Source organism: Nostoc sp. FACHB-133 (assembly GCF_014698055.1).
GTDB lineage: Bacteria > Cyanobacteriota > Cyanobacteriia > Cyanobacteriales > Nostocaceae > Nostoc.
Genome location: NZ_JACJSH010000013.1, coordinates 57,672 through 115,342, shown reverse-complemented (window position 1 = coordinate 115,342; position 57,671 = coordinate 57,672). Strand labels below are relative to the sequence as shown.

At 42.4% G+C, this 57,671-nt stretch carries 51 protein-coding genes and 1 pseudogene (2 of these 52 cut by a window edge); 29 read left to right on the top strand and 23 right to left on the bottom strand.

The features are described from left to right. Together carB and dpsA are read right to left on the bottom strand one after the other, a co-directional pair. Nucleotides 1-763, bottom strand: partial view of a carbamoyl-phosphate synthase large subunit gene (gene carB, locus H6G86_RS13335; RefSeq protein ID WP_190934733.1) — the 5' end (the start) only. It extends 2,501 nt beyond the left edge of the window; the window shows 763 of its 3,264 coding nt (coding positions 1-763); its start codon is at nt 761-763; its stop codon lies beyond the left edge, outside the window. 835 nt (nt 764-1,598) lie between these two features. Next, complete coding sequence (dpsA, locus tag H6G86_RS13330) at nt 1,599-2,153, bottom strand: DNA starvation/stress protection protein DpsA (protein WP_185585476.1); 555 nt, start codon at nt 2,151-2,153, stop codon at nt 1,599-1,601. A 465-nt stretch (nt 2,154-2,618) separates the two neighbouring features. On the opposite strand from dpsA, the gene H6G86_RS13325 reads away from it, so the two are divergent. The 3 genes from H6G86_RS13325 (at nt 2,619) to H6G86_RS13315 (ending at nt 4,475) form a co-directional block, all read left to right on the top strand. Next, the gene (locus H6G86_RS13325) at nt 2,619-2,882 is read left to right on the top strand and encodes an Asr1405/Asl0597 family protein (RefSeq protein ID WP_190934732.1); all 264 of its coding nucleotides are present in this window, start codon (nt 2,619-2,621) and stop codon (nt 2,880-2,882) included. Between the two features lie 58 nt (nt 2,883-2,940). Continuing rightward, nucleotides 2,941-3,606 carry a (2Fe-2S) ferredoxin domain-containing protein gene (locus H6G86_RS13320; protein ID WP_190934731.1) on the top strand — a complete coding sequence of 222 codons (666 nt, stop codon included), beginning with the start codon at nt 2,941-2,943 and terminating at the stop codon, nt 3,604-3,606. 503 nt (nt 3,607-4,109) lie between these two features. Then, nucleotides 4,110-4,475 carry a hypothetical protein gene (locus tag H6G86_RS13315; protein ID WP_242064807.1) on the top strand — a complete coding sequence of 122 codons (366 nt, stop codon included), beginning with the start codon at nt 4,110-4,112 and terminating at the stop codon, nt 4,473-4,475. A 248-nt stretch (nt 4,476-4,723) separates the two neighbouring features. On the opposite strand, the gene H6G86_RS13310 is transcribed toward H6G86_RS13315, so the two are convergent. The 7 genes from H6G86_RS13310 to H6G86_RS13280 form a co-directional block, all read right to left on the bottom strand. Beyond that, entirely contained in the window at nt 4,724-7,582 is a 2,859-nt protein-coding gene (locus H6G86_RS13310; protein ID WP_190934729.1) for a pentapeptide repeat-containing protein, read from the bottom strand. Between the two features lie 42 nt (nt 7,583-7,624). After that, nucleotides 7,625-8,008 carry a hypothetical protein gene (locus tag H6G86_RS40165; protein ID WP_190934728.1) on the bottom strand — a complete coding sequence of 128 codons (384 nt, stop codon included), beginning with the start codon at nt 8,006-8,008 and terminating at the stop codon, nt 7,625-7,627. 232 nt (nt 8,009-8,240) lie between these two features. Continuing rightward, nucleotides 8,241-8,714, bottom strand: coding sequence for a hypothetical protein (locus tag H6G86_RS13300; RefSeq protein ID WP_190934727.1), 474 nt, complete (start codon nt 8,712-8,714; stop codon nt 8,241-8,243). A gap of 84 nt (nt 8,715-8,798) precedes the next feature. Further along, a complete protein-coding gene (phnE, locus tag H6G86_RS13295; RefSeq protein WP_114084465.1) occupies nt 8,799-9,593 on the bottom strand; it encodes a phosphonate ABC transporter, permease protein PhnE in 795 nt (264 codons plus the stop codon). A gap of 141 nt (nt 9,594-9,734) precedes the next feature. Further along, nucleotides 9,735-10,469 carry a phosphonate ABC transporter ATP-binding protein gene (locus tag H6G86_RS13290; protein WP_190934726.1) on the bottom strand — a complete coding sequence of 245 codons (735 nt, stop codon included), beginning with the start codon at nt 10,467-10,469 and terminating at the stop codon, nt 9,735-9,737. Nucleotides 10,470-10,643: 174 nt separating this feature from the next. Beyond that, nucleotides 10,644-11,618 (bottom strand): phosphate/phosphite/phosphonate ABC transporter substrate-binding protein, encoded by a 975-nt coding sequence (locus H6G86_RS13285; RefSeq protein WP_190934725.1) that lies wholly within the window; start codon nt 11,616-11,618, stop codon nt 10,644-10,646. A 151-nt stretch (nt 11,619-11,769) separates the two neighbouring features. Further along, nucleotides 11,770-13,077 (bottom strand): Rid family detoxifying hydrolase, encoded by a 1,308-nt coding sequence (locus tag H6G86_RS13280; RefSeq protein ID WP_190934724.1) that lies wholly within the window; start codon nt 13,075-13,077, stop codon nt 11,770-11,772. A gap of 218 nt (nt 13,078-13,295) precedes the next feature. On the opposite strand from H6G86_RS13280, the gene H6G86_RS13275 reads away from it, so the two are divergent. After that, nucleotides 13,296-13,604 carry a hypothetical protein gene (locus H6G86_RS13275; RefSeq protein ID WP_190934723.1) on the top strand — a complete coding sequence of 103 codons (309 nt, stop codon included), beginning with the start codon at nt 13,296-13,298 and terminating at the stop codon, nt 13,602-13,604. Between the two features lie 2 nt (nt 13,605-13,606). Further along, nucleotides 13,607-14,050, top strand: a complete 444-nt coding sequence (locus tag H6G86_RS13270; protein ID WP_190934722.1) for a type II toxin-antitoxin system VapC family toxin — start codon at nt 13,607-13,609, stop codon at nt 14,048-14,050. Nucleotides 14,051-14,161: 111 nt separating this feature from the next. Here the strand turns inward: H6G86_RS13270 and H6G86_RS13265 are convergent, their stop codons facing one another. Next, nucleotides 14,162-14,593, bottom strand: a complete 432-nt coding sequence (locus tag H6G86_RS13265) for an NUDIX domain-containing protein (RefSeq protein ID WP_190934721.1) — start codon at nt 14,591-14,593, stop codon at nt 14,162-14,164. A 52-nt stretch (nt 14,594-14,645) separates the two neighbouring features. Beyond that, nucleotides 14,646-14,792 carry a hypothetical protein gene (locus tag H6G86_RS13260; RefSeq protein WP_190934720.1) on the bottom strand — a complete coding sequence of 49 codons (147 nt, stop codon included), beginning with the start codon at nt 14,790-14,792 and terminating at the stop codon, nt 14,646-14,648. Nucleotides 14,793-14,820: 28 nt separating this feature from the next. Between H6G86_RS13260 and malQ the strand changes: the two genes are divergently transcribed. Further along, nucleotides 14,821-16,329 (top strand): 4-alpha-glucanotransferase, encoded by a 1,509-nt coding sequence (malQ, locus tag H6G86_RS13255; RefSeq protein WP_190934719.1) that lies wholly within the window; start codon nt 14,821-14,823, stop codon nt 16,327-16,329. A gap of 172 nt (nt 16,330-16,501) precedes the next feature. Here malQ and H6G86_RS13250 read toward each other — a convergent pair whose 3' ends face one another. Continuing rightward, nucleotides 16,502-17,320: a helix-turn-helix domain-containing protein gene (locus tag H6G86_RS13250; RefSeq protein WP_190934718.1), complete on the bottom strand. Its 819-nt coding sequence runs from the start codon at nt 17,318-17,320 to the stop codon at nt 16,502-16,504. Continuing rightward, a complete protein-coding gene (locus H6G86_RS13245; RefSeq protein ID WP_190934717.1) occupies nt 17,295-18,107 on the bottom strand; it encodes a pseudouridine synthase in 813 nt (270 codons plus the stop codon). Before H6G86_RS13245 ends, H6G86_RS13250 begins: the two co-directional genes overlap by 26 nt. A gap of 133 nt (nt 18,108-18,240) precedes the next feature. Between H6G86_RS13245 and H6G86_RS13240 the strand changes: the two genes are divergently transcribed. After that, nucleotides 18,241-18,957: an LmeA family phospholipid-binding protein gene (locus H6G86_RS13240; RefSeq protein WP_190934716.1), complete on the top strand. Its 717-nt coding sequence runs from the start codon at nt 18,241-18,243 to the stop codon at nt 18,955-18,957. 374 nt (nt 18,958-19,331) lie between these two features. Here the strand turns inward: H6G86_RS13240 and H6G86_RS13235 are convergent, their stop codons facing one another. Together H6G86_RS13235 and cbiT are read right to left on the bottom strand one after the other, a co-directional pair. Next, nucleotides 19,332-20,213: a phosphatidate cytidylyltransferase gene (locus H6G86_RS13235; RefSeq protein ID WP_163939679.1), complete on the bottom strand. Its 882-nt coding sequence runs from the start codon at nt 20,211-20,213 to the stop codon at nt 19,332-19,334. 209 nt (nt 20,214-20,422) lie between these two features. Then, entirely contained in the window at nt 20,423-21,025 is a 603-nt protein-coding gene (cbiT, locus tag H6G86_RS13230) for a precorrin-6Y C5,15-methyltransferase subunit CbiT (RefSeq protein ID WP_190934715.1), read from the bottom strand. Nucleotides 21,026-21,120: 95 nt separating this feature from the next. Here cbiT and H6G86_RS13225 point away from each other — a divergent pair, with 95 nt between their 5' ends. From H6G86_RS13225 to H6G86_RS13215, 3 genes are all read left to right on the top strand, one after another. Then, nucleotides 21,121-22,545 carry a serine/threonine protein kinase gene (locus tag H6G86_RS13225; protein WP_190934714.1) on the top strand — a complete coding sequence of 475 codons (1,425 nt, stop codon included), beginning with the start codon at nt 21,121-21,123 and terminating at the stop codon, nt 22,543-22,545. Between the two features lie 189 nt (nt 22,546-22,734). Then, nucleotides 22,735-23,805 carry a putative hexosyltransferase gene (locus tag H6G86_RS13220; protein ID WP_190934713.1) on the top strand — a complete coding sequence of 357 codons (1,071 nt, stop codon included), beginning with the start codon at nt 22,735-22,737 and terminating at the stop codon, nt 23,803-23,805. 143 nt (nt 23,806-23,948) lie between these two features. Beyond that, nucleotides 23,949-24,122: a twin-arginine translocase TatA/TatE family subunit gene (locus tag H6G86_RS13215; RefSeq protein WP_012412063.1), complete on the top strand. Its 174-nt coding sequence runs from the start codon at nt 23,949-23,951 to the stop codon at nt 24,120-24,122. A 64-nt stretch (nt 24,123-24,186) separates the two neighbouring features. On the opposite strand, the gene cphA is transcribed toward H6G86_RS13215, so the two are convergent. Next, nucleotides 24,187-26,892: a cyanophycin synthetase gene (gene cphA / locus H6G86_RS13210; protein ID WP_190934755.1), complete on the bottom strand. Its 2,706-nt coding sequence runs from the start codon at nt 26,890-26,892 to the stop codon at nt 24,187-24,189. 423 nt (nt 26,893-27,315) lie between these two features. After that, the gene (locus H6G86_RS13205; RefSeq protein WP_012412065.1) at nt 27,316-28,179 is read right to left on the bottom strand and encodes a cyanophycinase; all 864 of its coding nucleotides are present in this window, start codon (nt 28,177-28,179) and stop codon (nt 27,316-27,318) included. 538 nt (nt 28,180-28,717) lie between these two features. Between H6G86_RS13205 and trmD the strand changes: the two genes are divergently transcribed. The 7 genes from trmD (at nt 28,718) to argH (ending at nt 36,335) form a co-directional block, all read left to right on the top strand. Further along, nucleotides 28,718-29,479, top strand: a complete 762-nt coding sequence (trmD, locus tag H6G86_RS13200; protein WP_190934712.1) for a tRNA (guanosine(37)-N1)-methyltransferase TrmD — start codon at nt 28,718-28,720, stop codon at nt 29,477-29,479. A 38-nt stretch (nt 29,480-29,517) separates the two neighbouring features. Further along, nucleotides 29,518-30,000 carry a 2-C-methyl-D-erythritol 2,4-cyclodiphosphate synthase gene (ispF, locus tag H6G86_RS13195; protein WP_190934711.1) on the top strand — a complete coding sequence of 161 codons (483 nt, stop codon included), beginning with the start codon at nt 29,518-29,520 and terminating at the stop codon, nt 29,998-30,000. 5 nt (nt 30,001-30,005) lie between these two features. Beyond that, nucleotides 30,006-31,805 (top strand): ABC transporter substrate-binding protein, encoded by a 1,800-nt coding sequence (locus tag H6G86_RS13190; protein ID WP_190934710.1) that lies wholly within the window; start codon nt 30,006-30,008, stop codon nt 31,803-31,805. A 100-nt stretch (nt 31,806-31,905) separates the two neighbouring features. Beyond that, a complete protein-coding gene (locus H6G86_RS13185; RefSeq protein ID WP_190934709.1) occupies nt 31,906-33,690 on the top strand; it encodes an ABC transporter substrate-binding protein in 1,785 nt (594 codons plus the stop codon). Nucleotides 33,691-33,741: 51 nt separating this feature from the next. Next, nucleotides 33,742-34,530 carry a nickel pincer cofactor biosynthesis protein LarB gene (gene larB, locus H6G86_RS13180; RefSeq protein ID WP_190934708.1) on the top strand — a complete coding sequence of 263 codons (789 nt, stop codon included), beginning with the start codon at nt 33,742-33,744 and terminating at the stop codon, nt 34,528-34,530. A gap of 106 nt (nt 34,531-34,636) precedes the next feature. Next, nucleotides 34,637-34,846 carry a hypothetical protein gene (locus tag H6G86_RS13175; RefSeq protein ID WP_190934707.1) on the top strand — a complete coding sequence of 70 codons (210 nt, stop codon included), beginning with the start codon at nt 34,637-34,639 and terminating at the stop codon, nt 34,844-34,846. Nucleotides 34,847-34,949: 103 nt separating this feature from the next. After that, entirely contained in the window at nt 34,950-36,335 is a 1,386-nt protein-coding gene (gene argH, locus H6G86_RS13170) for an argininosuccinate lyase (protein WP_190934706.1), read from the top strand. Between the two features lie 268 nt (nt 36,336-36,603). Here argH and H6G86_RS13165 read toward each other — a convergent pair whose 3' ends face one another. After that, nucleotides 36,604-36,771, bottom strand: coding sequence for an Asl3888 family RNA-binding protein (locus tag H6G86_RS13165; RefSeq protein WP_012412073.1), 168 nt, complete (start codon nt 36,769-36,771; stop codon nt 36,604-36,606). Nucleotides 36,772-37,048: 277 nt separating this feature from the next. After that, the gene (locus H6G86_RS13160) at nt 37,049-37,654 is read right to left on the bottom strand and encodes a PEP-CTERM sorting domain-containing protein (RefSeq protein ID WP_190934705.1); all 606 of its coding nucleotides are present in this window, start codon (nt 37,652-37,654) and stop codon (nt 37,049-37,051) included. 446 nt (nt 37,655-38,100) lie between these two features. On the opposite strand from H6G86_RS13160, the gene H6G86_RS13155 reads away from it, so the two are divergent. Beyond that, nucleotides 38,101-38,595, top strand: a complete 495-nt coding sequence (locus tag H6G86_RS13155) for an NUDIX hydrolase (RefSeq protein ID WP_114084487.1) — start codon at nt 38,101-38,103, stop codon at nt 38,593-38,595. A gap of 214 nt (nt 38,596-38,809) precedes the next feature. Continuing rightward, nucleotides 38,810-39,622 (top strand): alpha/beta fold hydrolase, encoded by an 813-nt coding sequence (locus H6G86_RS13150; RefSeq protein WP_190934704.1) that lies wholly within the window; start codon nt 38,810-38,812, stop codon nt 39,620-39,622. 133 nt (nt 39,623-39,755) lie between these two features. On the opposite strand, the gene H6G86_RS13145 is transcribed toward H6G86_RS13150, so the two are convergent. Continuing rightward, nucleotides 39,756-40,565 carry a pantothenate kinase gene (locus H6G86_RS13145; RefSeq protein WP_190934703.1) on the bottom strand — a complete coding sequence of 270 codons (810 nt, stop codon included), beginning with the start codon at nt 40,563-40,565 and terminating at the stop codon, nt 39,756-39,758. Nucleotides 40,566-40,674: 109 nt separating this feature from the next. Between H6G86_RS13145 and H6G86_RS13140 the strand changes: the two genes are divergently transcribed. The 6 genes and pseudogenes from H6G86_RS13140 (at nt 40,675) to H6G86_RS13115 (ending at nt 45,503) form a co-directional block, all read left to right on the top strand. Next, nucleotides 40,675-42,399 carry a diflavin flavoprotein gene (locus H6G86_RS13140; protein ID WP_190934702.1) on the top strand — a complete coding sequence of 575 codons (1,725 nt, stop codon included), beginning with the start codon at nt 40,675-40,677 and terminating at the stop codon, nt 42,397-42,399. A 147-nt stretch (nt 42,400-42,546) separates the two neighbouring features. Next, a complete protein-coding gene (locus tag H6G86_RS13135) occupies nt 42,547-44,259 on the top strand; it encodes a diflavin flavoprotein (RefSeq protein WP_190934701.1) in 1,713 nt (570 codons plus the stop codon). 59 nt (nt 44,260-44,318) lie between these two features. Further along, nucleotides 44,319-44,573 (top strand): annotated as a pseudogene (locus H6G86_RS13130) (BrnT family toxin); the annotation flags it as partial. Beyond that, a complete protein-coding gene (locus H6G86_RS13125) occupies nt 44,554-44,796 on the top strand; it encodes a hypothetical protein (RefSeq protein WP_190934700.1) in 243 nt (80 codons plus the stop codon). The pseudogene H6G86_RS13130 and the gene H6G86_RS13125, both read left to right, overlap by 20 nt. A 66-nt stretch (nt 44,797-44,862) precedes the next feature. Then, nucleotides 44,863-45,090, top strand: coding sequence for a hypothetical protein (locus H6G86_RS13120; protein ID WP_190934699.1), 228 nt, complete (start codon nt 44,863-44,865; stop codon nt 45,088-45,090). Next, a complete protein-coding gene (locus H6G86_RS13115; RefSeq protein WP_190934698.1) occupies nt 45,090-45,503 on the top strand; it encodes a PIN domain-containing protein in 414 nt (137 codons plus the stop codon). Before H6G86_RS13120 ends, H6G86_RS13115 begins: the two co-directional genes overlap by 1 nt. Nucleotides 45,504-45,763: 260 nt before the next feature. Here the strand turns inward: H6G86_RS13115 and rbp are convergent, their stop codons facing one another. Beyond that, nucleotides 45,764-46,093 carry an RNA-binding regulator gene (gene rbp, locus H6G86_RS13110; protein ID WP_012412081.1) on the bottom strand — a complete coding sequence of 110 codons (330 nt, stop codon included), beginning with the start codon at nt 46,091-46,093 and terminating at the stop codon, nt 45,764-45,766. 570 nt (nt 46,094-46,663) lie between these two features. Then, a complete protein-coding gene (locus H6G86_RS13105; protein ID WP_190934697.1) occupies nt 46,664-47,206 on the bottom strand; it encodes a phycobiliprotein lyase in 543 nt (180 codons plus the stop codon). A gap of 584 nt (nt 47,207-47,790) precedes the next feature. Between H6G86_RS13105 and H6G86_RS13100 the strand changes: the two genes are divergently transcribed. From H6G86_RS13100 to H6G86_RS13090, 3 genes are all read left to right on the top strand, one after another. Next, nucleotides 47,791-49,347 (top strand): efflux RND transporter periplasmic adaptor subunit, encoded by a 1,557-nt coding sequence (locus H6G86_RS13100; RefSeq protein ID WP_190934696.1) that lies wholly within the window; start codon nt 47,791-47,793, stop codon nt 49,345-49,347. 68 nt (nt 49,348-49,415) lie between these two features. Beyond that, nucleotides 49,416-52,745: an efflux RND transporter permease subunit gene (locus H6G86_RS13095; protein ID WP_190934695.1), complete on the top strand. Its 3,330-nt coding sequence runs from the start codon at nt 49,416-49,418 to the stop codon at nt 52,743-52,745. A gap of 476 nt (nt 52,746-53,221) precedes the next feature. Next, nucleotides 53,222-53,881: a hypothetical protein gene (locus tag H6G86_RS13090; RefSeq protein WP_190934694.1), complete on the top strand. Its 660-nt coding sequence runs from the start codon at nt 53,222-53,224 to the stop codon at nt 53,879-53,881. Between the two features lie 101 nt (nt 53,882-53,982). Here H6G86_RS13090 and H6G86_RS13085 read toward each other — a convergent pair whose 3' ends face one another. Next, complete coding sequence (locus H6G86_RS13085; RefSeq protein WP_190934693.1) at nt 53,983-55,041, bottom strand: glycosyltransferase family 4 protein; 1,059 nt, start codon at nt 55,039-55,041, stop codon at nt 53,983-53,985. Between the two features lie 608 nt (nt 55,042-55,649). Between H6G86_RS13085 and H6G86_RS13080 the strand changes: the two genes are divergently transcribed. Continuing rightward, a protein-coding gene (locus tag H6G86_RS13080) for a DUF4347 domain-containing protein (protein ID WP_190934692.1) crosses the window boundary here: on the top strand, nt 55,650-57,671 show its 5' end (the start). The gene runs 2,589 nt beyond the window's last position; the window shows 2,022 of its 4,611 coding nt (coding positions 1-2,022); its start codon is at nt 55,650-55,652; its stop codon lies off the right edge, out of view.

Sequence of the window (57,671 nt, the reverse complement as noted above, 5' to 3'; positions counted from 1 at the left end):
GCGCGGGAGCGACAGTAATTGAGTCCCCGGTGTGAATGCCCATAGGGTCAAGGTTTTCGATGGAACAGATAATCACCACGTTATCTGCCAAGTCACGCATCACTTCGAGTTCATATTCTTTCCAGCCCAGTAAAGACTGGTCAATGAGAATTTGCGAAACGGGACTGGCATCTATACCTACCTGTGCCATTTCTTCAAATTCTTCTTGGTTGTAGGCAATACCGCCACCGCTTCCACCCATAGTGAAAGCTGGACGAATAATTAGGGGATAACTACCAATTTGACGGGCAACAGCTTTGGCTTCTTCCAAAGATTCGGCTGTGTCGCTAGGACACACAGCTACCCCAATCCTTGCCATTGCTTCACCGAACAGTTTTCGATCTTCGGCTTTTTCGATGGCTGGCAGTTTAGCGCCGATTAACTCAACGCCATACTTTTCCAACACGCCATTTTTGGCTAAAGCAACGGCGAGGTTGAGGGCGGTTTGTCCTCCCATCGTTGGTAATAAAGCATCGGGGCGTTCTTTCTCAATGACTTTTTCGACCAATTCTGGAGTTAACGGCTCAATGTAAGTGCGATCGGCCGTTTCCGGGTCGGTCATAATTGTTGCAGGGTTTGAGTTGACTAGAACTACTTCATAGCCTTCTTCTCGCAGCGCTTTACAGGCTTGAGTGCCAGAGTAGTCAAACTCACAGGCTTGTCCAATCACAATTGGGCCAGAGCCTAACAGTAGAATCTTCCGGAGGTCGTCACGGCGGGGCATAGTCGTTGCCTTGGAGTATGAGAATACAAATCCTGATTATTTTAAGGGTCTTTACACCCTGTCGTGCTTTTTATTATTAAGTTTTCTAGGTTTGATGACATGAAAGGAGTGGGAATTAGGGAATAGCGTACAGGTTAGAGGGTACAGATTATTTCGTGTTACCCAATACTTTTCGGATAAATCCAATAATCTCTCTTTTGGTCTGGGGAAAGTTTAAAGGGCAAAGGGGGAAAAGTAAATTCAAACCCTTTCCGTTTCCCCTTTCCACCTTAGAGGTTGTTTAAAAAGTGTTTCGCTGTAACTTTAAGCACTTTAAGATCCCCTATCCCACGCCAGTCGCTCCACTTGGGGAGACCCCTTGAGCAACTGGCGTGGATTTAGGAGGATCTAGAACTTTTAATTCTGACAAGAGGACTTTTCAAGCATCCTCTTAACCGAAAAATATTGACCTGTTAACTCTCCCCTAACCCAAATATCTAATGCCCTATGATTATTTTGTATTTCTAAATACTATTTAATTGTGACGAGTAATTTTTTAAAGCTTTTGCAAATTTCTGTTATTTAGTTTGATAAAACTTTGCGATAAATAGTAATTTATTATGGCATATATCTGTTCGCTTATTCAGCTCAAATAAATTTATTAGATAAAAATATTTATTAACTATCTAATTGCCAAATATTTTCAACATTAAATCTTATGATGATATGTTTACTTAAATTAAAAATGGCAGAGGAATAAAGGTATCATTCTCTGCCATTCTTTATAATATTTTAAGAGTTTGTGCTGCCAACTTTTTCTTTCAGTCTAGGTAAACAAATCTAGATTATGAGAATTTTAGCTTTGAGCCGCTTGGACAAACCCTAAAGTTAAGCTATCTTTAGCGAGGAAGTGAGCCAAATGATAAGCACGTTCCTCGGTTTTCAACAAAATCTTTTCGTATAGATAGCGTGTACCCCGATCGCCTAAACTCTCTGCCTGAGCAGCTTGGCGGCGAATCACGCCAAGAATAGCTTGTTCTGCGGCTAAGTCATTTTCCACCATTTGGCGAGAGGAATATACACCTTCAGACTCTTGCTCAAAACAGGTTAATTCTGCTAATTTGCTAAAGGTAGCTACTGGAACACCACCTAGTCCATCCAAGCGTTCTCCAATTTCATGGATGTGGTCTTGTACTTGGTTGTAGCTTTCGTTAAAAAACTCATGCAGAGAGTAAAATTCTGAGCCTTCAACTACAAAATGATGCTTTTGGTACTGCAAATACAGTGCCTGGAAACTAGCTAATACAACGTTGAATCCTTCTGTAACTGGAGCAGTGACGCTGTGATCCAGCAACACGGGATTGTCATATACATTACCAAAATTTCGTAACAAAGTTTGCGTTTCAGACATTGCGTTCCTCTCTTTTTAACAGTTATAGATTTTAACTGCTTATTCTCAACATATTAACATTTTAATAATAAGTGCAAGGCAATCTGCCATCACCAGATTTTGTATTTTTACTTACTAAAAATCTCAAGATTATTGTTTGCCGGATGATGCTACACCTATCAAGATGCATAAATTTCTCATTAATATTGACATCACGCCTTAAATGTGCATCTTTGTCTGCAAGAGGGAGAATAAAGAATTAAATCACCTTTTCCCCCTCTGCTCCCTATCCCCCTGCCCTTCTGCTTCATCCCCTCTCAATATGGGATGGCTGTAAAAGTTTGACTTTTTTTTCCAAAATTAATGAGAATTCTTTGCACTTAAGGTATGCTGGTTTTAAGAGGTTACACTCCTAAAACTTTCACTAAGCAGAGAGTTAAATCGCGGTAATTACTGCAAGTTTGTTGCACTTTGAGGGCAATTCTCTTGAAATCGTTTAGTTCAGAAATAGAAAGCAACCACCTTGTAGAGGTGAATTGGGTAGATCGCTGGCAAGTCTATCAACGCCTAAAGGAGTTAGACATTCCCTGTACTTGTACAGCTAACCAGCCATTGAAAGTTGAAATTAGCTCTCCTGTGATAGCTGTTCAACTTTGGAGTGTGATACAGCGATTAACAGCCTCTCGTCAAGACCAAATTTTGACTCTTGAGTGCTGTTGGAAAATTGCTAACAACAGTTCTAATTTTTAGCTACTGCTGAGAATATCTTGCTTGATAGCTTGTACTTAGTTAAAAGGAGATCAAAAAAATGGGTGCATCTCACACTATGGAAGTATCAGAATTTTGTCTTGAGGGTAGATTTATAAATTTTGTTATTAAAGATGGCTATAAGCTTAAAGGCTTAATGCTGGGGACTCATGAAGGTGAGTCTTACATTAAACTAGCTAAACATTTACGGGCTGCTTTTGACTTGCGCTTACCCCCAGGGACTTGGCTGCAAGTTGTTGGTTACAAAAAGCATGATTTGAAGGATGGTACTGTCACTCTGAAGGCTGAACGGGTAATGGCGGCGCGTTCTGATATGGGGAGAGTTGAAACGATCGCACCAATACAAGAACCCCCATCTATTGATAATGTCAAGGTAAAGCCAGCTAAGGCTAAAGCCACAATTTTGGTGTGTCAAAAGTCTGATTGTATGAAACGCGGTGGTAAAGCAGTTTGTCAGGCATTGGAGGCAGCTTTAAGCGATCGCGGTTTAGAAGACCAAGTTACAATCAAGGGCACTGGTTGTATGAAAAATTGTAAAGCTGGGCCAAACCTAGTTATGCCAGATAAAACACGCCATAGCCGAATTCAAGCTACACAGGTTCCGGCTTTGATGGATAAGCATTTTGGTGACAAGAGTTTAGAAGCACAGCCTGAGAATTTAAGGGAAGTGGCCATATCTAATGGCAAGTTTTACTCACATAAGTAAGTATGAATATACCTAACTATGCAACAAAATGTAATATAGCTGAAAGTTTTGTAATTGTTTCTCATGAAATGCTCGGCATAGCTTGCTTTTTTGCAGAAGTAGGTTTCACTCGCAATTACGTACTTGTGGATTTTCCCACCCTCCTATTTAGTGAAATCTTGACATTTCAATGAGAAAGCTTAATAATATCTTCTCAAGTGTGTTCCGTTAATACTCGGCATTAAAGTCCGCTAGAAGTTTTCAATAAAATCAAAAAACTGGCTTTAAATTAAAGCCAGTTTTTTGAATGAATAGGATTTTTATTAAGCAATTTTTAACTGGTATGCTAATATAATTTGGAAAAATTCAAGGTAATGTGGTTGATTGATGAATGCGTAGGCGCAAAGAGACTTGTCGTTAGACATCGCTTACATTTAAAGCGTCAATCATCAATAATTTAAAAACAAATGCCACATACCCCTCAGTGGACATACATTGTTTTTTTTACATTTTCCACGATAGTCATGATTTTTCTATTCCGTCATGACTGGAATCGCCTCGCTAAACTCTACCGCACCAAAGAAGCGCCGCCACAAAACTTCTCCCGAATGCAAAGCGGTTCTGTGGGTTTGGTTCACTACAAAGGAACTTTAAATGTTGGGATAACTCCTCAAGGGATTTATTTGAGTATTTTCCCCTTATTGAGATTGGGACTTCCGCCGTTGTTGATTCCCTGGAGTGCGATTAGGAAAATTGAACCTGCTAACCAACTTTTTATTGAGCGTTTTCGTTTGTATCTTAGTTCTCCAAAAGTCAAACTGATTTTAAGCAAAGATATTTTGGAACCAGCTAAAGAATTTTTAGCCACACAGGGATTTGAGTGGATTTAGACAAATCCCGTTTTTACCTGGCTGATACCGTAGAAATTTGACTAACTGATCACCTGCATATTGTAATGACAAGAGAAAATTGATCGCCTACACATTGTCATGAAAAGGCAAAATCGCTTAATATTTGTACGTAATTGGGTTTAGCGCTGATGTGGTAGGGTGCGTTAGCAGCAGCGTAACGCATCAAAAGTATCTAGAATGATGCATTAAGAATGTAATGCACTCTACAAATTTTTAATGTTTGTAAGTCACTCATCGGAGTCTGAACCTGAATCTTCATTCAAGTTTGCTAACAAGTATGCTAAATTTTCTACCTCAAAATTTGTCCGTTTAAGTCTTAGCCATTCAAGATTCGCCCCTACAAGATTCGCACCTTCAAGATACGCCTTTTCAAGATTTGCTCCTACAAGATTTGCTCCTTCAAGATTCGCCCCTTCAAGATTTGCCTTTTCAAGATTTGCCTTTTCAAGATTTGCCCCTTTAAGATTCGCCCCTTTAAGAATAGCCCTTACAAGATTTGCCTCTACAAGATATGCCCCTTCAAAATTTGCCCCTTCAAGATTCGCATCTACAAAATTTGCCCCTACAAGATATGCCTGTTCAAGATTTGCTTCTACAAGATGCGCCTGTTCAAGATCCGCCCATTCAAGATGCGCCCCCACAAGATTTGCCCGTATAAGATCCGCCCCTGTAAGATTTGTCCATCCAAGATATGCCTCTACAAGATATGCCTCTACAAGATTTGCCCCAAAAAAGTCCTTCAAAGCTAAAACGCAACCTTCCAAATCTAAAAAACTCAGGCAATTTAAGCAAAACACATCAGTATAAGGATCGATTCTTTGCCCTTGCAAGCGGGAAATCCAGATACCGAAAGCTTCAGGTGTATGCCATTGAATTTTTGAAACTGTCTTTGTCGCTCTAGCGCAAGCATTTAAGACAGCCAATAACGCTTCTTCTGCATTTCGTGCTTGTCTATTTTCTTCTTGAAAATCAGGTCTGGGAGTCAAGCGTTCCATCGGCATTCCATGACGCAACATAAAACCAATCAGATGGCATAATGTCTGCTGCCAATTGCTAACATCCGATGCATTCTGTAAAGGCATTTCATCCGCAACAAATTTAAAAAGGTATTCATCCATAGCAGATGCACCGCAGAGAATTGCCCACCTTTTTAAAGCCTCGCGCTCATCCCATCCTTCATCTGGATCGTTCTGGCGATCTTTTAGCTTTTTATGAATGAGTCTAACTTCTCGCACAATGCGTTTTGCTGTCAAATATTCACCAAAACTTTTGTGAGTAAATTCAAAAGTTTTTTCTTGTTCTTTAACTCCACTCTCCCGAAAATAAAAGGCAGTCAAAAGACGAGTTACGCCTAATTTGGCACTTTCCTGAAACTTGTCTAAAAGACTCTTTAAACTACTGTGTTCGCAATGGGCTTCAATCTCTCTGACTGTTGTTGTTCGTCCATCTCCATGCCAGGAAGCTAAAGCAATTTCTTCTAAGATGCGAACAAAGTCTTTTTCCTCAATTCCCCGAATAGCCGGATGTTGATAACCAGCCCAACCGCGCTGATAAACTGCTGTGAGCAAATTTGCATAAATTGCATTCAAGTTGCCGTCTGTAGGAAATTTCTTTTGCTGGTCAAAACTCAATGCTACTAGGTAATTCAGCAAAGGTTGTGCAGTAATTTCTGTAAGGTTATCTTGGTTTAACTCTTCTGGTAAGCAATCATATCCCCGTCCACTAGCATTGCCGTATTTCTGCCACCAAATCTGACGCTGATCTTGCTGCAACAAGTTTTGGTCATCAATGTAATTCGTTCTCTCATATTCATGAACAAAATAAGGCAAGATATGCAAGATTTGCTGTGGTTGGCGAAAGTCGCTACTATTTGCTTGCACTACCAATTCTCGACCACTGATTAATACTTGTAAGCAAGTTTTACGCCCATTAAACCGCTCTACTTTTCTTTGAACTTCACGCACAAATTGTTGAGCGATCTCAGTGGCAATTTTGCCCTGCATGGCAAGCTCATCTAAACCATCGAAGATAATGAGTAAGCGTGAATCAGCCTTATCTTTATCTAGGGGATTATGTCTAAGAAAACCATCATCTCGCACAAACTTACCAACTGCCTCAACTAAGTCATCCGAGGGTTCAAAATGGTGCAAAGGAATAAATAAAACCGGAATTTTCCCTTTTTCTGCTTGGTTAGCTGCAAAGATTTTGGCAAAGGAAGATTTACCACTTCCTGGGCCACCACTAATCACTCTAATGGCATCATTGCGATCGCCTTTTTCTAACCAAGCTTCTAGTTCAGCTTCTAAGTCAAGAACAATTCGCTGATATTTCTCATCTTCTCTCAACCGGCGTTCAAATTCTTCTGATTTTTCACCCCCAACTTTCTGCTTATAGTAGGCGTGTAAAGGAACATAAACCTGTTTTAAACCAAAGGCTTCTAAAAGCATCGGTTCTTCAACCTGTTTTTGCAGCCAAGCTAAATAACGCTGCCATGACTGTTCCCGTTCATTGGCTTGAGTAAAGGGGGTATCCAGTTCTTCTTTTAAACAAGCATATTTTTCGGGATGTTTTGCCCACTCTTCATGTAGGGCATATACAAAATAGGTAGGAAGACGATGACTAATTGTTAGTGCCTGGGCTTGATTGACGCTAAAATATTTTAACCAGTCGGCAAAAGCAGTTTTAATCGCTTCCAGAATCGGTAAATCTTTGGGACGGCTAAAAAAATCTTGGTCAATACGCAATTCTATACTTACTAGGGAATCGTTGAGGCGATCGCACAATAGCTCAAGATCGCCCTCGTTTGGTTTTTCAAACAGTAATTCTTGATTTCCTTTTACCAAACTCACTATTGCTTCTACCAAAGAACGGTAAATTAGTAACCAAGCAACTTCCTCTGGCGCTGCTGATAAACCTAGTGCTGTTGTAGCTTCCAAAGCATCTTTAGCTACCTCTCCCCACTGACCCAAAACCCCATTTATCGCACCTTTTCCTAGTGATTTAAATAGTTCTTTAAAGTCAGCTTTAATGGGTTTATTCCATAATGCAACAGGTTTGCTGACTGAAAATCCAGAGGTATTGCTCATAGTTGCTGTATGACGCTGGTAGATGTACTGAGTTAATATATTTCAACAAGGTTTTATTAGATTTTTTCTGAAAACCAGTAGTAAATTTAACAATTTATCTAGATAAACTTCTAATCTCAGGCTAAAAGGCGCAACTTCGAGGATAAAAGGTGCAACTTTGAGGATAAAAGGTGCAACTTTGAGGCTCAGAGGCTCAATTGTCAGGCTCAAAGGCTCAACTATCAGGTTCAAAGGCTCAATCGTCAGGCTCAAAGGCTCAACTATCAGGTTCAAAGGCTCAATTGTCAGGCTCAGAGGCTCAATCATCAGGCTCAAAGGCTCAACTATCAGGTTCAAAGGCTCAACTATCAGGTTCAAAGGCTCAACAATGCCTTGGCGACTAGAAGTCGCGGCTACACAAATAAAACCCGCCTGCGTGGGTTGCAAAAATTTTTATACCATTTTAATTGATGATTGCAATACATCCTTGGGTAAAGACGCGATGAATCGCGTCTCTACAAATGGTCTATTTGTCGGATTCTTTTTTCAAATTGGTAATTTAGATAGAAAACACGGTAGGGAAGCACAGGTGTACTTCCCTACGAGTAACGTGTATTTTGCCCAAATTTATAACTGCGACGTAGGCGCAACCCGCCGCAGGCATCGCCTATTTTATGCTTTAGCTGGTCGCGGCTTCGGGTTTCTTTTTCTTGGAACGGCGGCTGAACCTGCGTCCCATTTCATCGATGACTGCATCCAAACCTGTAACATCACCGCTAGCTTTGGCATAGTTGTAAATTGCCAAGGCTGCTGCATAAGCTTCACTACCAGCCGCAATACAGGTATCATCTACCAGTTCTTGCAGTTGGGTTAGAGACAACAGCACCGGATACAAGTCCTCATATATTTCTAAATCTCGCCGCATCTCTTCTAAATCAAAAGAACGGGGCAAAAAGTTAGGGTTCTGTGTCGCCACTTCTAAGGCTTTGCTGACAAAAGCCCGACTTTTATCTCCCATCTTGACTATGGTGCGTCGGTCTTCAGTGGTCAAATCAATCAAAAACGGTAACTTTTCTCTAATTGTAGCGATCGCCTGCATGACTGCTTCTCTGTCTGCTGGGGCTAGGCTGGCACTGATACGATTTTCTGCCATTTTTAATACTCCTTTAGGGTACTTAATTTCAGTATTCCCAAAGTCGCGTCGCTTTGCTCCGAATTCAAAATTCAAAATTAAATACTACATAGAATCGAGCCGATGACGTAATTGGCTACTAAAAGCATCAATTACTGTAACAACTACCAAAAGCACTAACATCATGGTTGTAGCTTTGGTGTACTCGAACCCGTCGATGTAACTTTTTAACTGAAAGCCAATACCACCTGCACCAACTACACCCAAGACAGAAGCAGCACGAATGTTGTACTCAAACATCCAAAAGGTGTAACCCAATCCCAAAGGTAGCACTTGCGGGAGAATGCCGTATTGAGCAATCTGTAGCTTGGAGGCTCCGATAACTTCCAATGATTCAAGAGAACGCGGATCAACCGCTTCAATTGCCTGTTGATAAAATTTGGCAAGGTAGCCGATGGTATAGATTCCCAAAGCTAAAGTTCCTGCTGGTGCGCCTAAGCCAGTGGCGGCAACAAAAATTAGCCCCAGAATAATTGAAGGGACAGAACGTACAGTATTTTGCAGCAAATTAGCTAGCGATCGCAACCACCCAGGTGCAACATTGCTGGCACTAGCTATAGCAATCGGTACAGAAAGAATTGCCCCAATGGTAGTTCCCCATAAAGACATCTGTACAGTTTCAATTAATGCCTTAACTGCAATATCTAAAACTTTCCAATCGGGAGGAAATAATCGGGTAATAAAATCGGTGATGTATGGCCAGCTAGAACTTAGCAGTTCAAAATCGAGTTTGAGTCCTCGCAAAGCCCAACCATAAACTACCACAACAATTAATGAGATGAGTAGAGAACTTAGCCAAGGGTAGAAGCGTAAGCGTTTTGACTTAAAAAAGTAACTCATATTGTATTGAAGAAGAATTCAGGAGTCAGAATGCAATACTGTTTGGTTAAGACAAGACGCGATAAATCGCCGTCTCTACAAAAGATTGATTATTGTAGAGACGGCGATTCATCGCGTCTTTTTTGTGAAATCAAATCCCACTCAAGCCGAAACTCTAGCAAATTGAGCTTGCAAATTGTCACAAAGTCCTTGGTAAACGACGCGTCCAGCATCTAAGACGATCGCTCGTTGGGCGTATTTTTCTGCGATTCCCAAATCGTGCAAAACTGCAACAATAGTCATACCTTGCTGAGTGTGTAATTCAGATAGAGTTTCCATGACTTGTTGCGATGCGACAACATCTAAGCCAGTGATGGGTTCATCGACTAAAAGAATTTGCGGTGATTGAATTAAAGTCCGAGCGATCGCTACTCGTTGTTGCTGTCCGCCACTTAATTGACTGGTTTTTTGAAAAGCTAACTCTCCGAGTCCTAACTGTTCTAATAAATTTAGTGCCAACAAGCGATCGCGTTTGGAAAATCCCAACAGTGTTTGCCAAGTTGTTCTTTTACCAAGACATCCGCATAAGACATTTTCCAGTGCTGATAACTGCCGAATCAATCCGCCACCTTGAAATAACATACCAACATCGCGCCGAATTTTTGGCAGTGTTCGGGGATTCATCTCAACATTATTGACGAGCAATTCTCCTCTCACTGATGGCACTAGTCCAACTAGCGATCGCAGTAATGTAGACTTACCAGCACCATTTAGCCCTAGCAAAACGACAAATTCACCGCGTTTAATCTGGCAATTAATCCCGTTGAGAATAGGACGATTGAGAGATGGAGCATAAGCTGTCTCTAGGTTATGACACTCAATAACATAATCATTCATAGAAATTTATTGAACAGAATTCAGGAGTCAGGAGTCAGGAATCAGAATAGGCTAAACCTTAGCTATCCGCTAACAGAATGAATTTTGACCGAAAAAGCGGATAGCGCCGCGTCTCGTAGAGAGTGTCAAGATTGGTAAGTTCTGAATTCTGAATTCTGAATTCTGAATTCTAAATTATGGTTCAATGCCAGCGATTTGCAGAGCTTCACGGATAGTTGCTAGGTGACGATCATGGTTAATTCGCACTAATTCTGTGGAATTATACAAGTCGCTTAACAACTTATTATTTTGCGACTGATTTAATTTCAGTAAAACGTTGATGATTTTTTCCCGTGTTGGGGCTGGAACATCATCATCAATAGCAATACCGTGGGCAGGTACACCATTAATTCTGTGCAGAATCCGTAACTGACTCTTCTCTTGGGCAGTGATATAAGGTGGATTCAGAGCATATTCTGACACAACAGCCACATCCGCTTGGCCGCGCACAACTGCTTGCAAGGCTTTGCTGTAATTGCCGCCGTAAGAAACTTGACCAAAGAAATCATCTAAGCGATCGCGGTTGGGTACAAATTTTTGTTTGACCAACTCAGCCACAGGGATAATAAACCCAGAGCCAGAAGTAGGGGAAGTAAAAGCAATTCTCTTGCCCCGTAGTTGTTCTAAAGTGGCTTTAGCAGAATTTTGAGTTTTTAGGGGACTATTCTTAGGGACAATAAATGTTGAGCTATAGGTGTATCTTCCAGAATAAGTGGAACGAACTTCGGCTAGATACAAACTGGCGTTTGCTAATTGTTTCGCTTTCAAAGCCGGACGGCTACTTAAAAAAGCGACATCAGCCCGATTTGCTCTCAAAGCTTCCACAGCAGCCGTATCATCACCAACTTGAGCGACGACTGGAATTCCTAACTCTTTGGATAAAAAAGCTCCTACCGCATTTGCCTTATTTTGCAAGTCTGTAGAATCAGCACGACTGGGAAAAACTATTGTTAAAGTCTTCTGCCCTTGGGCAAGTAAGCGTGGTGTTTGTTGATTAGCGGTGGGGTTGGCGATCGTTGCCTGCATAGCCCCTACTGTGCTGACTACTAAACCTGTAAGCACTGCAAATGCCGCGCCAGCGCCCAATAAGCTCTTTTTCCTCACACTCATTTGCAACTCTCCATTAGGAAGTTTTCTCAGTTTTTTTGCTAATTAATTTTAATTAACCCCTAAAAAAGATTTATAGCTTTTAAGAAAAAAAGTCAATAAGAAAGCCTAGTTTGTTTGGAGAGTTGTAGGCTTTTTTATGAGTGTATTGGCACTAACCGCTAATTACAGCGATCGCATCAATCTCTACCAACACATCTTTAGGTAAGCGTGATACCTGCACACAAGCCCGCGCTGGGGCTGTATTTTCCGGGAAATATTTAGCATAAACGGCATTCACCGCCGCGAAATCATTCATATCAGCTAAAAATACAGTGGTCTTCACCACATCTTCAAAAGTTGCTCCGGCTGCCGTGAGGATGGCTTCAAGGTTAGCTAATACCTGCTCAGTTTGCTTTTTGACATCATCAGTATAGACGACATCACCAAGGCGGGGATCGATGGCAATTTGTCCAGCGATGAATACAAATTGACCTGAAGCTGCGATCGCTTGATTATAAGGGCCGACTGGTGCGGGTGCGTTATCAGTATTAATTACTTTACGGGTCATAGATATTACTTTCTCTAACGATGTTTCCTGTTTACCGATTTCTGCTTCAGCTGCGATCGGTTTGTAAATCTCTCCATCAGGCATTATCGCACCAGTTAGGTCAGCATCTTTAAAGGTTGCCCCATAGATATCTGCCCCAGTTAAATCAGCCCTTCTCAAATTTGCTCCATCCAAATTTGCCTTGGTTAAATTTGCCCATCGCAAATTGGCTTTTTCTAAATTTGCTCCTTGGAGAAATGCTTTTGTAAGGTTTGTACTTTGAAGAGATGCTGCTGTAAAGTCTATATCGGTCAAATTCATGCCTGAAAGATCGACTTGGTGGAGATTCGCTCTATGAAATATACTTCCTTGGAGTTTGGCACTTTGCAATATTGCCTCAGTTAAGTTTGCCAGAGTTAAGTTTGATCCAATTAAGTACGCCTGACTCAAATCTGCCTTAGTTAAATTAGCTTTACTGAGATTAGCTTTAGCTAAAGAAGCCGCAGTCAGGTCTGCACTACTAAAATTTACTCCACTTAAATTTGCTGTATCTAAGTTGGCATAAATTAATTTTGCATTATTTAGGTCTACACCTGTCAGGTTTGCCTGTTCTAGGTTTGCATGATTAAAATTTGCGCTGTTCAAAGTTGATCGACTTAAGTCCGCACCACTCAAGTCTGCCCAACTAAGATTGATTGAAGAACCTTCTATTCCACTCAAATTTGCATTTGTTAAAGATGCTCTACTAAGTCCTGCATTATTAAGGTTCGCCTTGGTCAGGGTTGCCTCACTTAAGTCTGCTCCATTCAAATTTGCTTTGTATAACTTTATCCCACTTAAGTTTGCACGTTTGAGGTCTACTCCTCCAAGCTCGGCAGAATCAAAGTTCCGGCATTGTCCGGCGTAGTTCTCTAACAGTGTCTCAGCGTCCATAATGCACCTTTAAATACCACTGACACAGTATAAACACAAAAACTTTGTGTCATAGGTATTCCTCTCTTTTCTTCCTTCGCGACCTTTGCGTCTTGGCGGTTCGTCCCTCTTACCCCAACCTCGGACGTATCCCATAATGCCATCAGGTCTACATCTTGAGCGCACTCGTATAATACTGTTACGACAGACTGCAAAATATTATTTATGAATAAACCAGGATGAATATTAAAGAAATACTGCTCCAAGAAATTGAATCATCCTCAGATGTTCTACTAGCTGAAACACTGGATTTTTTACGTTTTCTCAAGACAAAACCAACAACCAAGGAAATATCTCTTGACCTGTCAACGGAAAAAAATGATGATACTTCCAGTCATCAAACAAAACCGGAAATACAGGAAGCAACACCAATTATCAGAGGCTCTAAAGCAGAAGACTTGCTAAAATTTGCCGGAACCTGGCAAGGAGATGACTTTGAAGAGTGCTTGCAACTTGTTTACGAAACCCGTTCCTCGGCTGAATTTTAGTCATGTACCTCCTAGATACCAACCATTGTAGCCGGATCATTTTTGGAGAAACAAACGTCATTCGTCGGTTACAAGAACACATCGGTTTAGGGGTTGCAACTAGCGTTATTGTGCAAGGTGAACTCCTTTACATGGTGCAAAAGTCTTCTCAACAAGAAGCAAATCTTCGCTTTGTCAGAACTTTTCTGCAAACTATTGACCTTTACCCGATTAGTGGAGGGGTTGCCGATGTTTACGGTGGCCTCAAAGGAAAAATTGTCGAACATTTTGGCCCCAAAGACAAAGCAAAGCGTAGAAAGTTTACGGTTCAAGATTTGGGTTTTAGCGATAACGACTTGTGGATAGCATCAACCGCTCTGCACTATAACCTCACCGTCGTCTCAGGAGACAGCGATTTTCAAAGGATACAACAGGTGCAAGCCTTGGCTTTAGAATCTTGGCTTTGACATCCTCCCAACACCAACCGATTCCTACAGAACGTTAACACAAACTGTATGTTGGGGAATTCCAGATATTCCTCTCCCCTCTTCTCTCTGCGCCTCTGTGGTTCGTCCCTCTTACCCCAACCTTGGACGTATCCCATAATGCCGATACCGCCAATAATCGCGCAGAATGCGATCGTGGTCAAAACATAAATTACCAGGCACACACCAATACTCAAAAACTCCTACACCCTTAGCATCATCCCCAGCCTTGGGTTCACCCGTAGCTGTCGCTAAAAATACAATGCTAATCGTATGCTGACGCGGATCGCGATTGGGGTCAGAATACACCAGTAATTGTTCAACTAATTCCACCCGCAAACCCGTTTCTTCTTCAGCTTCTCGCCGGGCCGCCACTTCCACCGCTTCTCCATAATCTACAAACCCACCAGGAATAGCCCAACCTAAAGGTAGATTATGTCTTTCAATTAACACTATTGGCCGATGAGGTCGATCTACTAGTTCAATGATGATATCAACTGTCGGTGCAGGATTTCGGTAAGTCATATTTATTTAGTCATTAGTCATTGGTCATTGGTCATTGGTCATTAGTCATTGGTTATTCCCAAAGGACAAAGGACAAATGACAAAGGACAAACAAGATGAGTTTACTTGATTTACCGTGCAAATACTGTTCCGTGATAAATTCGATGCGTTGGCTTTGCCACTGCCCCTTGGGCGATCGCGTAGCGTGTGCATCAAACAATTGCTCTTTCTCATAATTCAGGTTACTTATGCCTTTTCCTAGATCCAGTGGTATTTTGCTGCATCCTACATCCTTTCCTAGTCGATTTGGCGTTGGAGATTTAGGCTTAGAAGCCTATCGCTTTATTGATTTTCTCAAAGATACCCATCAACAATATTGGCAAGTTTTACCCCTAGGCCCCACTGGATACGGTAATTCCCCATATATGTGCTACTCGGCAATGGCAGGAAATCCCCTGTTGATTAGCCCAGAAAAACTACGAGATGAGGGTCTGCTATCTGAAGAAGACTTTGCTCATTTACCAGGATTTCCGGTAGAAAAGGTAGACTTCGACCAGGTTGTGCCAATTAAGATTGGGCTACTTAAAAAAGCCTGTGAAAACTTTAGAGCCAATGCTACGCCTATCCAGCAGAAAGAGTTTGAAGGTTTTTGCGACAGCAAAGCCTACTGGCTAGAGAATTACGCCTTATTTATGGCGCTGAAAGATGACCATAATGGTGCAAGCTGGCATACATGGGAAGCAGAATTTGTCAAGCGTAAACCCGAAGCATTAGCTGAAGCAAAGGATCGGCTTAACGAAGATATTTTTTATTACAAGTTCGTCCAATTTGAGTTTTTCCGGCAGTGGTCAGACCTGAAAAGCTACGCCAATATGCGCGGTATTGACATTATCGGCGATATCCCTATTTACGTATCTCATGATAGTGCCGATGTGTGGGCACATCCTGATATCTTTTCCTTAGACGAAGAGACAGGAGAAGCTGCTCAAATGGCGGGAGTCCCACCAGATTACTTTAGCGCCACCGGTCAATTGTGGGGCAACCCAGTTTATAACTGGGAGGAATTGCAAAAACAAGACTTTAAATGGTGGGTGCAACGCTTTGAGGCAATGCTAGATTATGTCGATATAATTCGCATTGACCACTTCCGGGGCTTTGAGGCATATTGGTCAGTACCCAAAGGCGAAGAAACTGCCATGAATGGTAAATGGGTGAAAGCACCTGGAGACGCTTTTTTTGCAGCGATTAGGGAGAAGTTGGGCAAGCTACCCGTCTTGGCAGAAGATTTGGGAGTAATTACACCAGAGGTAGAAGCGCTGCGAGACAAGTATGAATTTCCTGGAATGAAGGTTTTGCAGTTTGCCTTTGGTTCTGATCCCGGTAATCCATTCTTACCATTCAATTACCCGCGAAATGCTGTAGTTTATACCGGCACTCACGATAATGACACAACTGTAGGCTGGTTCAATTCAGCTAATGACAACGAAAAGCATAACTTATGGCTTTATTTAGGTTCTATTAGTCCTGAGGGCATCCAGTGGGATTTAATTCGCCTAGCTTTGAGTTCTATAGCTAATCAAGCGATTATTCCCTTGCAAGATGTTTTGGGATTAGGAAACGAAGCGCGGATGAATTTTCCTAGTACTGCTGAGGGTAACTGGGGGTGGCGCTATCAAGCAGAAGCGTTGAGAGATGAATTACGCGATCGCTTAAAAGTTCTTACCAGACTTAATGGACGTGCGCCGCAAGAAAATTAAGGAGTAGGGAGACAAGGGAGACAAGGGAGACAAGGAAGAGGGAGGTGTAAATGCCTCCTTGTCTTCCTTGTCCTCCTCATGCCTCTCATCTCCCCTAGTGTTTTTATTGTCTTGGAGACACTGCGCCTAGTTTGCTTGCCTGTAAGGGTAAAATTTTGAATTTATTTCTCCCTTATCTCAAAACATTAGGCTTGGCAGCAATCCTAACTTCTTCCTCTTTCCCTGGCTCTCCCATTTCCTTAGCTTTCTCCTGATTGACGCTCATCAATACACCACCAGCATTATCAGTTTTCACTGTCAGTTGCTCTTGAGCTTTCCAAATCCGGTGAGTTCCTTCTGGAAGAATACCCTCAAACTCGGTTTTACCATCGGCTATGACGCGAATCCAAGATGACGCTTTCAAAGTGACACCAATTTGTACAACCTGTCCCTCTTGTCCGCTGTCAAGGGGATTACTGACAGGTTGAACTTTTAGGGAATCTTTTGGTTGGGTTGGCTCTGGGTTAACAAGGGATTTTTGTTTTGGGTATATTTGGTTTTGGCTATTACTTGCTTGTAGTACCGCGTTATTTAATAACTGAGACAACCCATTTACAGAGCATACGATTAGCAATATGTAAAGAAAGTAAAGGTGAATCGGACGTAGTTGATTAATAGGTGAAGTATTCCCCATGCCTTGAGGATTTAATTGTGCAGAACTGATCGGAAAAGTGCCAGAAAATTCTACTCCATTCAAGCCTAGAGCATCGGCAAATTGCCTGATCAAACCCTGAATATAGACTGGTTCTGGGAGATCATTTATATTACCTTCTTCGATCGCCTGCAATAATCGTTGAGGAATTCTGGTTAATACAACCACTTGCTCTAGAGATAGGCCCTGTTCTTGACGCAAAGCCCAAAGTTGAGCGCCCAATTCTGCCAACTTTTCGGTTCGTTGTTGCTCTAATGAAAGCGATGGCTGGTGATTATTCTTCTTTCTTAGCCATTTCATGCCTACTGACACTCCTTAACTCCACTGAATCTTTAATAGGTTGCGTTATCTGATCTTGCAAAAAGCGAATTTCATCATCGTTGAGGGAGCGATATTTACCCTCTGACAATAAGGGTTCTTTTGGAGTTTGTAATTGAATTGGGCCGATAGCAGTTCGATGCAGCTTGATTACTGGGTATCCTAACTGTTGAGCTATCCGGCGGATTTGGCGATTTCTTCCCTCCTGCAACACTATTTCTAAAAAGCTTTGTTCGGCACGATGTTCTATTAGGTGTACCTTAGCAGCCCTGGTTTTTCTACCCTCTAACATCACACCCTCACGCCACATTTGGAGTACTGCTTCTGGGGGATGTCCTCTGACCAAAACATGATATGTCTTGGAAATGCTATGGCGGGGATGGGTTAGTCCAAATGTCAGATTTCCGTCATTTGTGAGGATTAATGCTCCCGTTGAGTCTGCATCTAAACGCCCAACTGGGTGAATACCTGAACCCTCCCGTAATTTTTTCGGTAGTAGATCCAGGACTGTTGTTCTTTGGTGAGGGTCGTAGCAAGTCGAAACTACTCCCGCAGGTTTATGTAGCAATAGATATATTAAAGCCGGACGCTGCTTTTCGGATACAGTTTTACCATCAATTGCGATCGCATCTTTTTGGGGATCAACCTTTTGACCCAAATGTGCCAATTCCCCATTGATTTGCACCCGTGAGTGCCTAATCATTTCTTCAGCTTCACGACGTGAGGCGATGCCCCATTGAGCAAGAATTTTTTGTAACCGTTCCTCCATCTGGAATTACTTATTTACTGTTAACAATTAAATGATATTTGCATTTTGTAGCGAGTAGGCATAAATGTTACATTTAAGACTTGTTTAATTTCTGTCCAGATGTTGAGCAAATACTCATAAACAGATTGCTTAGATGCCAGAGCAAAATTCTCAAACGACAAATGCAAATAAAATCCGCATAATTACGCAGGTACTCACAAAAGCCCTAAAGCTCTGGTTAAGAGCGCAAGTGAGCCAAATATCAGAATTAGAAGTGGAGATTAAAGCAAGCGATCGCCAACTTCTCTCTGGGCGTATCCCCTTGGTATCTATTTTTGCTACTCATGCAGTTTATCAAGGTCTCCTAATTACACAAATTCAATTAACGGCAGAAAATATTCAGATAAACATTGGTTCCGTACTTAGGGGAAAGCCATTACGACTGTTAGAAACAGTATCAGTGGTTGGCGATTTGATCGTAGACGAGAATGATTTGAATACTTCTCTCTCATCTGACTTATTATCAACTGCTTTGAGCGATTTGCTGGTTAAAGTTTTACCAACAAATTTCCCTCAGTCACAACCAATAAACTGGCAAGAAATTATCCTTGATAACAATCAAATTATACTGCGAGGCTTGAGAGTAACCAATACTGAAACAATGCCTCTAGAGATTTGTCTAGGCGGCTTACAGTTACTTAGTGGACATGAGTTGCAACTGACACAAATAACAGTCAAGCCCCACGAGGGAGATATATTAGACGACAATCATGAGTACAATCTGGATCTTGGCTCAGATGTCGATATCCAAGAACTAACATTGATCCCAGGCAAACTGGTGTGTCGAGGTCAGATTAACGTTAATCCTTGATGTGAAAAATTAAAAAATACTAATATGCGCCGTGTGCAACTTTCTTTCAAACCTAACCCCCAGCCCCTTCCCTACAAGGGAAGGGGAGCAAAAATCAAAGCCTCTTGACCTTTCGGGGAGAGGTTTAAAGTGGGGTTCTAAGAATAAGTTGCACACGGCGTTAATACCCTATTTTAAATGACCTAGTGCCTCTCAGGGGATGATGAGAACAAGAGGAAAAGGGTCAGGGAACTCAAACCTAGGTGAAATCCCATATATAAATGATACATCAATGCAGAGGCTTGAAACCCTTGTGGAAGTGGTAATTGCACCATCTCTCCCCCTGCTCCCCCTACTCCCTTCCCCCTGCCTCTTTTGAACTCAACCCAAAAGCTCTATAGTAGCGGTAACAGTAGTGTCACAAAATAATAAACCAAAGGTGCTGTGAAAATATAACTATCAGTACGGTCTAAAATACCACCGTGACCGGGAATTAATTGTCCAGAATCTTTGACTCCAGCATCACGCTTGAGCATAGACTCGGTAAGATCCCCTAAAAGACTAGCAATGCCAATCAACAAACCCAATGCTAAACCAGTCAACAAGGATCTGGGCAGGTGGAGATAATAGGCTCCTGCTATGGCTACAGCAACACTTGAAGTAATGCCAAATACAGCACCTTCTACAGTTTTCTTCGGGCTAATCTCAGACAGACGGGTTTTCCCAAAGAATTTGCCAATGGTGTAAGCACCAATATCGGCTGCCCAAATACACAAAAAAGTCAGCATTGTTGCTGTAAAACCTTGTGGTAAAGAGGCAGAACTTGCCTTTTCCCAGAAGTCTGTCCACGTTGTAGGCCAGTAACCCCCGAAAGGTAGATTGCTAAAAACGGCACTATCAATTGCTCGTAATCGCACCCAGTAACTCGGTAAATAACCTACGTAAAATAGCCCCATTATAGAAGCAGAAACATCAGCGATCGTGGCAAATTTGGGCTGAAATAACAGGTAAAAACAGATAAGTGTGCCAGCTAAGGGCATCACAGCGTCAGCTAAACTGCCATCAATGGTACAAATTACTAGCAAAACTAGGCTGACAAGCATAGTGGTTTTAGCGGCGGGAGCGATTCCTCTGGCTCGCACCAAATTAAAATATTCCTGTTGACCCAAAAAGATGACAACCGCAAACATGATGGTAAAGTACCAGCCACCCAAAAGGGTAACAGAAAGAGCAAGAGCGATCGCAACAATTCCACTAATAATCCGAGACCAAGGCATAGAAGTATTAAATATTGGGCATTGGGAATTGGGAATTGGGAATTGGGAATTGGGAATTGGGCATTGGGAATTGGGAATTGGGAATTGGCATTGGACATTAATTAATAAGTTATTCTTTCTTCCCTTGCTTCCCCTGCTTCCTCATATTTCTTTTCGCCCTTCTATCTATTGCCGCCTCTTCCAATTCCCTATTCCCCATTCCCCATTATCTAATCCAGTTTCTCACCACTGAGGATAAAAATGGGATCAACGGCAGTAAAGGTTTGAGAAAAGCCGCGCGTTTCTAAGCGGTTAACCGCAGACTGAACAACTTCGATATTTCTAGCCCTTAACAGAGAAAAGGTTTGAGAAATAGCATACAGACTTTCTAGATTAGCAGCTGTAGCTACAACCCGACCGGATGGTGGCAAATAATGCCATGCTGCTTGCAGAATATCCTGGATAGGTCTTCCTCCCTCAATACAAACGCGGTGAGGAGCAACCTTGAGGTCATGTAAACACTCTGGGGCGCTACCTTCAATGACTTCGACGTTTTTCACATCAAAGCGATCGCAGTTCCGCTTGATCAGATTAGCTACTTCTTCATCCCTTTCTATAGCGATAATTTGACCCTTTGGACACAATAGCCCAACTTCTACGGGAATTGTACCTGTCCCTGCGCCAATATCCCACAATACAGAATCTGATGTTAGTCGCAGTTGGGCAATTAACAGTAGCCGGACTTCTCGCTGACTCAGGGGAATTCCTGGCAAATGCTCGAACAGTTCATCAGGAATACCAGGGGTAATATAAGGCCAAAGTTGGGAGGGCATAGAATTACGCAATTATACTAAAGATATGGATTTGCCGAAATTGAAAAGTCATAAGCTATAAAAACTTTTCAAACGTAGCATTATAAGAAACCATAATGATTGGTGAAATATTAGGCGAACGCTATCAAGTTCAGCAGCTATTAGGCAAAAAAGCAGGGCGACGGACGCTTGTAGCTCGTGATTGGAACACTCAGGAATTGGTTGTTATTAAGTTACTCTCTTTTAGTAGTGACTTTGAATGGGATTCACTCAAGCTGTTTGAGCGAGAAGCTGAAACTCTAAAATCTTTGTCATATCCCTCAATACCTCGCTATTTAGACTATTTTGAGGTAAATTCACCCACTATCAAAGGATTTGCCCTAGTACAAAGTTATATCCCAGCAAAAACTTTAGAGCAATACGTCCAATCTGGCCGGACTTTTACCGAAGTAGAAGTCAAAGAGATAGCCAAAGCACTTTTAGAAATTCTCATTTATCTACATGGGTTATATCCGCCTGTTATCCATCGTGATATTAAGCCTAGCAATATTTTATTGGGAGAGCGTTCTGGTAACAGTGTTGGTCAAGTTTACCTAGTAGATTTTGGCTCGGTGCAAACTGTGCTTGCTACAGAAGGTGGAACTAGGACTGTGGTGGGAAGCTATGGGTATATGCCACAGGAGCAATTTGGCGGACGCACGGTTCCGGCTTCCGATCTTTATAGCTTAGGTGCAACTTTAATTTATTTAGTGACGGGTACTCATCCAGCCGATTTACCCCAAAAGGATTTTCGGATTCAGTTTGAACAGGTGGCTAATGTAAGTCCTGAATTGACTCGCTGGTTGCAGCAAATGACTGAACCCAGTTTAGAAAGGCGTTTTAGTTCTGCTGCTGGTGCGATGTCTACGACGGGCTCCGCCTACACAGCTTTAGACAAACCACAAACGACAAACTTGCCTACTTTGGTTGTAGGTAAACCAGATGGGAGTAAGATTCAATTAACTAAAAATGGGGATTCTCTAGAAATTATCATTCCACCATCTGGTTTTGATCCATCAATAGTATTTACAGGTTTATTTGCGATCGTCTGGAATTCATTTATCCTCTTTTGGACAATTGGCGCACTCTCTATTCCTTTTCCTGTCAACATCCCCTTTGCTTTGTTCTCACTTCCTTTTTGGGGTGCTGGCTTTCTCATGGTGTATAAACTTCTCTTTCATTTATTTGGACGCATCTGCTTACGCCTGAATGCAGAAAAAATTACCCTAAGTTGGGAGTTGTTTAGCTGGAAATTTTATCGCCCCCGTGCATCGTCAAGACAAAGTATTAATAAGTTAGTTTACATTCCCAAACATTTTACTAAAAATTCTGATGACACTAGAATTGCCGTTCCAGCACAATTATATATTTGCTCAGGAGTACAAAAATATCAGCTTGGTGGAAACGATATCGGTATTAAATCCGAAGTAGAACTTGAATGGTTAGCTCATGAATTAAGTGATTGGTTGGGTTTGCCAATTACCAAGCCAATGGGAAGTTAGTTGAGTTAGCGATCGCTTTGTTCAATGTGTCCAATTTTGCTTCAACCATACTTGACCTAAATTCATTAATTTCTACTCCTGCCCAGTAGCCAAAACTACAAGGTAAATCTCCCGATTGAAAGACTGGTGAATAATGCAAACGTAGAATTCGGTATCCTATTGACTAACTTAATTTTCAAATAATTCACCATGTCAACATATAGATGGGATAAAAAATATTGGCTTCTACTTCTGCCCCTGGTTTTTGCGGGTTTGTTAATACATATTAAATTCTGGCTAACGCCTCCCGATTCTTTAAAGGGGGATGATATTTACTTTATTTGGTTGGAAGGTAAAAGGATTGTTACTGGAGAAAATCCTTATGCTAGGGTTTTGTTAGGTGACATGAGGGTCAATGATAAATATGCAACTTATTTTCCACTTGCCTACCTTTTCTCTGCGCTGGTTCAAAAGCTTGGTTTCCGAGATTTTCGTGATTGGTTATATTTGTGGCGACCTATTTCTTTTGCCTTCCATATTGGTATTGTTGCCTTAACATTGAGATATTTCCAGATAAGAGGTTTATGGATACTTGGCTTTGTAGCCTCTACAATTCTCTTATTAGGTCGCTGGAGTATCTATATAGTACGTGTTCACCATCTGGAATTTGCGGCGATATTTTTTTTACTATTGTCTTTAGTCATTTTGAAAGAGAAAACTAAACTTTCTTTACTTATGTTTAGTATCTCTTTGGGAATTAAGCAGATTGCAATATTCCTGCTGCCTTTGTATCTCATCTACCTCTGGAAAAATGGAGCAGAAAATAAGCGGGCTAAAAATTTAGTTTGGGGATTTTTTATTATTTTAAGCATTCCTCTTTTGACATCATTACCTTTTCTGATTTGGAATGCTGAAGGCTTCTCCAAATCTATCTTGTTTTCTGCAACACGCTTAGAAAGTTTGCATATAGGGGATGCACCCTCTGTAGATGTTATTTTTTCTAAGAAATTCACCTGGATTGTAGGATTAAGAGCCAAGTTTCTCATGCTATTTCTGATGGGAATGCTTTACCTAAGTTTCCTGAAAGAAAAGGTGAGCATGTTTGTATCTTCCACAATAATTATGATGATATTTTTGTATTTTAATTCAGTACTATTCTTACAATATTTCTTATGGCCTCTATGTATCACTCCCTTTGCATTAGTTGAATTGATACCTTTAGATTCTAAGCAAAAGAAAGTCCTTTGTAGAGACGGCGACTTATCGCGTCTCTTGCCTTAACCGAACCGTATTGAGACCACTAGAGCAACAAGCGGGGTCAATCCTCGCCGGAACTTCCCCTTACCCCTTGTTGGCCCGTAAAATCATACGATTTGAGCCATCAATGTCTATATTTAATTAGAGATGCCTTAGAGGAAATTTATATGTTTGGACTAGGATGGCCAGAAATCGCTGTAATTACCATAGTCGCTATTCTAATTTTTGGCCCTAAAAAAATTCCCGAATTGGGTACTGCACTAGGCAAAACCCTACGAGGTTTTAAGGAGGAGATGAAAACCCCCAGTGATGAAACTAATTCAGAAGAAGAAAAACAATAGTCAATAGTCAAGAGTCAAGGCTGAAAAACTTTGAAATGCTGAACTTGAGACTCTTGACTGTTGACTACAGTAGTGTATTGACTACAGAAGAAGGTGCGATCCCATTTTGGGAATCAGCGATCGCTGTGCCAGTATTTTGTTGATGTGTCTCTTCTTTGGCTAAACCACGCAGCTTAATTAACTTAATAGCCCTAGTCACGCTTTCTGGTAGAATCACCACCAGGCTGTTATCAGGAGCCATGTCTAAGCCTTTATTAATCGCTTGGGTTTCATCCAAAATTGATTCATAGCGGCTATCAGGCTTCACTTGGGTAATGCCTTGAATAATCAATTGGGCGGCTGAACCCCGTAAACGTCCCCGTGTGTCATCGTCTTCTTTGACAATGATGTAGTCAAAAATTTGTGCTGCTAATTTGCCCAAAGTAACAAAATCTTCGTCGCGGCGATCGCCCGGGCCACCAATTACGCCAATCCGTTGTCCTGTAGTCCAGTTCCTTACAAAGGAACCTACAGCTTCATAACTAGCTGCGTTGTGAGCATAGTCTACTAAAGCGTGGTAGTTGCCTAAATTAAATAAATTCATTCGTCCCGGCGTTTGACTAACTGAAGCTCGGAAAGTCTTCAAACCAGAGCGAATCTGCTCAATTGTGACGTTTTGCACGAATGCTGCCAAACTTGCAGCTAAAGCGTTGGCAATCATAAACGGCGCACGTCCGCCCATTGTTAAAGGTATATTTTCTGCTCTTTCTATCCGATGTGTCCAATCACCTTTAACAATTGACAAATAGCCACTTTCATAAACTGCGGCTACTCCACCTTTTTGGATATGCTTTCGCACCAATTCTGAGTCTGGGTTCATGGTGAAGTAAGCAATATTAGCCTTGGTCTTTTCTGACATGGCGGCGACGCGATGATCATCAGCGTTAAGCACCGCATAACCATCAGGGAATACGGCTTCTGCTACTACACTCTTGAGGTTAGCTAATTGCTCAATAGTCTCTATATCGCCTATTCCTAAGTGGTCGGCGGCTACATTCAAGACTACTCCCACATTTGCTGCTTCAAAGCCCAATCCAGAGCGGAGAATGCCACCGCGAGCGGTTTCCAGTACAGCTACTTCCACTGTGGGATCTTGGAGAATGACGTGGGCACTTTGGGGGCCTGTGTTGTCGCCAGCTTCCACTAAGTAATCGCCGATATATGTTCCATCGGTTGTAGTATATCCGACTACTTTACCAGTCTGTTTATAAATATGTGCTAGTAGCCGGGTAGTAGTGGTTTTACCATTAGTACCAGTAACGCTGAGGATAGGAATTTGGCTAGATTGTTCGTTGGGGAACAGCATATCCATCACTGCACCAGCGACGTTGCGGGGAATACCCACGCTTGGGGCAACGTGCATCCGAAAGCCGGGAGCGGCGTTAACTTCAACAATTACGCCATCGACTTCCCGCAGGGGACGGCTAATATCTGTGGTGACGATATCGAGTCCGGCGATATCCAAACCGATAATCTTGACTACCCGTTGTGCCAACCACAGATTTTCTGGGTGAATTTCATCGGTACGATCTACGGCGCTACCACCTGTACTTAAGTTGGCTGTTGCCCTGAGATAACAAATAGTACCCTTGGGTGGAACGCTATTTAGGGTATAGCCTTGCCTTTCTAAGAGTTGGTAGCTGGTGCGATCTAGTTCAATTTTGGTCAGGACGTTATCATGTCCTTCACCGCGATTTGGATCGAGGTTTGTTTCCTCAATTAGTTCGGAGATGGTGGATCTGCCATTGCCAATAACGTGAGCTGGTACACGTTCGGCTACTGCGACTACTTTGCCATTTACCACCAATACTCTATGGTCACGCCCAACGTAATATCTTTCGACAATAATTGATCGAGAAACCTGTCTAGCAGCTTCGTAGCCGGCTTCCGCTTCTTCCCAAGTTCTGATGTCAATGGTGATCCCACGTCCATGATTGCCATCCAGGGGCTTGAGAACGATGGGATAGCCGCCAACGTATTCAATGGCTTGTTCTAAATCGTCTAAGAAGTTGATCACTGTACCTCTGGGTACTGGCGCACCGGCTGCCGCGAGGATGCGTTTAGTGGCTTCTTTGTCGCAAGCTAGTTCTACACCCAGAATGCTGGTGTTGTCTGTCATTGTGGCTTGCATCCGCTTCTGATTCACGCCATAGCCTAGCTGAATCAAAAAGCGGGCTTCTAGAGACATCCAGGGAATACCCCTTTTTTCTGCTTCTTTGATGATTGCTTCAGTGGAAGGGCCCAAGGAAGCATCACGGGTGAAGTCTTTCAGGTCTTGGATATCTTGCTCTAGTTCTGCCTTGGGATAACGGCCTCGATCGATGATACTCTGGCACAGCCGCACTGCGGCTCGTCCCGCGTAGCGTCCTGCTTCTTCATTCTGGTATTCAATTACTACTTGATAAATTCCGGGTGTGGCAGTTTCGCGGGTGCGACCAAAGCCGACGTGCATACCAGCTAATTCCTGGAGTTCTAAAGCTACATGTTCTACGATATGGCCGATCATCGTGCCTTCTTTGACTCGCATCAAAAAACCACCACGACAGCCAGGCGAACAATAATGACCCTCCAGACTCGGCAGCGCCTCAACTAGTCCTTCATAAAAGCCTGGGATTTCATTCGAGGGCGTCTCGGCAAGGGTTTCTAAATCGAGGCGCATGACGATCAGCTTGTGGCGTCGAATGCTCCAATAGTTTGGGCCGCGTAAGGTCTGGATCTTGAGGATTCTCATGGGAATAGGTAGATGGAGATTCGGAACCAAAATTCTAGTTTCTTACTGTAATTGACCGCTAAACTGTTCGTTGCAAACAGTTTTTTCTTTTTACATAGTATTCTCATCATTTTTCTACAACAAGAAATAAATGTGCGGTCAACCGATTTTGGATTTTAGATTTATGATTTGGGATTAAAAGAGACAATTAGGGTACTTAGCTCTGGTAATTTTAGATTTACGATAGCGTAGCGTCAACGAGTCATCGAGGGGTTTTTAGATTTTTTTTACCCACTTTCTGGCGGCATCTGCCGAAAAGCTCTCTTAATCTAAAATCCGTCTTGAAAAGTTTGCTCTGGAGGGAAACCCTCCTTACAACTTTTCGCAAAATCCAAAATCTAAAATTTGTGGTCAACTCAGTGTAACCTCAGATACTCTATCCCGTCAGCTGGAGATCCGGTGTACAGCAGGCAATACAGTGCGCTGGTACAGGTGGAAGCGATCGCCGTAGCTGAGGATATGGAGACGTAAATTATGTACGGTTAATGGTTCATTAGCACCAACATGGGGTTCGTTGGTGTGGGTGGCTTCAGTGGGATCGACAATGGTGACACTGCCTTTACCCATAACTTGTAACCAGCCATCACGTTCAAACACTGCACAAGTATCTTCGTCAATGCCAATACCCAAGCGATCGGGGTGAGCTGCGATCGCACTAATCAACCGCCCCATCCGATTCCGGTTGTGAAAATGTTGATCAACAATGACTTCAGGAATAAATCCTAAACCCGTTGCCATATCTACTAGGGAACGATTTGGCGACTCTCCACTCCCGCCGCCAGCAATCATGTGATGCCCCATCACTGCCGCTCCTGCACTGGTGCCTGCTAACGTCAGTTGCCCTGCCCTAACCCTCTGCCGAATAATTTCCATTGCTGGCGTATCTGCCAATACGCCACAGAGACGCAGCTGATCCCCTCCTGTCAAAAATACCCCACTACAGGCTTCTAAGGATGCTTTAATTTGAGAGGCTTCACACTGTTCGCGTTCGCGGATGTCTAAAATCTCTACCTTTTGGGCACCCATTTCTTCAAAAATGCGAATGTACCGACCACCAATGATGGCGGGTTCGCGAGAGGCAGATGGAATAATTGTAATATAAGCCTTACTAGCACCGGCACGTCCAAAAAAAGTTCGTAGGATTTCGCGCCCATGAACTTTGTCTTCTGCGCCTCCGATAACCAGAACGGCGGTTTTAGTTGCTTGGGGTGTCCTCATTTCTAGCGATTTAGCTTGTAATTGCGGCATTTTGTTTCTCCTGTCAACAACTTCAGGTGAATTTAACAAGGTGTTAGAAGCCTGGTGATTTTTGCGCTTTGCAACCTTTGAGAGGACACTTTTTGGAAGTTTTGGAACTGGGCAGCCACTCTCCAAATTTTCGCTTAACGCTCACGTTGCCTCAGTTTAAACGTGTTTGTTGCCATTCCTCAAAGCCAGGGCCTTGTTTTTCACCTGTCCACTTGCAGCAGGGCAAAATAGTCTTTTTGGGGCTAAATTCCCCTTCTGGGGCTGGGGACGAGCAGTTAAGACTACGCTTTTTCTGAGGCTGGATCGATACATCCTGGAAGTTGTTAACTTGATATGATTATTAATTTAAATGTACTTGTGACAACATTTAAACATAAATTAAGTAATTAGAAAAACTTTCGATCCCATCTAAAATCCAAGAGGTCTGGTAGTTTTAGATACTATTGATAAAGTTTAACTGGAGTTTGACTCGACCTTGGCTTGACGGTGTTTGCTAGACATCCAAATTTAAGATTAGTGTCCTCGAATACGAATAACTGTGCGCTTTGATATAGTTACACTTTTTCCTGACTGTTTTAACTCTGTTCTCAATTCTGGATTACTGGGTAAAGCCTTAGCTAAACAGATTGCCGAAGTGCATCTGGTTAATCCACGGGACTTTACCACTGATAAGCACCGGAAGGTCGATGATGAACCTTACGGCGGTGGCGTTGGGATGCTAATGAAGCCAGAACCGATTTTTAACGCCGTGGAGTCGCTGCCGATTCTGCCCCGAAGAGAAATAATTTTGATGAGTCCACAGGGTCAAACAATTAATCAACCTCTTTTGAAAGAATTGGTGACAAATTATGACCAGCTAGTAGTTATTTGTGGGCATTACGAAGGAGTCGATGAGCGAGTGCTGCATTTGGTAAATCGGGAAGTATCTCTAGGCGATTTTATTCTGACTGGCGGAGAAATTCCAGCAATGGCTTTGATTAATGGTGTAGTGCGACTAATACCAGGAACCGTGGCCAAAACCGAGTCCCTCACAGCAGAAAGTTTTGAGGAAGGGTTATTGGACTATCCCCAATATACTCGTCCTGCCAATTTTCGCGGTTTGAAAGTGCCTGATGTCTTACTCAGTGGGAATCATGCAGCGATCGCCAAGTGGCGTTACGAACAACAAATTCAAAAAACCCGCGATCGCCGCCCTGATCTTCTAGAGGAATGGAAGCAGGGGAGACAGGGAAGTAAGGGGAGCAGGGGAGCAGGGGGAGCAGGGGAGCAGGGGAAGCAGGGGGAGAATAATAATTCCTAACTCCTGACAAATGACAAATGACCAATAACAAATGACAAATGACAAAAATTCGTATTGGTAACGGCTACGATATCCATCGATTAGTGAGCGATCGCGCTTTGATTTTGGGTGGAATTCAAATTCCCCATGAACTGGGTTTATTAGGACACAGTGACGCTGATGTATTAACACACGCAATTATGGATGCCATGCTTGGGGCATTATCTTTGGGGGATATTGGTCATTATTTTCCGCCGAGCGATCCCAAATGGGCGGGAGCAGATAGTTTAGTACTATTAACTCAAGTACATCAACTGATTCGGGATCAAGGCTGGCAGGTAGGAAATATTGACTCGGTGATAGTAGCAGAACGTCCCAAATTAAAGCCGCATATTCACACTATGCGCGACAAACTAGCGACGATTTTAGAATTAGAACCAAATCAAATTGGCATCAAAGCTACCACTAACGAAAAATTAGGCCCCGTTGGACGTGAGGAAGGTATATCTGCTTATGCTGTTGTCTTGCTTTTGAAAGAATAAAAACTATGAAATATTCGACAATCTTTCACATAATTAAGCGTTTTTGCTTACCAATAATTCTGGCTTCGGCAACAGCAATTACAGTTACCGCGTGCAATCCATCTAACTTTAAAACCGCAGCTGCACAAGTTCCACAGTTAGTTGTTTCTACTACGAGTGACCCTAAAACCTTTAACTACGCCCTCATCCAAGAATCTCCCAATATTTCTGGTTTCACTTATGAAGCATTAGCGACTCAAAACGGAATAAATAAAGAAATTGAGCCAGCTTTGGCTGAATCTTGGGAAATTTCCCCAGACAAACTGCGGTTTGTCTTTACCTTGCGAGAAGGATTGAAGTGGTCGGATGGTAAGCCATTAACAGCCGATGATGTCGTTTTCTCTTTTAATGACATCTACATGAACAAGCGCATTCCCACTTATATCCAAGATGCTCTCCGCATTGGGAGCAGTAAGACTTTTCTGAAAGTCCGCAAAGTCGATGAACGCCGAGTAGAATTCATTCTGCCAGAACCGTTTGCTCCTTTCTTGCGATCGATTGCAGCAGGGGTAGGAATACTACCAGAACACGCCCTGCGTGCAGCAGTAGAAGCCAAAAACTCTGACGGTAAGCCTGTGTTTATGTCCACTTGGGGAACCGACACAGATCCGAAAAAAATTATTGTTAATGGCCCTTACGCGATCGAGAGTTATTCAACCAATCAACGCTTAACATTTCGGCGCAACCCTTACTACTGGCGCAAAAAAGATGCACAAGGAAAACAACTGCCATATATTGAGCGTGTAATTTGGCAAATTGTGGAATCGCCTGATACAGCTTTGCTGCAATTTCGTTCTGGAGGGTTAGATTTACTAGAAATTGGCCCTGGAAATTTTCAATTGCTCAAGCGTCAAGAAAAGCAGGGTAACTTTACTATTAAAAATGCTGGGCCTGACTCTGGAACAAGTTTTATAACTTTCAATCTTAACAAAGGTAGTCGCAATGGCAAACCTGTTGTAGATCCCATTAAGTCCCGCATTTTTAACAACGTTGCTTTTAGACAGGCTGTCGCCTACGCTATCGATCGCCAAACGATGATCAACAACACTTTGCGGGGATTGGGTGAACCACAAGACTCTCCAATTTCTGTTCCCAGTCCCTATTATTTCTCTTCCAAAGAAGGTTTAAAAACTTATGATTACAATCCAGAAAAAGCTAAACAAATTTTGTTGGGAGCAGGATTTAAATATGATGATAAAGGTCAACTGTTAGACGCGGATGGTAATCGAGTCCGCTTCACAATGATGGGTGTTGCTGGTAATAGACCAACAATTACACCGAAAATCCAACAGGATCTCGGCAAGATAGGCATTAAAGTTGATTTACAATTTCTTGACTTCAGTATTATTGGAGAAAAAATTTCTAACACCCTAGATTGGGAATGTTGGTATGGAGCTATTACTGGTGGTATTGAGCCACAAGATGGTTTCAATGTCTGGTCTGTAGAAGGTAACTTTCATGTATTTAATCAAAAAGCTCAAGCCGGACAATCCCCAACGGTAGGTTGGAAAGCTACCGATTGGGAACAGAAAATTGAAGACCTCTACATCCAAGGAGCAAGGGAGTTCGATGAAACAAAACGCAAGGCTATTTATGCAGAAACCCAACAACTCTCACAAGAGTATCTGCCTTTTATTCACCTATTCAATTCCCTCGCTTTAGTAGCCGTGCGTAATACTATTGAGAATGTAAAATACTCAGCGATAGGAAGTTACAATTGGAATATTTATGAACTTAAAGTAGTAGAAACTAAAAAAACTAGCTAATTTTTATGTTTTATTAAGACTAAACTTCATCATATCAAATTCGCTTAAAGACTTATAAGACCTGTAGGTTCAATTGATGAACTATTTGTGCATTAAAAGTATGAAACTTTTTAGTAAGATATTTCTGGTAATTAAACGTTTTTGGTTGCCAATAATTCTGACTTCAGTAACAGCACTTACACTTATCGCTTGCAACCCCACTAACTTCAAAAGTGTAGCTGCTCAAGTGCCGCAATTGGTAAGTGCCATTCTCAGCGACCCTAAAACTTTTAATTATCCTCTCAGTCAGGAGGTTCCGAATGTTTTTTCTTTGATTTATGAAGGATTAACTACAGAAAACCCCATAAGTGGCAAAATCGAGCCTTCTTTAGCGGAATCATGGGAAATTTCTGATGACAAATTGCGGTTTGTTTTTACCCTACGCCAGGGATTGAAATGGTCTGATGGGCAGCCTTTAACAGCAGATGATGTAGTATTTACCTTCAACGAAATTTATCTTAACGAAGCGATTCCCGCAGATGCTAGAGATGTGCTACGGATTGGTGAAAGTCGGGCATTGCCAAAGGTACGAAAAATTGATGCTCAACGAATTGAATTTACGACTCCAGAACCATTTGCACCGTTTTTAGGAGCTTTAGGACTGCCAATTTTACCTGCCCATACTCTAGAACCATTTGTCAAGACAAAAGACCAAGAGGGTAAGCCAATATTTTTGTCAAAATGGGGCGTTGATACTCCTCCAGATCAAATTATTGTTAATGGCCCTTACAAGTTAGAGCGCTACGATACAAGTCAGCGTGTAGTATTTAGGCGCAACCCCTACTATTGGCGCAAAGGGCCCAAAGGAGAGTCCCAACCTTATATTGAACGGATTGTGTGGGAAATTGTGGAATCAACAGATACCTCATTACTGCAATTTCGTTCTGGCGGGTTAGATACTGTGGGAGTCTCACCAGATTATTTTTCTTTGCTAAAGGTGCAAGAAGAACAGGGGAATTTCAAAATTTTCAATGGTGGCCCAGCAACAGGTACGACGTTTGTTTTCTTTAATTTAAATAAAGGTAAAAGGGATGGAAAACCCCTGGTTGATCCAATAAAATCGCGTTGGTTTAATACTGTAGAATTTCGACAGGCAGTAGCCTATGCGATTGACCGACAAACAATGATTAACAATACTTTTCGTGGTTTGGGTAAACCACAAAATTCACCCATTTCCGTGCAAAGCCCTTATTATCTGTCGCCTGAACAAGGACTAAAAGTTTATAACTACAATACAGAAAAGGCGAAAGAACTGTTACTAAAAGCAGGATTCAAATATAACGACAACAACCAATTAATAGATGCTCAAGGAAACCGTGTCCGCTTCTCATTGCTCACCAATGCTGGTAACAAAATCCGCGAAGCAATTGGATCGCAGATAAAACAAGACCTGAGTAAAATTGGTATTCAAGTTGATTTCACACCTCTGGCATGGAATACTTACACAGATAAGCTGTCAAACTCATTAGATTGGGAAGTTTCTATGCTGGGTTTGACTGGTGGTTTAGAACCAAATGATGGGGCTAATGTCTGGTCGCCCGAAGGTGGATTGCACATGTTTAATCAGAAACCCCAAGCAGGACAAAAACCGATTCAAGGTTGGGAAGTGGCTCCTTGGGAAGCAGAAATTGCTAAGTTATACATTCAAGGGGCAAGGGAATTAGACACAACCAAGCGAAAAGAAATTTATGCAGAAACCCAGCGAATTACTCAAGAGAATTTACCCTTTATTTACTTAGTTAACGCTTTGTCAATGTCAGCAGTGCGTAATCGCTTTGAAGGTATTCAATACTCTGCACTGGGTGGTGCATTCTGGAACATTCATGAAATAAAAGTAACGGATTAATCATTAGTTATTAGTCAGTGGTTAGTGGCAAGAATAAAGGAAAAAGGACTAATGACAGATGAAAAAACCTTGCGATCGCTACTTGTTGCGGTTGCCAATGGTAAAGTTACCCCAGATACGGCATTAGACTCACTCAAAGACTTAACTTATGAATCTGTAGGTGAGTTTGCCAAAATTGACCATCATCGCCAGCTAAGAACTGGTTTCCCAGAGGTGATTTGGGGCCCCGGCAAGACTCCCGATCAAATTGCTCAAATTATCGAGGTAATACGCCTCCGCAACCCGGTGGTGATGGCAACCCGCATTGAACCAGCAGTTTATACCGCATTGCAATCAAAAGTTAGCGGTTTGCGATATTACGAATCGGCGCGAATTTGTGCGATCGCTCCTCCTAACATCGAACCACAATTTGCGGGTGAAATTGCCATTCTTTCTGCTGGTACTGCCGATTTAGCCGTTGCTGAAGAAGCAGCTGTAACTGCGGAACTTTCTGGTTTCCGGGTAAAGCGTCTCTGGGATGTTGGCGTTGCCGGAATTCACCGTTTATTAAGTAACCGCCACCTGATTGAGTCAGCATCGGTGTTGATTGTCGTGGCAGGGATGGAAGGCGCTTTACCCAGCGTTGTCGCTGGTTTAGCGAGTTGTCCTGTAATTGCCGTACCCACCAGCATCGGTTATGGCGCAAGTTTTGGCGGGTTAGCACCTTTATTGACAATGCTTAACTCTTGTGCGGCGGGAGTAGGTGTAGTAAATATCGATAATGGTTTTGGTGCAGCAGTATTGGCGGGGCAAATTTTGCGAACTGCCGAGAAATTGCGGTTGGCATCGGCTGGATCTTGAGTTAAGACTTTAAAGTTACACCCAATATTTCAGTACGTTATCAGTAATTTATCTGAAAAATAAACTGATCTGAAATTTGCCACCCCCAATCTTTTAATCACCAAATATGAGCTATTACAGCGATTTGATATCTCGGTTATATTGGCATTTGCCTGCAAATTTGACAGCACTACTAGCACAAACAATTACCGATCCAGACTTGATGGGCCAAATTGAAAAATCTTGGCGTCACTTTATACAAACAGGTCAAGTGTGGGCATTGTTGATTGGTTTAGTCATTGGCTATATGATTCGGAATTTAACTAGCTACGGTTAAATTTAAAAGTTAGGAGTTGAAAGTGAGGAGTGAGAAGTTAAGAGTCAGAAACTCATAACTCCTCACTCTTAACTCTTAACTCTCCCCAACTCTCTTGATATTTATGACCAAAGAACAAACTTGGAGCCAGAGGTTTGAATCAGCGTTGCATCCAGCGATCGCTCGTTTTAATGCCAGTATAGGTTTTGATATTGAATTAATAGAATACGATCTGACTGGTTCTCAAGCCCATGCCAAAATGCTAGCTCACACGGGCATTATCTCCTCAGAAGAAGGTGAGCAACTGGTTGCAGGTTTAGAAGAAATTCGCCAAGAGTACCGCCAAGGTAGATTTCAGCCTGGTGTTGATGCAGAAGATGTACATTTTGCAGTTGAAAAACGACTGACAGAAATTGTCGGCGATGTGGGTAAAAAACTGCATACGGCGCGATCGCGTAATGACCAAGTTGGTACTGATACTAGACTCTACCTCCGCGACCAAATCCAGCAAATCAAAAGTGAATTGCGAGAATTCCAAGGTGTTCTACTGGATATAGCTGAAAAGCACGTTGAAACTTTGATCCCAGGCTATACCCATCTCCAACGCGCTCAACCTGTGAGTTTAGCTCACCACTTCTTGGCATACTTTCAAATGGCACAACGCGACTGGGAACGCTTAGGAGATGTTTCTCGCCGCGTCAATATCTCACCTTTGGGGTGTGGTGCTTTAGCGGGAACTACTTTCCCTATTGATCGCCACTACACAGCCAAACTATTAGATTTTGACGATATTTATGCTAACAGCCTCGATGGAGTCAGCGATCGCGATTTTGCGATCGAATTCTTGTGTGCTGCTAGCTTGATTATGGTTCACCTCAGCCGCCTTGCAGAAGAAGTTATTCTTTGGTCATCTGAAGAATTTCGTTTTGTCACCCTCAAAGATAGCTGTGCTACAGGTTCCAGCATCATGCCTCAAAAGAAAAACCCCGACGTACCAGAACTCGTGCGGGGGAAAACAGGGCGTGTATTTGGTCATCTCCAGGCAATGCTGGTGATTATGAAAGGGCTACCTCTGGCATATAACAAAGACCTGCAAGAAGATAAAGAAGGTCTATTTGATAGCGTTAACACAGTCAAAGCATCTCTAGAAGCAATGACGATTTTGCTCAGAGAAGGCTTAGAATTTCGTACCCAGCGTCTAGCAGAAGCCGTAACCGAAGATTTTTCTAATGCTACCGATGTAGCAGATTACCTTGCAGCACGGGGCGTTCCTTTCCGGGAAGCTTATAACCTTGTCGGTAAGGTGGTCAAAACTAGTATTGCCGCAGGTAAACTCCTGAAAGATTTGGAATTGGAAGAGTGGCAACAACTACATCCGGCATTTGCAGCAGATATTTATGAGGCGATATCCCCCCGTCAAGTTGTGGCAGCCCGCAACAGTCACGGTGGTACTGGCTTTGTACAGGTTAGCAAAGCACTCATAGCTGCTCGCGCTCAAATCGATCAATAAGGGAATGGGGAATGGGGAATGGGGAATGGGGAATTATTGAATAAGCCTCCTCTCTCTTCCTTGTTTCTTCTTCATTCCCAATTCCCAATACAGTTCAGATAAGACCAAAACACTTGTAGAGACGGCGATTTATCGCGTCTCAAAACCCACGATTTTGTACAAGTAGTGCTTTGAACCGTATTGCCCAATGCCCAAAAATAAATAAGGGCGCACATTTGTACGCCCTAAACAATAAATAATCTATATAAAAAGGATTTAAGCAGACAGCTTAGTCAGTGTCAGCTGCTGTTGCTGCGCCTTCTTCTTCTTCACTCTTGGGTGGTCTTTGTTGGAACCTTCTCTGCATTCTTCCTGTCGTAGTTCGTTTACGAAACTTTCTGGCATACGCCTGGTTCCGTAGCGCCTTTTCTTTTTTCGGGTTACGGCGCTTGGCCATGTTCACCTCATTAAATAAACAACAAAAGAGTAGCAACTAGGCATCACGTAGGCAATATTAGCTACCAATGTTATTGATATACTTGTAGCCTAGTGCAGCAATCAATACGCTTTAAACAGTGTACTAGTCTACCGCGTTTTACCTTGTTTTGTCAATAACAATTTAGAATTATCCCCACTAGCTAGACAAAAAATACATTTTCTTAGATGCAAATACATCAAAAATATGTAAATTAGCTAACTAGTTGTTCTTGCAACAAAGCCTTTCATTGATGGTTTTAGGAAACTTTTTCAAGCTTCTTATCAGTTAATTTAGATGGCTTATTACGTTTGAGTGCTGAAGGGACACCAATAGTAGCAAGGGCAAATAAGCTAAGGATAGAGGTGGGTTCAGGTACGGTGATTATGCTTGCAGAAAAACTGATGAGTAACTCACTATCTTCCGTCCCCAAATTTTCAAAACCTGGTGTCAGTGGTGGAACAGAAAAAACTTCTAAATAACTTGGCGTTGGCAAAAAACTAGCGAAAAACGGACTAGAATAGTTTCCCCCCGATGTAGAATAACCAAAACCATCACCTGTTAACTGCTGAGTATTAAGACTAATTAAATTGTCAACATTAAAAGGTTCGTTTCCTGGTATTGGAGTTCCTACAGGTTGCAGACCAGTAATTGTTTCACCATTTCGTGTACCAGTAATTCCTAAAATCTGATAAAAACCCAAATCGTCAGGGGTGTTATCAGTGGTAAAAGTACCAATCGCCTCTATATCATTACCAGAATAATTCCAATTCCAAGTTAAAGCAGAGGCGGTTTGCATTGTACCGAAAACCAATCCAGATGTGGTGGTGAGGGCTATGGCAGATAGTAGAGCTAGATTTTTCATTGGGTTATTTGTGCGATCGCTTTTTGCACACCAAAGGCGATCGCGGTTTTTGTAAAGGATTTTCGTATATTAAGCTGAATTAGCAAGAATTTGGTGGCAATCTCCAATACCACTTAATTGCCTGTTCAGAATTCAGAATTTAGACATACTTATTGAGATTAATTTTTTGAAAGTGCCTTGAGAAAATATTAATGATAGCTGGTTTGAGCAAAGCTAATGTTATTTATAAACTAAAAAGTTTTCTAACTTAACAAATGATATGTATATGTAAATACAGTGCTTCTATTGAAAGTTAATGTTAAGATTAATGATATTCTACGTAAATCGTGAGAATAAAATCTCAAACCACAAACAGTTTTGTATAAAACAAAACTCGACGAAATTTTATGAGTTGAGTTTATGTAAGTGGTAGAGAAATATAGAATACAACATATCAATTTTGAAGATTGAACGTTATTGCTTTTTTTCCGGCAGCTGTGCAGTCCACACGTAGCTTATGGCGTATTGGACAAACAGTATTGGGTATTATATTTCGTCATCCCATTACTGGTACTAGTATCATCCCAATTTTACCTGATGGTCGGATAGTACTGATCCGACGGCGTGATGATGGTCTTTGGGCATTGCCTGGAGGCATGGTGGATTGGGGAGAAGATATTCCCAATACAGTCCGCCGGGAATTGATTGAAGAAACGGGGCTAGAATTGGTGAAAATCAACCGTTTGGTAGGAGTTTACTCTGCACCAGACCGCGATCCCAGAATCCATTCAATTTGTATTGCGGTTGAAGCCGAGGTGCATGGGACAATGGAGATTCAAGATACTTTGGAAGTCATGGAAATCCAAGCTTTTTCTCCGAATTTGCTACCTTCAGGACAGATGTCTCACGACCATACTAGGCAGTTGCAAGACTACTTAAATGGCTTGACAACACTGGCATAACAATATTTTGTTATTAGTCATTTGTCATTGGTCATTGGTCCTTTGTCCTTTGTCATTTGCCGCCAAAGTTCTGATTTAAGGAAGCTTCTTTACGAGACGCTACGCTAACGCCTCAGACTTAATTTGCTCAAAACTAATGACAAATAACTAGTGACAAATGACTAATGACAAATGACTATTTATTATGGTGCTAAAAATTAACTACTAAATTAAAATGAATACACTATTCCGTAACTCCCGGATAAAGCTCTCTCAAGGGCTTGTATTCTGGCGTGAAGTCGGTGAAAAAACTCCTATAATTTTTTTACATGGTGCTTGGAATGAAAGCAGTCAATGGTTATCTGTGATGGAGTCCCTTGCACAAGATTTCCATTGCTTTGCACCTGATTTGTTAGGGTTTGGTGAGTCAGAGAATCCTAATATCCACCATTCGATAGATTTGCAAGTAGAGTGTTTAGCTGAATTTCTGCAAGCTGTCAAACTAGAAAAAGTATATTTAGTAGGACATTCTCTTGGGGGTTGGATTGCTGCTAGTTATGCTTTAAAGTATCCTGAGAAAATCGATGGTTTGGTACTGCTTGCACCAGAGGGCGTAGAGATAGCAGGACAGGAAGAGTATTGCCGGAAGATGCGGCGATTATTGAATTATCCACCACTAGTAGTTAAATTGTTGCGATCGCTAACTCCCTTAACTAAAATCCTGGGTTGGCATGAGAAAATTGCCCAAGACTTGCAGTTGCGTCAGTCGCTATTGCCTTATCCCAGAGGTTGCCAGTTACTTTTCAAACGGCGACAGATAGAAATTGAAGCGGAATTAGTGCAAAAGCGGCTTTATATGATAGATGTGCCGGTTTTTATTTTACAAGGTGGCCAAGATACACCAGATGCTTTAGCCAAGAGTCGGGTTTATGCTCAACTGATGCCAAAAGTTGAGTTGAAAATGATTTCCCATGCCGGAAATGATTTACCGGAATCTTGTTCTGGGGTTGTAGCACTTGAGATTCGGGAGTTTATTAAAGGAAATTAGTAATTACAGATATCCATAAAAGAAGGTTTATTTATATTCATTAAATCAACGCCAGGGTCAATATAATCGCTAGCTCTTAAAATCGAAATTTTCATTTTTTGGTGCTGCGAAATATTTAATTGGCTCAGTTGCCTTAATCACCCATTACTATTTCCTGCATTCCCCAAAAAATCAAATTGGGTTCTACAAGCAAACGTGCTGTAATTTCAGGATATAAAACTTGTAGATAGTTTAGTAATAAAGTGTGATCGCCCCCTTTAATCACAATTTTGCCATCAGGAAATAATTGCAACCATGTCCCAATAAATTCTTTAATTCCAGCTAATATTGTATAAACTACTCCACTCTGAATAGCCTCTATAGTGTTGATGGCAAAACGTGGTGGTAGAGATGGAAAATTTTGCATTTCCACTAATGGTAATTGTCCTGTTTGTTGACCGAGAGTTGCAAATTGTAAGCCCAACCCTGGCAAAATTGCACCTCCAACTAGACACTGATTAGCATCCGCAGCCGTAAAAGTTAGCGCTGTCCCAGCATCAATCACCAACATTGGAAAACCCCAAATTTTTCCAGCCCCCCACAAAGCTAAAGCGCGGTCAATTCCTAGTGTGGAATAAACACCTTTTAGTGGTACTTGGTTTAATGTAATAACATGAGTATTTGGGTAAGTTTGCCAAATAGCAGTTTGACTGGGAACTACGGAAGCGATTAAGAGAGGGCAGAGGGGGTGAGTGTTTGTTAGAGATTTAAATTCGGGAAAAATTTTCTCTAGTAAATCATTCAGGGTTTGACATTCAGCCAACTGTTGTATAACAGACTCAGGAAGATAGTCAGTATCCCACGCTGAATAAAGCGTCTCGTCAATAAACAACGCCCAATGTAGCCGAGAGTTCCCAATTTCCAACGCTAGCCAAATTTCCTCTCTGTGCCTCTGCGGTTTCACACTTTTAACTTTTTTAAGTCAGCCATAGATTTTTTAATAAAAATTAACATTCATCACGTGTCACAATAAAAGAAGAGGAACAAATACTCATTGTGTTAAGGAGGGAGTTATGGTAGCGCTCACCGAAAAAACTGAAAAACGGCTCACCATACAGCAGGTGGAAATCGCTCAAGAGACGACGGCAATTCGCTCTTTAGACTGGGATCGCGATCGCTTCGATATTGAGTTTGGTTTGCAAAACGGTACTACTTATAACTCGTTTCTCATCCGTGGGGAGCAGACTGCTTTAGTTGATACCTCCCACGAAAAGTTTCGTAAACTATATTTTGATACGCTCACCGGACTAATCAACCCAACAGATATTGATTATTTGATTATCAGCCATACTGAGCCAGACCATAGCGGTTTGGTTAAAGACTTGTTGCAAATGGCTCCAGAAATTACCGTTGTCGGTTCTAAGGTGGCGATTCAGTTTCTTGAGGATTTTGTACATCAGCCATTCAAGCGGCGGATTGTGAAAAATGGCGATCGCTTAGATTTGGGCAATGGTCATGAATTTGAATTTGTGATTGCTCCAAATTTACATTGGCCGGATACCATTTTCAGCTTCGATCACAAAACCAAAACTCTCTACACCTGCGATGCTTTTGGACTGCATTATTGCTCAGATAGCACCTTTGATGAAGACTTGGCAGCGATCGAAGAAGACTTTCACTACTACTACGATTGCTTGATGGGGCCAAATGCGCGGTCGGTTTTGTCTGCCCTGAAGCGGATGGGGGAACTTAAAACCATCGATATGATTGCCACAGGACACGGCCCATTATTATCTCACAATGTTGAGGAACTAGTTGGACGTTACCGCAGTTGGAGTCAAACCCAAGCCAAGCCAGAAACGGTAATTGGAATATTTTATGTTTCCGAATATGGATATAGCGATCGCCTCGCCCAAGCAATTGCCAACGGTATCGGTAAAACCGGTGTCGCCGTGGAAATTGTCGATTTGGGATCTGAAGTCGATTTACAAGAACTGCGGGAACTAGTTAGCCGTTGTGCAGGGCTAATTGTTGGTCTACCTCCGGCTTCTGGTGCTGCGAGCATCCAATCTGCACTCAGCACAGTTTTAGGATCTGCCAAAGAAAAGCAAGCTATCGGTGTGTTTGAAACTGGCGGTGGCGATGATGAGCCGATAGATCCTTTGCTGAGTAAATTCCGCAATTTGGGTTTGACAACAGTTTTTCCAGCAATTCGGATTAAACAAACGCCTACAGAAAATACCTACAAGCTTTGTGAAGAAGCGGGTACAGACTTAGCTCAATGGGTAACACGCGATCGCAGCATCAAAGCGATGAAATCTCTTGGCGCTGACTTAGATAAAGCACTGGGTAGACTCAGTGGCGGACTGTATATTATTACTGCCAAAAAAGGTGATGTATCCAGTGCCATGCTAGCCTCGTGGGTTGCTCAAGCCAGCTTCAAACCCTTGGGATTTTCCATTGCAGTCGCCAAAGATCGGGCGATTGAATCACTCATGCAAGTAGGCGATCGCTTTGTTCTCAACATTTTAGAAGAAGGCAATTTCCAACCACTCATGAAACACTTTTTGAAACGGTTCGCCCCTGGTGCAGATCGCTTTGAAGGAGTAAGAACCCAGCCAGCCGAAAATGGTGCCCCCATCCTCAACGATGCCCTCGCCTACATGGAGTGCGAAGTCGTCAGTAGAATGGATTGCGGCGACCATTGGGCAGTATACAGCACCGTCTACGCCGGACGAGTTTCTAAACCCGATGCTTTAACTGCTGTGCATCACCGCAAAGTCGGAAATCACTATTAAAGAAGGTACTGGGGACTAGGGATTGGGAATTAGGTATCAGGAATTAGATATTGAAGATTGAATATTAAGTATTGAGAATAACTTTCCCAGTCCCCAGTCCCCAATCCTCAGTCCCCAATCCCCAATCCCCTATTCCCCAATAAAGCCATGTCAAAAAATAAACCTCGTGATGTTCAAGTTTATCCAATAGCTACAGATACAAGAATACTGCGATCGCGCAGTTGGTCAAGGCTCAGATTTGAAATTGAATATGCCCTTGCCAAGGGTACAACTGCTAATTCTTATTTAATTGAAAGCGATAAAAATGCCATCATTGACCCTCCGGGGGAAACGTTTACAGAAATTTATTTAGAAGCCTTACAGCAGCGTTTCCATCTCGAAGATTTAGATTATGTAATTTTGGGACACGTCAACCCTAACCGGGCTGCAACTTTAAAAGCTTTGTTAGCAATTGCTCCACAAATCACCTTTGTTTGTTCTAATCCCGGAGCGATAAATTTACGTGCAGCACTGGAAAATCCAGATTTGCAAATTCTGGTTATGCGGGGCGAAGAAACCCTAGATTTGGGTAACGGGCATAATTTACAATTTATTCCCACCCCGAACCCTCGCTATGCAGATCAACTCTGCACCTACGATCCGCAAACAGAAATTCTCTACACAGATAAGTTATTTGGGGCGCACGTTTGTGGAGATCAGGTATTTGATGAAGGCTGGGAAGTATATAACGAAGATCGGCGCTATTATTTTGATTGCCTCATGGCTCCCCACGCCCGTCAAGTAGAAACAGCGCTGGAAAAACTAGCCGATTTTCCCGTGAGAATGTATGCCACTGGACACGGGCCTTTGGTACGCTATGGCTTAATCGACCTGACCAAATCTTATCGAGAATGGAGTCAACAGCAAACATCTGCTGACTTGACAGTGGCGTTAATATATGCGTCAGCTTATGGAAATACAGCAACATTAGCTCAAGCGATCGCTCGTGGCATCACCAAAGCCGGTGTCGCTGTAGAATCAATTAACTGCGAATTTACTGAACCAGAAGAAATTCGGGCGGCTGTAGAAAAAGCTGGTGGTTTCATCATGGGTTCTCCAACTCTCGGCGGTCATGCACCAACACCTGTGCAAACAGCTTTAGGAATTGTGCTATCCACCGCGACTAACAACAAACTCGCTGGTGTTTTTGGTTCCTTTGGCTGGAGTGGGGAAGCAGTTGATTTAATTGAAGGGAAATTAAAAGATGCTGGTTATCGGTTTGGTTTTGACACCATCCGCGTGAAATTTAAACCCGACGATGCCACCTTACAATTGTGTGAAGAAGCCGGAACCGACTTTGCCCAAGCACTGAAGAAAGCTAGAAAAGTGCGATCGCCAAGTCAACCTGCTACTACTGTAGAACAAGCAGTTGGGCGTATAGTGGGTTCTCTGTGCGTTTTGACTGCCAAAGAAGGCGATCGCTCTAGTGCCATGTTAGCCTCTTGGGTAGCTCAAGCTAGCTTTAATCCGCCTGGTTTAACCATAGCCGTCGCTAAAGAACGGGCAGTAGAAACACTGACCCATACAGGAAATAAATTTGTCCTCAATATTCTTAAAGAAGGGAATCATTTGGGGTTGATGAAGCATTTCCTCAAACCCTTTGGCCCAGGACAAGACCGATTTGCCGATGTTGCCGCCCAAGAAGCTGAAAACGGTTCTCCCATACTTACAGATGCCTTGGCATATCTGGAATGTTCTGTACAAAACCGGATGGAATCTGGCGACCATTGGCTAGTTTATGCCACTGTCGAGAATGGCAAATTGTTAGATAATGATGGCATCACAGCCGTGCATCATCGCAAGTCGGCAACTCATTATTAATCAACTTTGCATAGCTAATCGGATACGATCTAGTCATGTAGTTCGAGTGGGATCAATCAAAAGCAGCCGCAAATTTGAAGAAGCACGGTGTCAGCTTTGAAGAAGCCAAAACTGTCTTTGGCAATTCTCTGGCAGTGATCTTTGATGATGAAGCGCACTCTATAGATGAGCAGCGAGAAATCATTATTGGTCACTCTCAACAAAATCTCTTGCTGTTGATTTGTTTCACTGAGCGTTCTAATACTATCCGTATCATCAGCGCCCGTCTAGCTACTCGAAAAGAACGTGAAGATTATGAACGAAACACCTTTTGAACAATCGCAAAATTCTGACGACGAGCTTCAGGCTGAGTATCGCTTCGATTATCAAAAAGCAAAGCCTAATCGCTTCGCTGCCCGTAGTGGAACGCAACAATTAACAGTTGTGGTCTTAGATGAAGATGTGGCTCAGGTTTTCACCACACCAGAATCGGTCAATAAAATGTTAAGGGCGTTGATTGAGTCGATGCCACAAGCTGCAAACGGCGAGACAGCCTGATAATCTCGTTGTATCGCAAGCCGTCTTATTATGATAATCCAACGCTCTCTGTTAGAAATTATTACTATGACTTTACGTGAACTTGAAGATCAAGCGCTGAGATTATCTGCCGAGGATCGTTGGCAGTTAATCAATACATTAGTGCGATCGCTCCAACCAAAACTTCAGCCAACTTCAAAGCCGAAGGGTTTAGCTGCGAGTTTAATCGGTATTGCCAGGACTAACACATTGCCACCTACAGATGAAGAAGTGAAAGCAATGCTAGATGAGCGGTTGGTGCAAAAGTATTTGTAATGCGAGTTTTATTTGATACGAACGTTCTGCTAGATGCTTTGCTAGCGCGTGAACTTTTTGTGGCGGATGCTGCTTTTTTGCTGGAGACGGTTGAATCGGGTCAAATTGAAGGGTTCATGTCGGCAACAACGGTTACGGATGTGCATTATTTAGTTGGACGACAGACCAAGAGTGCTGAAGTTGCGATTGCCGCAGTAACTCAATTGTTGGCATTGATGGAAATTTGTGCGGTGGATCGCGGGGTACTGGAACAGTCGATCGCATTGGGGTTGACTGATTTTGAAGATGCGGTGCAGGTAGCATCTGCGATGAAGTTGGGGTTGGAGGCGATCGTTACTCGTGATGTAAATGGATTCACAGGTTCGCCGATTCCAGTACTCTCACCTAAAGATATGAGAAATCGGTTGATGTAGCAGAATGACTGAAAAGTTCTTAATTGAGTCAATGCCACAAACCGCAAACGGTGAGCCAGCCTGATAACCTGGTTTTATTGGGCGATCGCAAGCCGTCTCATCAAAGGTATAATTAACTCCAGCAATAGGTTAGGTTTCACTTCTTTCAATCCAACCTAAGCAGGTTAAGGTTTTTATGGCTAACTGAACCGGAATAAAAAAGGCTCAAGCATTTCTGCCTGAGCCTTTTCTAGATTAAACTAAATGGTTTTCGCCTGAGTTTAGTAGCGACCACCGCCACCACCACGGTTGTAGCCACCGCCACCACCGCCACGATTACCACCGAAAGAACCACCGCCACCTCTGTCTTCTCTGGGCTTGGCCTTATTCACTTTAAGGTCACGACCCATCCATTCAGCACCATCAAGGGATTCAATGGCTTTGGTTTCTTCGTCTTCTGAACTCATTTCCACGAAAGCAAAACCGCGTAAACGGCCTGTTTCACGGTCAGTAGGTAGCTGAACGCGCTTTACAGAACCATATTCTGCAAAAACAGTACTCAGCGCATCTTGTGTAACTTCATAGGAGAGGTTACCAACGTAAATTGACATTAAATGTCTCCAAAATCATAAGTTTGTAGAGATTTAGATTTCGGAGAGAAGTCTGTAATACCAAAAGGGAAAAGCCTGTCAATACTAAAAACAAACACTGTCGCCGAATTAATTCTCATTTCACTTCCCATTTTTACATGGCGACCAACTTTCTGGGGGAAAGTTTAAAAAACTGTTATAAAAAGTTATATTGCAAGTTGAGAGCTAGGTGCTAGGTAGTTCCAAAACGGGTGAGACTATAGCCAGCCGCACCCGATAAAAAAAGGGGAAAGGGGAAAGGGGAAAGGGATGATGATTGTCGCGCCACTTGCGGGCGAAGTTTTTACCTTCCTCATAAAATTTGGATTATTTCGCCCACAAGGGGTGATGTTTTTACCTTATCCCCCTTTCCTTTCAAGGGTAGGTATTTTGTATTTGGTCATTTTTTGCCTATTTCAGCCGATGCTTAAATCCTGAAACGACCAAACTACGTTAAACAATTGAGAATTTTCTCAACTATTTTTGAGATTCTAAAAAACCTACCCTTGTGAGCTTCCCCTTTCCCCTTTCCCCCTTCCCCTTCTTGATAAACTAACTATCTATTCTATTTTCTAAATATTGACCAATCATCAACTGTTCACCAGCACGAGAGATAATAGTCTGTCTGGTGCGGTATTTACTGCCAATTAGCTTTAACTCTTCTTCAAACACTGAACCGTTGTATTCAGTTCGCAAACACAGTGTTTTCGGGTTGGAGAAATAATACTGGGCGGTGACTGGTTTAGATATGGCAAAACCGCGATCGCGATACAAAGTACTTCCCATCACTCCAAATATTGTTGAACCTTGCGATTCTTTCTTTGTCGTCAGCACATCCGTACTTTCCCAGACAACTGCTGCACCACAGATTAAACTCTTTGTATCAGGCAAATCGTGCATCTGAGCTAGGTTTTGCAATTCATCACAGCCCTGCTCTAAAAAATTGATCGTAACGATACTCTCGATCTCCTTAGTTTCTCCCTTCGGTAGGGTGTAGTAGCGTCGTTGCGATCGCCATTTACCTGTTGATTCCTGGAAAAATTCGGAAATCTGGGATTCATCAGTGGTTTGTGCAGTTTTAAACAGAGATGTCACGCCTTACTTTCCTCATCTAATACAAATATATTTCTGGTAAAAAAGTTCATTCTTACCTGTTGTTGCTATGCTACTTGTCGCCCTATTTCTTGCCATATTACGCAAGGGGGTAAGAAGAAATAGTGTTTTCTATCACATTATAGACACGATTAAGCAATAAATCTTTAATATTCTTAATAAAATAGTAAATACCTGTAACACCTGCTAGTTATAGTAGAATAAATTGAGTAGGTAAAAACAAGGGTAATTATTGTAATACTGCCCAAACTATGATATTCAGCAAAAAAGCTTCATATCTTTGGAAAAAGCCAGCTTTCTCCTCTGGGTAGATTCCAGAAAAATGACAAATATTTATACTAAAGTTTATAATTTGTTAACTGCAAGAAGATTATCTACCTCTGCGTAAGAAGTAGAACGGTGAGAAGTTTTGGACTTTTGTGGGAAAACAGTAGTTTTTGAATCAAAAATTACTGTCATACAGCTTATTCTTAATTCTCGCCGTTTTTTGTTAATGATATCTCTCAAAATTACTTGGTAAAACACGGCTGTTTAACCCCAAAAGCTCCCCAATAGGAGAAAAACAGATGATTTTGGAAAAAAATAAGCCGCACAAACAGGTGAAAAGAAAAGATCCCGTAGTCGCTAACCAACTAATAATTATCCAGTTAGATTCAGTTGTGAAAACTGAGGTGGCGACCGCAGATTTCAAAAGTAGACTTCTTGCAAACAGTACTTGTGCAACAGGTGGCAAAGCGAAAGGGGAAAATTCCTTTTTTTCCTCCACTTCTGTAAGAAGTTTATTAATTTTCTGTTTGGTAGCTATAGGATTGATGACGGCGAGTTGCGGTTCGTCGCCCAAAGAATCAGCAGATGCACAATCTCAGAGTCCTGGTAATAGGGAACGTAGTCGGGTAACACCTGTAGATGTGGCGATCGCTCGAACTGACTTGCTCCAAAAACAACCAGAATATACGGGTAATACAACACCCTTCCGCATCGTATCACTGCGATCGCAGGTAGAAGCCCGCTTGTTGGCTTTGAACCTTGATGTGGGCGATAGAGTTAAACTTGGGCAAAACGTTGGGCAGTTAGATGATGCCATACTTTCGACTGAATTAAAGCAAGCAGAAGCAGAACTAGCAGCCCTGAAATCAGAAGTAGCCAGGGCAAACAATCAGGTAAGCAATGCCCGTGCTGACGTTGAACGGGCACGGCTAGAAGTGGTACAAGCTCAGGCAGATTCAGAACGGCAACAGAGGTTGTTTAAAGCCGGAGCGATCGCTGAACAAACTGCCCAACAAGCACGTACCCAGTCCAAAACAGCAGCCCAGGCACTGCGGGCAGCCCAAGAGCAAGTCCGTACAGAACAGCAAGCCGTTGCAGCTGCCCAAGGTAGAGTTCTGGCCCAGCAGGCATTGGTTGCCCAAACTAAAGAACGCAGGTCTTACGCTCGGCTGACATCACCCATCACTGGCATAGTTACAGAAAAGGTGACAGAACCAGGCAATCTTCTGCAAGCAGGTAATGAAGTCGTAAAAATTGGCGATTTTAACCGTGTCAAAGTCGTTGTGCAAGTTTCCGAATTAGAACTGGCACAAATTCAGGTTGGACAGTCTGTACAAGTGCGCTTAGATGCCTTTCCCAACGAAATATTAATTGGGAGAGTTACGCGGATTTCTCCTGCTGCGGATGCTACTGCTCGCTTAATACCTGTAGAGGTAGTGATTCCCAACGCTCAAGGCAAGATTGGCAGTGGACTGCTGGCACGAGTCAACTTTGAAAACCAGACTCAACAGCGCGTAGTTGTACCGCAAACAGCTATTCAGAAACAACCAGGGAGCAACAACTCTAAGGGTACAGGGGAGATACAAACAAATGTACGGCAGGACTCTTCCCCACCTAACACATCTGGTATAGCAGAGGCAAAATCACAAGATCGAAGTGGGACAATATTTGTCGTCAAAGACACAGAAGGTAAAACGAAGGTAACAACACGAGCCGTAATGTTTGGAAAAAAGGCTGATGGGAGAGTGGAAATTTTATCCGGTTTGCAAGCTGGAGAGCGCTATGTTGTTCGTAGTGGTAAGCCGTTAAAAGAAGGTGACACTGTAAGTCTTTCAATTCTTTCAGAAAAGCAATAGTAGGGTGAGCAATAGCCACCATACGAGCAAAAAAAGCACTCAGTAACCAGACCTTATCACTTAGTATCATGCAACAGGCAAATAATAATGGCAATGGCGGATTTAGCCTTAGTGCGATCGCTATCCGCCAACACATTGGCACACTCATGCTCACTGTGGCAGTAATTGTCATTGGGATATTTTTTCTCACAACTATCCAAGTCGATCTTCTACCATCAATTACCTATCCACGAATTGGGGTTCGGCTAGAAGCCCCTGGTATTTCACCAGAAGTAGCAGTAGATGAAATCACCAGACCCTTAGAAGAAGCATTAGCAGCAACCGAGAATGTAGTGCAAGTTTTTTCCCGCACTCGTGAGGGACAGGTAAGTCTCGATTTATACTTTCAACCAGGGGGCAATATAGACCAAGCCCTAAATGATGCTACTGCTGCTTTTAACCGAGGTCGGGGACAACTACCAGATACCATAGAGGAACCGCGCTTATTTAAAGTCGATCCTTCCCAACTGCCAGTTTATGAATTGGCACTGACATCTGCTTCGTTACAAGGTAAAGATTTACGCGTATTTGCTGATGAAGAGTTAACGCGTGAACTCAGTGTCGTGCCAGGAGTAGCCTCAGTTGATGTATCTGGTGGTGCAGAAGAAGAAGTACGGGTACTTGTTGACTTAAACCGATTGCAAGCCTTGGGTGTGGGGTTAAATGATGTCTTAAATGAATTAACAGCCCGTAACCAAGATATTTCTGGTGGTCGGATTCTAGGGCAAAATTCCGAGCCATTGACTCGGACTGTCGGACGTTTCCAAAATGCCAAAGAAATTGAAAACCTCTCTGTAGAAGTTTCCTCCCCTGCTTCCTCTGCCTCCTCTGCTTCCACTGTCTCCCCTGCACCTTCGCGCCGTGTCTACTTGCGAGACTTTGCAGAGGTAATTGACGATACAGAAGACCAGCGAGTATTTGTTTACCTAAATCGTCAGCCAGCAGTAAAATTTTCAATTCAAAAGCAGCCTGAAGCGAACACAATCACAGTTGTAGATGCTGTTAAGCGGCGAATTGAACAATTACGGCAATCAGGTTTAATTCCAGCAGACATGACTCTGAGTCCCACCACAGATGAATCTGTCTTTATCCGCAATTCTTTAAATGATGTTATCTTTTCGGGGATTTCTGGGGCATTGTTAGCAGCAGCAGCAGTGTTGTTATTTTTGGGATCGTTCAGGCAAACATTTATTATCAGTTTAACGATTCCTCTGTGTACTCTAGCGGCGATCGCTATGATGAGGATATTTGGCTTGACTTTAAATGTGTTTAGTTTGGCAGGTTTGACATTAGGAGTCGGCCAAGCAATTGACACATCGGTTGTGATCCTAGAAAACATTTCCGAAAAAGCAGGGATGACTCCCAATCAGAGGGAGATGGAGGCAGGGGAGCAGAGGAGCAGCACTTCGGCTACGCTCAGTGACCGAGGAGCAGAGGGGAAGGGGAGAAATTCTAAATTCTTTATTGATAGTGCGATCGCAGCTTCCCAAGAAGTAGAATCTGCTTTAGTTGCTGCTACCGGCGCTAACTTAGTTTCTGTAGTGCCATTCCTCTTAATTGGTGGTTTTATTGCACTGCTATTTAATGAACTGATTCTGACAATTAGCTTCGCAGTCGCAGCTTCCCTTGTTGTCGCTATCACAGTAGTGCCGATGCTATCTTCTCGACTCTTGGGAATTCGCTGGTCTAGTCGAATCAGCGAATTTTGGCTGCTTAGACAGTTTAATCACCGATTTGAAGATGCTACGCGAGGATACAGTAACTTCTTAACCAAGGTTTTACGCTATCGGCTCCTTGTAGTAACTGCTGCTTTGGTAATTTTAGGCGGCAGTAGCTTCTTTATGTTTGGTCAAATTCCCCAAGAAATTTTACCCCGCATTAGTACCGGTCAAGCTAACTTGAGAGCGCAGTTTCCTCCTGGTACACCTTTAGCAACTTCTGAGAAAGTTATGCAAATTGTCGATGACATTTTGCTCAAACAACCAGAAACCGAGTCTGCTTTCACAACTGTGGGTGGTAATTTATTTGGTAGCAATACTACAGAAAATCCTTTACGTGCCAGTAGTACCATCAATCTAAAACCAGGCACAGATGTCGAAGCTTTTGTCAAAAAAGTAACTCAGGAATTTAACAAACTCAACTTAGCAGGAATTCTGCTACGCCTCAATCCTGGTCAGGTGCGGGGTTTAATCTTGAGTAATTCCCCAGTGCAAGGATCAGAGGTTGACGTGATTCTGCAAGGTGAGAATGAAGAAAACTTAACGCAAGCAGGCGCTCAAGTACTGCAAGCATTACAGGAAAAAGCAAAATTAGCAACATTCCGACCAGATGCCGACCCCCGACAACCGGAAATCCAAATTCGCCCCGACTGGGAAAGGGTTTCGGCTTTAGGATTGAGCGCTCAACAAATTGGTGCAACAGTTCAAACAGCAATTGAAGGTTCAGTTCCCACACAAATTCAACGCGGTAATCGTTTAGTTGATGTGCGGGTACAGCTAAATAAAGAAGCGATTCAGCGTCCTTCTCAGCTAGAGCAATTACCGCTATTTACAGAAAACAATCAGCTAATCCGCCTTTCAGACGTTGCGAACATTCAAGAAGGTCAAGCGCCTGGTGAGGTGCAACGGATTAATCAGCGCCAAGCTTTTATTGTGGCAGGCAACCTCAGCGAAGGAGCTAGTCTTGGTGAAGCGATCGCAGAAGTCAATGAGGTACTCAAGGATGTAGACTTACCTGATGGCGTTTCAATTGTGCCTAGTTCTGCTCAAGAAACTAATCAGCAACTTCAGGATGCTTTAAAGACGTTGGGGGCGTTGGCGACGTTCTTAATCTTTGTCGTTATGGCGGTACAATACAATTCGCTAATTGACCCATTGGTAATTATGTTCACCGTACCACTGGCATTAGCTGGGGGAATTTTTGGACTTTACATTACCCAAACTGCAATTGGCGCAACTGTAATTGTTGGTGTCGTCCTGCTGGTGGGAATTGTGGTGAACGCAGGGATTCTAATGGTAGAACTGGCGAACCAAATTCGGGATGAAATTGGTTGTACTCGCCAAATTGCGATCATGAAAGCTGCTCCTCAACGCTTGCGCCCAATTATCATGACTACAGTCACCACTATCTTGGGACTGTTTCCTTTGGCATTAGGCATTGGTGAAGGTTCTGAGTTTTTGCAACCTTTAGGGATTGTAGTTTTCTTTGGGATGGCGATCGCAACGATGCTGACATTATTTATCATCCCCTGTTTTTATATCCTACTGCACGATTTGCTTGGTGGGAATTGGGCAAAGCCAGTGTTAATCCGGTTACGTGGATTTACGAAAAAACTCATTTCCATCACGGATAGGGATTAAATTTTTTAACACCTTAGACAGTGAAATTTAAATTAACGCGATCTACCAACAAGTTTTTTCGTTGGCAGATCGCGTTAACGCGTTTTTTACATACATATATTGCAATACGGTTCAGTTAAGCATTTCTTCTTTCTCTTTACGTCCTTTGCGTCCTTGGCGGTTCGTTAAAAAATTTGACTTAACAAAGAGCTTTAGCCTTAACTGAACTTTATTCGCATATATCGTTTAATTTGTCAACCAATAACTTCTAATTTAGATTTTTGATAAAGATTGCGTGAAATTACTAGTTATTGTGATAAAGCATTACACGAATTGCTTTATAAATCAACATACGAGTATATGTAAACTCACTGAGCAGACACACACCAACCGCTATTTATCTAGCAAATAGATAGCAGTTCAAAAGTGAGGTTTTGCTGTTTGATTTAACTCACGCAATATAGCATTCTCTCAATCAATATGAAGAGGACAGAAATATGACTACAACCGTAACCAAATTAGCCTTGTCTCTTCTAGGAGCAGCAGGAATTAGTTTTTTATCTTTGACACCAGCGAGAGCCGTTATTTTGGTAGAACCCATTGTAACGAGTGTGAATGAAGATATATTCAACACGAAAAAGCCAAGAATTCTTACAGATTTTCAACCAGGACAAGTAATAGAATATGGTGTTCCAGATGTAGCTAATAACTTTCTAAATAACACCGGATACGATATCGAAAGCTTAGTCTTTGATTTAAAAACGCTGTCCTATACTAATCCCGATTCGACTCCAGCATTTGATAATGAGCCTGTAGAGTGGGGAGATGTAAATGGAGATGGAAAGATTGGTTTATCTAATAACCCCGATCTAAAGGATATTTTTACAGACATTAACATCAGTGGTACTACTATCACTTTTAGTGGTGGCGTAATCCGAAACGGAAGCATTTTTTACAATCCCTTCGCTACACTACCAAATCTAGCACCCGGTGCTGGAATCATTCCACCAATACCAGCAGAGCAAACAGATAAAGATGGGCCTATTAGAGTCGCATCTTATTACACCGCCATTCCTGAATCAACTAACGTTTTGGGTGTATTAGTCCTTGGTGCTGTAAGTGTAGCTTTAAAATTAAAGCGATCGCTACACTATTAACACTTTCTATAATTCTCTATGACTGGGAGTTGGGCATGAGGCGACAAGAGGAATAATCAATTCTTAATTCCTAATGCCCAATTCCCAATGCCCCATTCCCCTTACTTTGTAATTAACTCACGATACACAGCCAGTGTTTCTTGATGAACGCGGGCAACACTTAACCACTGTAGGTTTTGATTTGCCCGATTTTTCCACTCATGCAGCATATCGGCATTACTCAGTAATTGCACTAAAACCCCAGCTAAAGCATTACTATCTTTTGCTGGCACTAAAAGACCTGCTTGCCCATTATCCAAAGCTTCAGGAATCCCATCTACTTGAGTACCAACGATCGCAGTTCCAGCTTCCCTAGCTTCCGAAAGTACTAGAGGACAAGGATCGCGATGAGAAGCCAACACAAATATGTCACAAGATATCAGGTAGCGTTGAGGTTGCGGCTGGAAGCCTTCAAAATGAATCCGTTCTTTTACAGAAGTTGCTTGTGCTTGTGCCTCAAATAGCTGTTTATCAGGGCCATTTCCTACCAAATAAAGATGCGCTTGGGGAAAATCTGAGGCAATTTGTTCAAAAGCAGCGATTAACTCAGCGATACCTTTGCGTTGATACATACCGGCTACAGTAGCGATCGCTGGACGTTGTAACCCTAAAGGTTGATAATCTTGTATTTGCCGGGTGCGGGGGCTGCCCAAAGTTCCATTGCATACTACCCGCAACTTGTTTTCTGGGATACCGCGTTTTGCCATAGAATCTCGCACCGCCTTGCTAACGGCAATTACTCTATCAGCTAAACCCATCAGCAGACTGGAACGCTGAAATTCATTGTGGACTGTGGAAACTAAAGTATATTTATTTCCTTGAAAAATGCGTGCTAAAATTACCCCCGTCATCATGTGAGCATGAACGATATCCGGCTGAAATTCTGCTGCGATCGCCCGGTAACGCACAGCCGCTTTGATAATACTGTTCGGTTTTCTAGTTTGGTCTAGTTGGTAGTGTTTGACACCACTGATATTTAGTAATTTCTCATATTCACCACCAGCAGAAATAACCGCTACCTCATAACCAGATTTTGCCTGTAAACAAGCCAGATCCACTGCCACATTCACAATACCGTTACCTATTTCTTGAACGTGGTTCAAAATATGTATAATTCGCATAATCTTTGAGATATGTATAAAATTAAGATAAGTAACTGGGAGTAAATCAATATAATTATTGATGTCTTCAGCGACGACTCAAGAGTAATTAGTAGTGCATAAAATTGACCACTTGCTACTGAATCAGAACGCTTCTAACGAGTTACTTAGCTTAAAGACTTATTCAGTAACGGCTCGATAAATCTGGGTAAAACTCCAAAATTCTCAAGACTAAATCTGCTATTTCATTCTCTATAGTCTTATTTTCGATTCCGCCGATAGCGACGACAGCTATACATACTATGTTTCGAAGGAACTCAGCACGAATGGTAAGCTGTCCCACATTGAACTTGAACTTCCATCATTAGGGCGCTGATGTTGCCCACCCGACAAGAGTTATGTTTAGTTTTGTTTAGATGTTCTCTAGCTTAGTGACTTTAGCAATTTAGTAAAACTATATACTTGTATTGCTTTACAAAAGCAGCAACTTGCGTGACGATAAGAAAGAAATTAATAGTAAAAATAATTTCCTATTACTGTTATTAATTGTGTGAAAACTCGTAATGACAAGGCTTCAGTCAGTTTGAGTTGATCTCATAACCTTAAACCTTAGCTTGAAGTAAAAAAAAATGGCAACGCTACGTACTCCATACTTCCAAGTAAATTCCTTAATTCCCATACATTACACACGCAGCTTGGTCTTTATCGACATGGCTGTGAAAGACTATCAGAGTTTAGTCAAAGGTGTTATTTCCAACACTGATGTGTTCGTAATCGATCCAACACAGAACGGTGTTGAGCAAATTACTGAGATTTTGGCAACTCGTGCTAACCAGAATCTTAGCAGCATTCATATTGTTTGCCACGGTGTTCCTGGTAGCTTGCAACTGGGTAACACCCGCTTGGGACTTGATACCCTTGATGAATATAGTCAGCAACTACAACAGTGGCAGAAGATATTTACCGCCTCATCAAAAACCGTTGGGTTATCGGTTGAATCTGCTACAAAATCTCCAGCTAAATTACTCATCTATGGTTGTAACGTAGCTAACGGTGATGCGGGGGCAGAATTTATTGCCAAACTGCACCAACTTACAGGAGCCAATATTGCCGCTTCCCGTCAGCTTACAGGCAATGCAGCACTAGGCGGTAATTGGGATTTGGAAGTCCGCACCGGTGATATGGAAGTAACTTTAGCGTTTACAGAAACGGCGCGGGAAGCTTATGCAGGAGTCCTGGCAACCTTTACGGTAGATAGTACCGGGGATGCAGATGATGGCAATCCGAATAATCATGTCACTACTTTACGGGAGGCTATTAACTTAGCTAATGCTACTGCTGGGGATGATACTATCGCCTTTGGGAAAATCTTTACTGATGCTACCCCAGATGTAATAACCCTCACCTCTGGAAAACTAACCATTACCGATGATGTTACTATCCTGGGAACTGGCGCATCCAAACTTACTGTGAGTGGGAATAATGCCTCCAGAGTATTCGAGATATCGGGAACAGCGACAGGTGTTAGTATTGATGGTTTGGCGATCGCTAGCGGCGGTATTCAAGTCAATTCAAATTCTATCCTCAGCCTGACAAGAAGCAGTGTTTCTGGCAATACAGAGGAAAGCGGCATCTCTAATAACGGCATCCTCAGTCTGACGGGAAGTAGTATCTTTGGTAATACCAAAGGCGGAATCTATAACGGTGGCATCCTCAGCCTGATAGGAAGTCGTGTCTTTGGCAATACGGGTGATTTAGGCGGTGGCATCTATAATGACGGTTCCAACGCAAACATTGGTAATCTCAACCTCACAGCAAGTACTGTCTCTGGCAATACAGCAAACTATGGTGGCGGCATCTACAACAAAGGCGGTACTCTCAACCTAACGGCAAGTACTGTCTTTGGCAATAAGGCAAACTACAACGGCGGTGGTGTCGTTAACGCAGATGATGGTACTTATTTTGGTGGTTCAGCTACTCTAACTAACAGCACCATTTCAGGCAATAAAGCCAATGACGAAGGCGGTGGTATATTTAATGGCGGCAGCTACACAAATACCGACAATCTCACTCTAATCAACACCACAATTACTAACAACACAGCCGACTCAGATAGCAATGGTGTTGGTAATGGTGGGGGTGTTGCCAGCTATGGTAGTCCCATGAAAGTTAGTAACACCATCATTGTAGACAACTTTGATAAGTCCCCTGCCGATGATATACAACCTGACGTATCCGGTAGCGTCACCGACTTTGGCAATAACTTGATTGGCGATGCTACTGGTAGTATTGGCTTTACCACCAGCACTCTCATTGGCACAACCGCCACCCCCATTGACCCAAAACTCAGTTCGCTGCAAAATAACGGTGGTGCAACTTTTACTCACGCCTTACTTGCAGATAGCCCCGCTCTTAATGCTGGCAATAATTCCCTAGTTCCTCCTGGTGTAACTACTGATCAAAGAAGCGCAGGATTTGACAGGATATCCGGCGTTGCAGTTGATATTGGTGCTTATGAAGTCCAGCCTAGTATAATTACGCCACCTGATAATCCCAATCCCCTCGTCCCTACCATCAGCATCATCGCAACTGATAACATTGCCGATGAAAACAGTGGGAATATTGGTAGTTACCGCGTTAGCCGCAGTAAC

Bases quoted from the DNA above. Each gene is read 5' to 3' on its own strand.
- dpsA (WP_185585476.1), bottom strand. From the start codon at position 2,153: ATGTCTGAAACGCAAACTTTGTTACGAAATTTTGGTAATGTATATGAC.
- H6G86_RS13320 (WP_190934731.1), top strand. From the start codon at position 2,941: ATGGGTGCATCTCACACTATGGAAGTATCAGAATTTTGTCTTGAGGGT.
- H6G86_RS13315 (WP_242064807.1), top strand. From the start codon at position 4,110: ATGATTTTTCTATTCCGTCATGACTGGAATCGCCTCGCTAAACTCTAC.
- H6G86_RS13310 (WP_190934729.1), bottom strand. From the start codon at position 7,582: ATGAGCAATACCTCTGGATTTTCAGTCAGCAAACCTGTTGCATTATGG.
- H6G86_RS13300 (WP_190934727.1), bottom strand. From the start codon at position 8,714: ATGGCAGAAAATCGTATCAGTGCCAGCCTAGCCCCAGCAGACAGAGAA.
- phnE (WP_114084465.1), bottom strand. From the start codon at position 9,593: ATGAGTTACTTTTTTAAGTCAAAACGCTTACGCTTCTACCCTTGGCTA.
- H6G86_RS13290 (WP_190934726.1), bottom strand. From the start codon at position 10,469: ATGAATGATTATGTTATTGAGTGTCATAACCTAGAGACAGCTTATGCT.
- H6G86_RS13285 (WP_190934725.1), bottom strand. From the start codon at position 11,618: ATGAGTGTGAGGAAAAAGAGCTTATTGGGCGCTGGCGCGGCATTTGCA.
- H6G86_RS13280 (WP_190934724.1), bottom strand. From the start codon at position 13,077: ATGGACGCTGAGACACTGTTAGAGAACTACGCCGGACAATGCCGGAAC.
- H6G86_RS13275 (WP_190934723.1), top strand. From the start codon at position 13,296: ATGAATATTAAAGAAATACTGCTCCAAGAAATTGAATCATCCTCAGAT.
- H6G86_RS13270 (WP_190934722.1), top strand. From the start codon at position 13,607: ATGTACCTCCTAGATACCAACCATTGTAGCCGGATCATTTTTGGAGAA.
- H6G86_RS13265 (WP_190934721.1), bottom strand. From the start codon at position 14,593: ATGACTTACCGAAATCCTGCACCGACAGTTGATATCATCATTGAACTA.
- malQ (WP_190934719.1), top strand. From the start codon at position 14,821: ATGCCTTTTCCTAGATCCAGTGGTATTTTGCTGCATCCTACATCCTTT.
- H6G86_RS13250 (WP_190934718.1), bottom strand. From the start codon at position 17,320: ATGAAATGGCTAAGAAAGAAGAATAATCACCAGCCATCGCTTTCATTA.
- H6G86_RS13245 (WP_190934717.1), bottom strand. From the start codon at position 18,107: ATGGAGGAACGGTTACAAAAAATTCTTGCTCAATGGGGCATCGCCTCA.
- H6G86_RS13240 (WP_190934716.1), top strand. From the start codon at position 18,241: ATGCCAGAGCAAAATTCTCAAACGACAAATGCAAATAAAATCCGCATA.
- H6G86_RS13235 (WP_163939679.1), bottom strand. From the start codon at position 20,213: ATGCCTTGGTCTCGGATTATTAGTGGAATTGTTGCGATCGCTCTTGCT.
- cbiT (WP_190934715.1), bottom strand. From the start codon at position 21,025: ATGCCCTCCCAACTTTGGCCTTATATTACCCCTGGTATTCCTGATGAA.
- H6G86_RS13225 (WP_190934714.1), top strand. From the start codon at position 21,121: ATGATTGGTGAAATATTAGGCGAACGCTATCAAGTTCAGCAGCTATTA.
- H6G86_RS13220 (WP_190934713.1), top strand. From the start codon at position 22,735: ATGTCAACATATAGATGGGATAAAAAATATTGGCTTCTACTTCTGCCC.
- H6G86_RS13215 (WP_012412063.1), top strand. From the start codon at position 23,949: ATGTTTGGACTAGGATGGCCAGAAATCGCTGTAATTACCATAGTCGCT.
- cphA (WP_190934755.1), bottom strand. From the start codon at position 26,892: ATGAGAATCCTCAAGATCCAGACCTTACGCGGCCCAAACTATTGGAGC.
- H6G86_RS13205 (WP_012412065.1), bottom strand. From the start codon at position 28,179: ATGCCGCAATTACAAGCTAAATCGCTAGAAATGAGGACACCCCAAGCA.
- ispF (WP_190934711.1), top strand. From the start codon at position 29,518: ATGACAAAAATTCGTATTGGTAACGGCTACGATATCCATCGATTAGTG.
- H6G86_RS13190 (WP_190934710.1), top strand. From the start codon at position 30,006: ATGAAATATTCGACAATCTTTCACATAATTAAGCGTTTTTGCTTACCA.
- H6G86_RS13185 (WP_190934709.1), top strand. From the start codon at position 31,906: ATGAAACTTTTTAGTAAGATATTTCTGGTAATTAAACGTTTTTGGTTG.
- larB (WP_190934708.1), top strand. From the start codon at position 33,742: ATGACAGATGAAAAAACCTTGCGATCGCTACTTGTTGCGGTTGCCAAT.
- H6G86_RS13175 (WP_190934707.1), top strand. From the start codon at position 34,637: ATGAGCTATTACAGCGATTTGATATCTCGGTTATATTGGCATTTGCCT.
- argH (WP_190934706.1), top strand. From the start codon at position 34,950: ATGACCAAAGAACAAACTTGGAGCCAGAGGTTTGAATCAGCGTTGCAT.
- H6G86_RS13165 (WP_012412073.1), bottom strand. From the start codon at position 36,771: ATGGCCAAGCGCCGTAACCCGAAAAAAGAAAAGGCGCTACGGAACCAG.
- H6G86_RS13160 (WP_190934705.1), bottom strand. From the start codon at position 37,654: ATGAAAAATCTAGCTCTACTATCTGCCATAGCCCTCACCACCACATCT.
- H6G86_RS13150 (WP_190934704.1), top strand. From the start codon at position 38,810: ATGAATACACTATTCCGTAACTCCCGGATAAAGCTCTCTCAAGGGCTT.
- H6G86_RS13140 (WP_190934702.1), top strand. From the start codon at position 40,675: ATGGTAGCGCTCACCGAAAAAACTGAAAAACGGCTCACCATACAGCAG.
- H6G86_RS13135 (WP_190934701.1), top strand. From the start codon at position 42,547: ATGTCAAAAAATAAACCTCGTGATGTTCAAGTTTATCCAATAGCTACA.
- H6G86_RS13125 (WP_190934700.1), top strand. From the start codon at position 44,554: ATGAACGAAACACCTTTTGAACAATCGCAAAATTCTGACGACGAGCTT.
- H6G86_RS13120 (WP_190934699.1), top strand. From the start codon at position 44,863: ATGACTTTACGTGAACTTGAAGATCAAGCGCTGAGATTATCTGCCGAG.
- H6G86_RS13115 (WP_190934698.1), top strand. From the start codon at position 45,090: ATGCGAGTTTTATTTGATACGAACGTTCTGCTAGATGCTTTGCTAGCG.
- rbp (WP_012412081.1), bottom strand. From the start codon at position 46,093: ATGTCAATTTACGTTGGTAACCTCTCCTATGAAGTTACACAAGATGCG.
- H6G86_RS13100 (WP_190934696.1), top strand. From the start codon at position 47,791: ATGATTTTGGAAAAAAATAAGCCGCACAAACAGGTGAAAAGAAAAGAT.
- H6G86_RS13095 (WP_190934695.1), top strand. From the start codon at position 49,416: ATGCAACAGGCAAATAATAATGGCAATGGCGGATTTAGCCTTAGTGCG.
- H6G86_RS13090 (WP_190934694.1), top strand. From the start codon at position 53,222: ATGACTACAACCGTAACCAAATTAGCCTTGTCTCTTCTAGGAGCAGCA.
- H6G86_RS13085 (WP_190934693.1), bottom strand. From the start codon at position 55,041: ATGCGAATTATACATATTTTGAACCACGTTCAAGAAATAGGTAACGGT.